The organism is Cellulosimicrobium sp. Marseille-Q4280 (genome assembly GCF_943181405.1).
In the GTDB taxonomy this organism is placed as follows: Bacteria; Actinomycetota; Actinomycetes; order Actinomycetales; family Cellulomonadaceae; genus Cellulosimicrobium.
Genome location: NZ_CALPBY010000005.1, coordinates 57,672 through 114,678 on the forward strand (window position 1 = coordinate 57,672; position 57,007 = coordinate 114,678).

The window sequence follows — 57,007 nt, forward strand, 5'->3', positions numbered from 1 at the left end:
TTCCGCGAGCCCGGCGGCATGCGCATCGAGCTGAACACCGGCGGCTACCGCAACTACGTCCCCGACTGGCAGGCCAACACCTGGAAGCCGTCGACGGGTTCCAACAGCATCTACCGCAACTCGGCCATGCCGATGTCCATGACCGAGTGCTTCCCGCCGGACGCCGGCAAGCCGTCGGCGACCGAGGAGGGCGTGCTCCCCGGCACCGAAGACGCGCTCGTCAACCCCTACGCCCGCCACGGCCAGGGCTGAGGCCCGCACGATGTTCCAGTACTTCCCCGGAAACTACGTGTGGAACCTGTCCGTGAACCTGGCCCTGCAGATGGGCGGGCAGATCGGCGAGATCGACACCGTCTGCCGTCCCCTTCTCGACGCGGCCGCACAGGGTGATGACGCGGGCACGGTCGCGCTCATGGCCGCCTGGGAGGCCAAGGGCGACACGCTCGTCGAGCTCGCGGACGAGGACGAGGCCGCAGGGCACGAGCTGTCGGCCGGTGAGAAGCTCGCTCGGGCCGCGACCTACTTCCTGACCGGCGAGCGGATGCAGGCAGCAGGCCACGCTCCGCGCGCCGCGTTGTACGCCAAGTTCCGCGACACGTTCGACCGCGGCACCCACCTGGCGCGCGAGAACGCCGAGCGGGTGGAGATCCCCTACGCAGGCACGCACCTCGCGGGCATCCTCACCCACGCGCTGGCCCCGGACGGAACCAGGATCCAGGGTCCGAGTCCGCTGCTCGTCCAGGTGAACGGCCTCGACAGCACCAAGGAGATGCTCTACCGCACGGGACCGGCGGCGAAGCTCGCCGCCCGGGGCATCTCCAGCCTGTGCCTGGACCAGCCGGGAACCGGTGAGGCGCTGCGCCTGCAGGGTCTGCACGCCGTCCCGGAGGCCGAGAAGTGGGCGTCCGTGGTCTACGAAGCAGTGGCGGGCCGTGACGACGTGGACGCCGAACGGGTCGGTCTCCTGGGTGTCTCCCTGGGCGGCTACTACGCACCCCGAGCGGTCGCGTTCGAGCCCCGCTTCGCCCTCGGCGTCGCCTGGGGAGCCAACCACGACTGGCGCGCGGTCCAGCAGGCACGGCGTGCCCGTGAGGGCGAGCGACCGGTCCCCCACTACTGGGAGCACGTCCAGTGGGTGTGGGGCGCGAAGGATCTCGACGAGTTCTTCCAGATCGCGGAGAACGTCCACCTCGACGGTGTCCTGGACCGGATCCATGTGCCGTTCCTCGTGACGCACGGCGAGCACGACCGGCAGATCCCGCTCGAGTACGCCCACCGCACGTACGACCAGCTCACGTCGTCGCCCGATCGCGAGCTCGTGGTGTTCACCGACCGCACCGGAGGCACCGCCCACTCCAGCGTGGACAACGGGTCGGTCGCCACGGATGTCATCGCCGACTGGGTCGCCGACCGGCTGGGCGGGAGAACACGATGACCACTGCCGTGCAGGCCCACGGCGGGGTCGCCGACGACCTGCCTCGCGGGCTCGACCGGGCCGACCCGGAGGGCGCGATCGCTGCGGCTGCCGCCCGGTGCTCGAACTGGGGTCGCTGGGGCGAGCATGACGTCAAGGGGTCGCTCAACCTCGTGACGGACGAGCACCGCCGTCGTGCCGCTGCCCTCGTGCGGCGGGGGGCGAGCTTCTCGCTGGCGCAGCGCTTCGACATGGACGGGCCGCAGAAGGGCTGGCGCCGGCGCACCAACCCGGTGCACACGATGCTCGACACAGGGATCGAGGCGGAGCTCGGCGACCAGGGTCTGCCGCACGGCATCGGCGGAGCCGACGACGTGGTGGCCATGCCGCTGCAGTGCTCGACCCAGTGGGACGGGCTCGGGCACATCTTCGACCACGGCCGCGCCTGGAACGGCCGTCGCGCGAGCGAGGTCGTCACCTCGGCGGGCGACTCCGTCACCGGCATGGAGACCGTCGCCGCAGACTTCGCCGGACGCGGGGTCCTGCTCGACGTCGGTCGGCACCTGGGCACGGCGGCCGGCGGTGAGCTGCCGGACGGCTTCGCGATCCTGCCCGAGCACCTCGACGCCACGATCGCCGCGCAGGGCTCGACCTCTCAGGTCGGTCCCGGCGACTTCCTCGTCGTCCGGACCGGGCACTACGGACGGACCCGCCGCGAAGGGTGGGGCGCCTACGCGGGCGGACCTGCCCCGGGGCTGTCCTTCACGACCATCGACTGGCTCCGGGAGCACGACGTGGCCGCCGTGGCCACGGACACCTGGGGCGTCGAGGTCAGGCCCAACGAGTTCGAGGACGCGTTCCAGCCGTTCCACCAGGTCGTCATCCCCCATCTCGGCCTGTTCCTCGGCGAGATGTGGGCGCTCGAGGAGCTCGGCGCGGACTGCTCCGACGACGCGATCTACGAGTTCCTGCTCGTCGCACCACCCCTGCCGATCACCGGTGCCGTCGGTTCGCCCCTGAACCCCGTCGCCCTGAAGTGAACGGCTGATCCCCTCCATCGAACCACCCGGAAGTGAGGCAACGATGCCTGCAGTACGTTCCGTCCTGATCGTCGGCGGCGGCGCCGCCGGCACGGCAGCTGCGATCCTGCTCGCCCGAGAGGGAGTGGCCGTCGAGCTCGTCGAGGAGCGCCCCGACGTGCCCGACGTCGGGTCCGGCATCACCCTGCAGGGCAACGCCCTACGGATCCTGCGAGAGCTGGGCGTGTGGGACGACGTCCTCGCGGCCGGCTACCCGTTCGACTCCCTCGGCATCCGTCTGCCCGACCCCGCGGCGACCCTCGTGGCCGAGATCCCCGACGTGCGCACCGGCGGGCCCGACCTCCCTGCCACCCTCGGGATGCCGCGACCTGTCCTGGCACGCGTCCTGCTGGACCGCGCTGCCGAGACGGGGGTCAAGATCCGGTACGGAACCGTCCCGACGACCCTCAGCCAGGACGCGTCGGGAGTCGACGCCGCGTTCGCCGACGGGTCGAGCGGACGATACGACCTCGTCGTCGGCGCCGACGGCATCCACTCGTGGACCCGACGCGAGCTCGGCATCGACGTCGAACCGACCAGCGCCGGCATGGGGATCTGGCGCGTGCACGTGCCTCGCCCGACAGCAGTCGAGCGCACCGACCTCACCTACGGCGGGCGGTGCTACATCGCCGGCTACTGCCCCACCGGTGCGGACACGATGTACGCCTACCTCGTCGAGGACGTGCAGGACCGGTCGGGACTGGACCACGCCGAGCAGATCGACGTCTTCCGCGATCTCGCGTCGTCGTACCACGGCGCCTGGGACGAGGTCCGGGACAGCCTCTCTCCGGACACCTTCATCAACTACGCGCGCTTCGAGCACCACGTCGTACCGGGAGCCTGGCACAGCGGGCGCGTGGTCCTCGTCGGCGACGCCGCACACTCCTGCCCGCCGACGATCGCCCAGGGCGCCGCGCAGGGGTTCGAGGATGCGCTCGTCCTCGCAGAGCTCCTCGTCGCCGCGGACGCCTTCGACGAGTCGCTCCTCGCGTCCTACGCGGACCGGCGCCGACCTCGCGCCTCGACGGTCGTCGAGGCATCGGTCCAGGTCGCCCGGTGGATGCTCGACCACACCCCGCCGACCGAGGCCGACGTCCCCGGCCTCATGCGACGCATCTCGACTCTCGTCACGGATCCGGCATGAGGTTCGCGCGGTACGAGCTCGCGGGCGCGGAGCATCACGCGCTCGTCGTCGGAGCGCCGGGCGAGGAACGCCTGCACGATCTGCGGCCGGGGACCACGGTGCTCGACGTCGCGGGAGCGGGCTTGCCCGCCGCCGTCGAGGCGGCGTCGTGGGCACGCGCCAGCTCCGCGCTCGTGCCGATCGCCGATGTCCGTCTCCTGCCGCCGCTGCAGCCACCGTCGGTGCGGGACTTCGTCGCGTTCGAGGAGCATGTCGAGGGGGTGGTGCGCAGCGTGTCCGACGACGGTGCCGTCCCCGCTGCCTGGTACGACGCGCCGACGTTCTACTTCACCAACCCGCACTCGATGGTCGGTGCCCACGACGACGTCCCCGTACCGCCCGGTTCTACACAGCTCGACTTCGAGCTCGAGGTAGCCGTCGTGGTGTCCCACGCGGGAACGAACCTCTCCCCGCGTGCGGCGCGCGACCACATCTTCGGGTACACGGTGTTCAACGACTGGTCCGCTCGAGACCTCCAGGGCCGCGAGATGCAGGTCAATCTCGGACCCGCCAAGGGCAAGGACTCCGCCAGCACGCTCGGGCCGTGGATCGTCACGGCCGACGAGCTCGAGGACTACCGGGACGCCGACGGGTACCTCGCCCTCGGACTCGACGCGACGATCGGAGGTCGAGCGGTCGGCCGCGACCTGCTGTCGAACGCCGCCTGGACCTTCGACGAGATGATCGCGTACGCCTCCCGCGGGACCTGGGTCATGCCCGGCGACGTCCTGGCGTCCGGGACCTGCGGCAACGGGGGATGCCTCGCCGAGCTCTGGGGCCGGACCGGCGTCCAGGATCCGCCGCCGCTCGTGCCCGGTGACGTCGTCCGGCTCGCGGTCGAGGGGATCGGTGCCGTCGAGAACCGCATCGTTCCCGGACCCTCCCTCAGCGACCTTCCTTTCATACCGCCCGCACGCTCCCGAGACCGACGGCGTGACCGAGCATCGGGCAGCGCGACCCCCCACGCGCCGCAGGAGGTGAGATGACCACGCTCGAGCGTGACGCACACCAGGCTCTCGCTGGTGTGCTCCGAGACGGCATGACCATCGCCGTCGGCGGGTTCGGCCTCTGCGGGGTGCCCTACGAGCTCATCGATGCCGTCCGTGCCTCCGGCGTCCGCGACCTCACCATCGTCTCCAACAACATGGGAGTGGACGGCCTGGGCCTCGGGGTGCTGCTGGAGAACGACCAGGTCAGCCGGGTCCTCGCCTCGTACGTGGGCGAGAACAGGCTCTTCGCCCGCCGCTACCTGGACGGCGAGCTCGACGTCGAGCTGGTCCCGCAGGGCACCCTCGCCGAACGTCTTCGGGCCGGAGGAGCGGGCATCCCCGCCTTCTACACTCCCACGGGCGTCGGCACAGCCGTCGCCGACGGCAAGCCCACCGCCGAGCTCGACGGCCGCACGTACATCCTCGAACGCGCGATCCGTGCCGACCTCGCGCTCGTCCACGCACACACGGCAGACGCGGCCGGCAACCTGCGATACCGGCTCACGGCGCGGAACTTCAACCCGGTCGTCGCGATGGCCGCTCCCGTCACGGTCGCGTCCGTCGAGCACCTTCTCGACCCGACGGTCGAGGGATACCTCGACCCCGACGACGTCGTGACGCCTGGCGTGTTCGTGAACGCCGTCGTGACCACCGCGCACGACAAGCCGATCGAGAAGCGCACGGTGCGCGAGCGCACGCCTGAGGCCTCGGACGCCGCCGCACCCCACGCCGCAGCACCAGGAGGTGCCTGACATGCCCTGGACCCGTGACCAGATGGCCGCACGAGCGGCGCTCGAGCTCCGTGACGGCGACTACGTCAATCTCGGCATCGGCATCCCCACGCTCGTCGCCGGGCACGTGCCACGCGACGTCCGCGTGACCCTGCAGAGCGAGAACGGGCTCCTGGGGATCGGGCCGTTCCCCTTCGACGGCGACGAGGACCCCGACCTCGTCAACGCGGGCAAGCAGACGGTCACCATGCAGCCGGGCGCCAGCTGCTTCGACTCCGTCACGTCCTTCGCCATGATCCGCGGCGGGCACATCGCGGTGGCGATCCTCGGCGCGCTCCAGGTCTCGGCCTCCGGCGACCTCGCCAACTGGCAGGTGCCCGGGTCCATGGTCAAGGGCATGGGAGGGGCGATGGATCTCGTCGTGGGTGCGCGCCGCGTGGTCGTCCTCATGGACCACCTCACCCGGGACGGCGCACCCAAGATCGTCGAGGAGTGCGACCTGCCGTTGACGGCCCGGGGCGTCGTCGACCGCATCATCACCGACCGTGCCGTGCTCGACGTCGCACCGGACGGGCTCGTCCTGCGCGAGCTGGCACCGGGCGTCACCGTCGAGGACCTGCGCACGTCGACGGGACCAGCGTTCGGCGTTGACCTCGACCTCGACCCGGTGCGTCCCGCTGCCGCCGGCCTTCGCGCGTGAGCCGGACCAGGGAGGACGAGCTCGTCCTCGTCGGCGCTGCGCGGACACCGCAGGGGCGCCTCCGAGGCCAGCTCGCACCGGTGCCCGCCACCGAGCTCGGCACGATCGCTCTCCGGGGCGCGCTCGCCCAGGCCGAGGTCGACCCCCGCGTGGTGGACGCCGTGGTGATGGGGCACGTCCTGCAGGCCGGCGCCGGCCAGAACCCCGCCCGCCAGGCGGCGCTGCGCGCCGGCCTCGACGGGGCGGCTCGCGCCGTCACCGTCAACACGGTGTGCCTCTCAGGCCTCACCGCGATCATCGAAGCCGCTCGGTGGCTGCGGCTCGGCGAGGCGGAGGTCGTCGTCGCCGGTGGGATGGAGTCGATGACGCGGGCTCCCCACCTCCTCCCAGGATCTCGCGCGGGGTTCGCGTTCGGCGACGTCGGGCTCCTCGACCACGCGCGTCACGACGGCCTCACCGACGCGTTCGACGGCGTGGCCATGGGCGAGCTGACAGAGCGCAGCATCGCCGGCCGGCCGGTCGGCCGGGTCCTCCAGGACGCCGTCGCGGCACGCTCCCACCGCCGAGCGGCACGGGCGCGCGCGGACGGCACCCTGCGCGCCGAGATCGTCCCGGTCCAGGTCCCGCACCGCCGCGGTGAGCCCCTCGTCGCGGACGACGAAGGCGTTCGCCCGGAGTCCACGGGCGACACGCTGGCGCGTCTCGCGCCGGCGTTCCACCCCGACGGCACCATCACGGCCGGCAACGCCTCCCCGTTGTCCGACGGCGCAGCAGCGGTCGTCCTCACGACGCGCGCTCGCGCCGAGGCCGAGGCGTGGCCGGTGCTCGCCTCGCTGCGTGCGCACGCCGAGGTGGCGGGACCGGACAACACGCTCCTCGAACAGCCCGCCCGCGCGCTCACCGCGGCGCTCACGTCCGAGGGCTGGACCACCGACCAGCTCAGCACGATCGAGATCAACGAAGCCTTCGCCGCCGTCGTGGCCGCATCGGCGCACGCCCTCGGCATCGACCCGGCCGACCCCCGGCTCAACACCGACGGCGGCGGTATCGCGCTCGGTCACCCGCTCGGGGCGAGCGGCGCACGGCTCGTCGTCCACGCAGCGCACACCCTGCGTCGCGTCGGAGGGCGAGCGGGCGTCGCGCTCTGCGGCGGTGGCGGCCAGGGAGCCGCGCTCCTCCTCGACGGCTGAGCCCTCGGCCGACCCCATCAGGCAGCGACCCGTCGCTCCCCACGACCGCTGACAGGCGACGTCTCCCATCGTGCGCCTGCCCGCGACGTGCGCCTCGACGGCGAGACGCACGCAGCACCACACCACCGTCGAAGATCGAAGGAGATCTCATGACCGACGTCGCTGAACGCTCCACGTCGACCCCACGCACAGCAGGCAGCGCCCAGGCCCTTCCCCTGCTCGCGGCCAGCTGCATGCCGGTGCTCGGGTCGGTCCTCATCACACCCGTGCTGCCGCAGATCTCGGAGCACTTCGCCACCACCCCCGGTGCTGCCGTGCTCGTGCCGATGATCGTCGCCGTACCGGCCCTGATGATCGCTCTCTTCGCGCCCTTCGCCGGACAGCTCGCCGACCGGGTCGCACGCAAGAAGCTCCTCCTGGGCGCACTCGTCGTCTACTCGGTCGTCGGCGTCGCCCCCGCGTTGATGGACGGACTACCGAGCATCCTCGTCAGCCGCGTCCTTCTCGGCATCTGCGAGGCCGCGATCATGACCGTCGCCACGGCACTCATCGTCGACTACTTCCCCGACGAGAAGCGCAGGAACCGCTACCTCGGGCTGCAGGCCGTCACGACGACTCTCGCGGCCACCGTGTTCATCGCCGTCGGCGGCGCACTGGGCGCCAACGGGTGGCACACGCCGTTCTGGATCTACGCGGCAGGCCTCGTGATCGCCGTCCCCGTCGCCCTCCTCCTCTGGGAGCCGACGACCGAGCGCTCCGCTCCCGCTACGACGGCCCTTCCGCCGGCTCGCATCCCCTGGCGTGAGATCGGCGTCCCGCTCCTCGTGACGTTGACGGGCGGCGTCACCTTCTACGTGCTCATCGTGGAGATCAGCTACCTCGTGGTTGGTACCGGTGTCGATGCCGGGTCCACCGCCGTCATCGGTGCCGTCGCGGCCGGCGCATCCCTGGCCACGGCCGCCGGCGGCCTCGTGTTCCCGCGGGTCGCACGGTTCACCCCCGCGAGGCTGCTCCCCACGGCCTTCGGTCTGCAGGCCGTCGGCATGCTGGTGATCTGGCTCGCACCGGGCGGCCTCGCGGCGGTGGTCACCGGGGCAATGATCGCGTCCGTGGGATCCGGGTTGCTCCTGCCGACCCTGGTGGTGTGGGTCATCGCCCGCCAGCCGTTCGAGCGGCGTGGCCGTGTGTCGGGGCTGTGGAACTCGGCGTTCTACCTGGGCCAGTTCCTCGCTCCCCTCGTCGCCACCGGAGTCGCGGCCGCCCTCGGCGGCCTGCCCGCGGCGATCGGTGCCGTCGGGGCGGTCGCCCTCGTCGTCGCGCTCCTGCTCGCAGCACGGGCGCGGCGGGCCGCACCGGCCGCTGTCGCGCCCGCCGACTGACGCGCGCCGCCGACGTCCGACGGCTGGGCCGGGAAGCCTGCTTCCCGGCCCAGCCCGGTCGACCGAGGGGCCGGGGCGCCCTCAGAGCATCGGTTGCGCCGGCACGGGACGAGGGGAGGAGGCCGGCACGCTGGCCGGCTCGAACCGGCGCACGACGACGGACCGGCGCACGACGGCGCGCAGCGCGGCGAGGTCACCGTCGAGCACGCCGACGGCGCGCGCCTGGACGAGCAGGTTGCCCAGTGCGGCGCCCTCGACCGGTCCGGCGACGACCGGCAGCCCGGTCGCCTCGGCGGTCAGCCGGCACAGCAGCGCGTTCTGCGACCCGCCGCCCACGACGTGGACGACGTCGACCGCACGGCCGGACAGGGCCGTGACCTGCTCGAGCGCGCGCCGGTAGGCGTCGGCGAGCGAGTCCAGGACGCACCGCACGACCTCGCCGACGGTCGCCGGGACAGGCTGCACGGAGGCGCGCGCGGCCGCGGCGAGGCGCGACGGCATGTCGCCGGGCGGGAGGAACGCGTCGTCGTCCAGGTCGACGACGGTGCGACCCGGCTCGGCCGCCTCGGCCGCGGGGAGGGCGTCGTCCAGGGTCACCGGGTCGCCCGCCTCGCGCCACGTCCGGAGCGTCTCGGACAGCACCCACAGGCCCATGACGTTCTTGAGGTAGCGCACGGTGCCGTCGACGCCGAGCTCGTTGGTGACGTTCGCCGCGCGGCTCTCCGCGGTGAGCACCGGGGCGTCGAGCTCGACGCCGACGAGGGACCAGGTCCCGGAGGACACGTACGCGAAGCGCTCGTCGCTCGCGGGCACGCCGACGACCGCCGAGGCGGTGTCGTGCGACCCGACGGCGACGACCGGGACGGGTCCGAGACCCGTCACGGCCTGCACCGCCGGGGTCAACGGCCCGAGCACCGTCCCGGGCTCCACGACCTCGGCCAGGCGACCGCGCAGCCCGGCGAGCTCGGGGTAGGCGTCCTCGAGCGCGGCGATCGTCCGGTCGGACCAGTCGCGCGTCGTGGCGTCGAGGAGCCCGGTCGTCGACGCGTTGGTGACCTCGCTCGCGACGACGCCCGTGAGCCACGACGCGAGGAGGTCCGGCACGAGGCGCACGGACGCGGCGAGCGGCCACGCGGCGTCGCGCCGGCCGGCGACGAGCTGGAACGACGTGGTGAACGGGAGCACCTGGAGGCCGTCGACCGCGTACTGCTCGGCCGCGCCGAGCCGTCCGAGCACGTCGTCGGCCACGCCCGCGAGGCGCGGGTCGCGGTGGTGCCGCGGGTTGCCGAGGAGCGTGCCATCCGCGGCGACGAGACCGACGTCGACCGCCCACGAGTCGATGCCGATGCCGGCGAGCGCCAGCCCGAGCGAGCGCGCGTGCGCGCCCGCGGCGCGGAGCCCGTCCAGCGTGCCTCGCCAGAGATGGAGGAGGTCCCAGTACAGACCGGAGCCCGCGGCGTCGGGCACCTCGACCGGCCCGTTGGCGAAGCGCGCGACCTCGGTGAGGTCGACGCGCTCCTCCCCCGGCGCACCCCGCACGACCCCCACCACGACGCGTCCGCTCGACGCGCCGAGGTCCACCGCGGCGAAGGCCGCGCGGGGGCGGTCGTCCGGACGCCCGAGCGGCGGTGCGTCGTGCGGGGTGCCGCTCATCGCAGGAACGCCGCGGCGACGCCCGAGTCGACGGGCACGTGCAGGCCGGTCGTCTGGGCGAGGTCCGGCCCGGTGAGCGCGAGGACCGCGGCCGCGACGTGCTCCGGGAGCACCTCGCGCTTGAGCAGCGTGCGCTGCGCGTAGAACGCGCCGAGGTCCTTCTCGTCGACCCCGTACACCGCGGCGCGCTGCGCGCCCCAGCCCGCGGCGAAGATGCCCGAGCCGCGCACGACGCCGTCGGGGTTGATCCCGTTGACCCGGATCTGGTGCTCACCGAGCTCGGCCGCGAGCAGGCGGACCTGGTGCGCCTGGTCGGCCTTCGTCGCGGAGTAGGCGACGTTGTTCGGCCCGGCGAACACCGCGTTCTTCGACGCGATGTAGACGATGTCGCCGCCCATGCCCTGCGCGATCATCGCTCGCGCCGACTCACGGGACACGAGGAACGACCCCTTGGCCATGACGTCGTGCTGCAGGTCCCAGTCCGCCTCGGTGGTCTCGAGCAGCGGCTTGGAGATCGACAGCCCGGCGTTGTTGACGACGAGGTCCACGCCACCGAACGCGAGGGCCGCGGCGTCGACCATCGCGGCGACGTCGCGGGCGGAGGTGACGTCTCCGCCGACGGCGACCGCGACGTCCGGACCGCCGAGCGCGTCGGCGACCTCGCGGGCACCGTCGAGGTTGCGGTCCGCGACGACGACGCAGGCCCCCTCGGCCGCGAGCCGCTCGGCGATGGCCTTGCCGATGCCCGACCCGCCGCCGGTGACGAGCGCGACCCGCGTGGCGAGCGTCTTCGGCTTCGGCATCCGCTGGAGCTTGGCCTCCTCGAGCGCCCAGTACTCGATGCGGAACTTCTCCGACTCCTCGATGGGCGCGTACGTGCTGATCGCCTCGGCGCCGCGCATGACGTTGATCGCGTTGACGTAGAACTCCCCGGCGACGCGCGCGGTCTGCTTGTTCCTGCCGAACGAGAACATGCCGACGCCGGGCACGAGCACGATCGCGGGGTCGGCCCCGCGGATCGCCGGGCTGTCCGGGGTCGCGTGCCGGTCGTAGTAGGCGCGGTAGGCCTCGCGGTACGCGGCGTGCGCCGCGCGCAACGCCTCCACGGTCTCCTCGACGGACGCGTCGGCGGGCACGTCGACGACGAGCGGGCTGACCTTGGTGCGCAGGAAGTGGTCGGGGCAGGACGTGCCGAGCGCGGCGAGCGGGGTCAGCTTCTCGCGGGCCAGGAAGTCCAGCACGACGTCGGAGTCCGTGAAGTGCCCGACCTGCGGCGCGTCGGTCGACGCGAGGCCGCGGATCGTCGGCGCGAGAGCGGCCGCCTTGGCGCGCCGCTCGTCCTCGGCGAGCGCCTCGGACCCGGCGCGCACCGCGCCGAACGGGTGCTCGCCACGGTCGGCGAGCTGCGCCGTCCGACCGGCGATGAACTCCTCCGCGCGGCGGACGATGTCGAGCGAGCGCCGCTCGGCCTCCTCGGACGTCTCGCCCCACGCCGTGATGCCGTGCCCGCCGAGCACGCACCCGATCGCCTGCGGGTGCGCGTCCTTGATGGCTGCGATGTCCAGGCCGAGCTGGAAGCCGGGCCGCCGCCACGGCACCCACACCACCTCGTCGCCGAACGCCTCGCGCGTCAGGGCCTCGCCGTCCGCGGCGGTCGCGAGCGCGATGCCCGCGTCGGGGTGCAGGTGGTCGACGTGCGCGGCGTCGACGAGGCCGTGCATGGCCGTGTCGATCGACGGCGCCGCTCCGCCCTTGCCGTGCAGGCAGTAGTCGAACGCGGCGACCATCTCGTCCTCGCGCTCCACGCCCGGGTACACGCCGACGAGCGCGCGCAGACGGTCGAGGCGCAGGACCGCGAGGTTCTGCTCCGTGAGCGTGCCGAGGTCCCCGCCCGAGCCCTTGACCCAGAGCAGCTCGACGGGCTCGCCCGTGACCGGGTCGGTCTCGGTGCCCTTGGCGGACGTGTTCCCGCCCGCGTAGTTCGTCACGCGCGGGTCGGACCCCAGGCGGTTCGACCGGGCGACGAGGTCGGCGACGGCCTCGGTGGCGGGCTGGGTCGGGCTCGTGGTCGTGCCGGTCATCTCAGGCTCCCCATCCGGCCTGCGCGCCACCGACGCGCTCGGCCACGATCGTCTCGGTGTAGCCCGACGCCGCGAACGCGGCCATCGGGTCGGGCGCGAGGCCCTGCTCGGTGCGCAGGTCCGCGAGCAGCGGGCGCACGTCGGTGCTGTACGCGTCCATGAGGACGCCGTTCGCGGCGAGCACGTCGCCCGAGACCTGGGCCGCCCCGAGCGCGTCCGCGTCGACGAGCAGCGCCTTGGCCGTCGCCTCCTGGACGTTCATCACGGACCGGATCTGGCCCGGGATCTTCGCCTCGACGTTGTGGCACTGGTCGAGCATGAAGTTCACGCCGCTGCTCGGGTCGAGCGCTCCGGCCTGGACGATCTCGTGCATGATCCGGAAGAGCTGGAACGGGTCCGCCGCGCCGGCCATGAGGTCGTCGTCCGCGTAGAAGCGCGAGTTGAAGTCGAAGGCGCCGAGCCGCCCCTGACGCAGGAGCTGCATGACGATGACCTCGATGTTCGTCCCCGGGGCGTGGTGGCCCGTGTCGAGCACGACCTTCGCGCGGTCGCCGAGCGCGAGGCAGTGCAGCAGCGACGTGCCCCAGTCCGGGATGTCCGTCGCGTAGAACGCGGGCTCGAAGAACTTGTACTCGAGCACGAGCCGGTTCTCGGGGTGTGCGGCGGTCAGCGCCGCGTAGACCTCGGCCAGCGAGTCCGCGAGCCGGTCCTGCCGGGCGCGGAGCGAGTCCTGACCGGGGTAGTTGATGCCGTCCGGCAGCCACAGCTTGAGCTCGCGCGAGCCCGTCGCCGCCATGACCTCGAGGCACTGCAGGTGGTGGTCGACGGCCTTCTTGCGCACGACGGGGTCGGGGTGCGTGAGCGAGCCGAGCTTGTAGTCGTCGTCCTGGAAGAGGTTCGAGTTGATCATGCCGATCGACACGCCCTGCTCGGCGGCGTGCCGGGCCAGGTCCTCGTAGTCGTCCACGAGGTCCCACGGGATGTGCAGCGACACGCGCGGCGCGACGCCGGTGTACCGGTGCACCTGTGCGGCGTCCGCGATCTTCTCGTAGGGGTCGCGCGGCACGCCCGGCTGGGCGAAGACCTTGAAGCGCGTCCCCGAGTTGCCGAACGCCCACGAGGGGAGCTCGATCGTCTGCTGCCGCAGCGCGGCACGCGCCGCCTCGGTGCGGTCCGTCATGGTCCTTCTCCTCCTCCGCGCAGCCTCGCGCGCCGTCGCGGGCCGCCCTCGGCCCGTGTGTCCGATCCAGGAATGAATCGATTCATCGCGAGCGTACGGGAGCCTCTCTCTCGCGGTCAAGACGCCGACGGCGCATCCGGCGAAGGCTGTGACCGACACCGTGGCCAGGTGGCCGGAGCCCGCCCGGGCGGTCAGCCGGTCGGCAGGCCGGCGCGCTCGAGCTGGGCCTCGAGGTGGAAGACCTCGTCGAGCACGACGAAGCCCTCGTCGGGGCTGCCGTCGGCGACGAAGAAGTCACCCATCGCCGCCTGCCAGCGCGCGTTGACCGCCGTGCGGGACATCGCGGCCTGGGCCGCGGCGTAGTCGTCGGTCTCGAGGAACCCGACGAGGAGCCCGTCGGGACGCAGGAACAGGTGGTAGTCGCGCCAGCCGGAGTCACGCAGGGCCTCGAGCATCTCCGGCCACACGGCCCCGTGGACGGACCGGTACTCGTCGAGCCGCTCCGGGCGGACCTGTGAGGTGAAGCAGACGCGCGTCGCGCGAGATGCGGTCATCGGTACCCTTTCGTGTGCGTGAATCGCTTCATCATGGTGCCTGACCGACGAGAGAAGATCTCATGACCACCGAGCCACAGCGCCGTCGCGCGTCGGTGAGCGACGTCGCGCGGCGGGCCCAGGTCTCGGTCGGCACCGTGTCGAACGTGCTCAACCGGCCCGACCGCGTCTCCCCCGCGACGCGCGAGCGCGTCCTCGCCGCGATCGACGACCTCTCGTTCGTGCCCAACGGGTCGGCACGCCAGCTCCGTGCGGGGACGATCACCACGGTCGGCGCGATCGTCCTCGACATCGCCAATCCGTTCTTCACCGACGTCGCGCGCGGCATCGAGGACCGCCTCGCGCGCGACGACTACACGCTCATGGTCGCGAGCTCTGAGGAGGACCCGGAGCGCGAGTCGCGCTACCTGCGCCTCTTCGAGGAGCACGGCGTCCGCGGCGTGATGGTCGTCCCGGCGACGGACCGGGTCGACCACCTGCTGGCCCTGCGCGAGCGCGGCGTCGGGGTCGTGCTCCTGGACCGCCCGGCACCGACCCCCGACCTGTCCTCGGTCGCCGTCGACGACGTGCGCGGCGGCGAGCTCGCCGCGCAGCACCTCCTCGACCAGGGTCACACCCGGGTCGCGTTCCTCAACGGGCCCCACTCGATCCGCCAGTGCGCGGACCGCCTGCGCGGCGTCGAGCACGCGCTCGCGGCCGCGGGCCTCGACCCGGCGGAGCACCTCACGGAGATCACCCTCCCGTCGCTCAACGCCGACGGCGGCGAGGCCGCGACGCGCGCCCTGCTCGCGCGCGAGGACCGTCCCACCGCCCTGTTCTGCGTCAACGACCTCGCCGCGCTCGGCGCGCTGCGCACGCTGCGCCGCGAGGGGGTCGACGTCCCGGGCGAGGTCGCCGTCGTCGGGTACGACGACGTCGCGTTCGCCGCGGAGCTCGCGACCCCGCTCACGTCGGTGCGCCAACCGACCCACCTGCTCGGCGAGCGCGCCGCGGACCTGCTCCTGCGCGGACGGGACGCCGTCGCCGAGCAGGTGGTCTTCCAGCCGGAGCTCGTGGTCCGCGCGTCGAGCGCGGGCGACCGCGCCTGAGACCCGGTCCGGGGCCCGCGCTCGTCAGTCGCTCGCGGCGTCGCCGCGAGCGGCGCCCCAGCCGTACCAGCGCTCGACCTCGATCCACGCGGAGACGCGCGGGTTCTCGCGGTTCGCGTACTCGTGACCGGTGTAGTGCGTCGAGATCCGGTCGATGTCGGCGAGGCCCTCGTCGTCGCGCAGCTCGACGACGCGGCCGAGGAGCGTCACGTGGGTGTACCAGTTCTCGTCGAGCACCGTGATCGACACGCGCGGGTCACGACGCAGGTGCTGGAGCCGCACGCGGCTCTCGTCGAGGTTGACGAGCACCCGGCCGTCGTCCTCGAGGACGTACCAGGTCGCGGCGGTGACCGGTGCGCCGTCGGACCGCGTGGTCGCCATCACGGCGGCGTTCGGTCGGCGCAGCAGGTCGACGAGCGAGGACGGCAGCGGGGGTCGGGGCACGACGGCTCCTCAGGTCGGCGGCTTCAGGAGTCTCGACCGTACGGCACGCCGCCCGCGCAGGCACGGGACGGCGCCCGGTCCGGCCGCAGGACGACGCCCGGCCTCACGGCGTGCGGTAGCGGAAGGCGTCCCAGGCGCCGAGGAGGTACTGGATCCCCAGCGCGCGGTCGTAGAGGCCGTACCCGGGCCGTGGCTTGTTGGTCGTGTTCTCGTCCCACAGGTGGCGCCCGTGGTCGGGGCGCACGTACCCCTGGTAGTCCGCCTCCGCGTAGGCCCTCATGATGCCCGTCGTGTCGACGCTCCCCTCGCACGCCCGGTGCGCCACCTCGGTGAAGTCGCCGTTCCCCAGGTGCTTGATGTTGCGCACGTGGGTGAAGTGGATGCGGTCCATGAACGTGCGCACGGCGTCGACGGCGTCCGCGTCCGGGTCCGCCGAGAAGCTGCCCAGGCACAGGGTCAGGCCGTGATTGGGGCTGGGGTGGAGGCCGAGCACGGTGGCGAGGTCGTCCTTCGACGAGACCACGCGCGGCCAGCCGAACACGTCGAACGGCGGGTCGTCGGGGTGGACGCCGAGCTTGACGTCCACCTCCTCGCACACGGGGACGACCGCGTCGAGGAAGTACCGGTAGTGCGCATACATGTCCTCGTGCGTCACGCCCTCGTACGCGGCGTTCAGCTCGCCGAAGCTCGCGAGCCGCTCCGGCTCCCAGCCCGGCAGCGTGAGCCCGTGGGTGTTCGCCTCCATGTCCGCGATCAGCCGCTCCGGGGACATCGCGTCCACGACGGCGCGCTCGAAGAACAGCGCGGTCGACCCGTCCGGCAGCGGGTGCCACAGGTCCGTGCGCAGCCAGTCGAAGACCGGCATGAAGTTGTAGCAGACGACCTTCACCCCGGCCCGGCCCAGGCGACGGATCGTCGTCCGGTAGTTGTCGATCGCCTCGTCGCGACCCATCCCGAGGACGGTGCGGCCGAGCTTGATCGACTCGTGGACGTTCACGGACTCGACGACCTCGGCGTCGAACGTCCGCGTGATCCCGCGTGCGCGGGCCTCGTCCGTGAGGCCGACGATCTTCGCGACCTCGGCGTCGATCTCCGCCTGCTCCCACACCTCGCCCGCCTGCTTGTCGTGCAGGCTCCACACGATCGTCTCCACGCCCGGGACCTGCCGGACGTGGTCGAGCGTGACGGTGTCGTTCCCCTCGCCGTACCAGCGGAAGCCCATCTTCACGGCGCGCTCACCACCGTTCCCACGGCGGTGACGACCGCGTCGGCGAGGGCGTCGAGCGAGCCCGCGTCCGCGACGTCGGGCAGGAGCCCCGGCAGGCGCACGAGCGCGCGGACCGCCGCGGCGTCGCCGTCGGCCGCCTCCACGACCGAGCGCAGCTCCTCGGCACGGGGGTCGTCGACCGCGCGGCCGGCGCGCACCTCGGCGACCACGAACGCCGCCCAGGCCGCGAGCGCGGCCACGACGCCCTGCGGCAGCGCATCTCCGGCGGACCTGTCGGCGAGACGGTCCGCGAGCGTCCCGCCCCAGCGGAACGGGATCTTCTGCGTCCCGTCCATCGCGACCTGGCGGGTCGTGTGCCCCGTCGCGGGGTTGGCGAACCGCTCGAGCAGCTCGTCGGCGTAGGCGGCGAGGTCGATCCCGTCGGGGGCCTCGAGCGTCGCGATCGCGTCGGCCTGCAGCGCGCGGGCCTGCGCCGCGAGCGCCGGGTCCGCGACGGCCTCGGCGATCGTCGCGTACCCGGCGAGGGAGCCCGCGTACGCGAGGAGCGAGTGGGCGCCGTTGAGCAGGCGCAGCTTGGCGCGCTCGTACGGCGCGACGTCGTGGGTGAACGTCGCCCCGGCCTGCTCCCACGCCGGTCGTGGGCCGGCGAAGCGGTCCTCGATGACCCACTGGAGGAACGGCTCGGCGACGACGAGGCCCTCGTCGCGCGCGCCGAGAAGCGTCTCGACCTCGTCGCGCTGGGCGGGTGTCGTCGCGGGGACGATGCGGTCGACCATGCTGCACGGGAACGTGACCGACGCCGCGAGCCACGCCCGCAGGTCGTCGCCCTCCACGCCGGGCAGGGCTGTGTCCACGGCCTCCCGGACGAGCGCGGCGAGGACGCGGCCGTTGTCGGCGAGGTTGTCACAGCTCAGCACCGTGAGGGGTGCGCCACCGGCCCGACGGCGCGCGGCCAGGCCGCGCACGAGCAGCCCGACGGCGCTCGTCGCCGTCTCGACCTCCTCGCGGTACCCCGCGACGTCCTCCTCGCGGGCGAGCGCGTCGAGGTCGCGGCGCACGGCCTCGACGTCGAGACCGCCACCGGCCCCGCGCGAGTAGCCCTTCTCCGTGATGGTGAGCGTCACGACGTGGGTCGTCGGCGTGGCGAGCGCGGCGAGGATGCGCGGCGTCTCCTCCGCCGGCCACGCGACGTCGGTCACGGAACCGACGACGCGCGGGGACCCGCCCTCGGGGCCGACCGTGAGCACGGTGTACACCCCGCCCTGCGGGCGCAGCTGGTCGCGGACCGACGCGGAGCGCTGCGTCACGCCGAGGATCCCCCAGCGCGTGTCGCCCGTGGCGAGCGCGGCGTCCTCGGTGGCGACGGCCTGGTGGGCGCGGTGGAACGCCCCGATGCCGAGGTGCACGATCCCGACCTGCGTCGGCCGCACGGGCGCGGGCAGGTCCGAGGGCACCGTGTCGCGGTGCAGGCGCGTGTCGTCACGGTCGTCCGGCGCCGCGCCCGACAGGGCGTCCGGGGCCGGCGGCGTCGGGGTGGCGGTCGGGGCGGTCACACGGCCTCCTGCGGTTCGGTGGTGCTCGGGCGGGCCCCGGGGGGCACCGTGGTCGGTGGGACGGTCGTCGAGTCGCGCACGACGAGCTCGACGGGCAGCTCGTCCTCGGGACCGGTCGGTGGCCCGACGGCGCTGTCCGCGCCGGTCGCCGGGACGCGCGCGGCGCGCCGCGCGTCGAGCAGGGCCACGAGCCGGTCGACGGCCCGCGCGCCGAGCAGCGAGAGGTCCGTGCGCACGGTCGTGAGGGGCGGCGAGGAGAGCGTCGCGACGAACGTGTCGTCGAAGCCGACCACGCTGAGGTCGTCCGGGACGGACAGGCCACGCTCCCGGAGCCGCGCCACGAGGCCGAGCGCGACGAGGTCGTTGTAGGCGAGCACCGCCGACGCGCCGGAGGCGACCACGAGGTCGGCCGCGGCCCGCCCACCCTCGACGCGCGGACGGAAGGAACCGACCGCGACCGTCTCGACGTCGGGGAAGCGCGCGTGCGCGAGCTCGAGCCCGTCGCGACGGCGGGCGTCCGACCAGGACCGCTCGGGGCCGCCGACGTAGGCCACGCGCCGGTGCCCGAGCGCTCGCAGGTGCTCGACGGCGAGCACGACACCGTGCGCGTCGTCGGACGAGACCGCGGGGATCCCGTCGATGCGGAGGTTCACCAGGACGACGGGGGTGTCGCGGGCGACCTCGAGGTCGGCCTCGACGGCGCGCGGGGAGCACAGGACCAGGCCGTCGGTCTGCGGGCGCAGGCCTTCGACGAGCTCGGTCTCCAGCCCCGGGTCCTCGCCCGCGTCGACGACGAACACCGCGTGGCCCGTCCTCCGGGCGCGCGCCTGGACACCCTTGGTGACGGAGGCGAAGTAGGGGTTCTCGAGGTCCGGCACGACGAGGCCCAGCGCACCGGTGCGGCCGGCGCGCAGGCCGCTCGCGGCACGGTTCGGCCGGTAGCCGAGCCGGGTCGCGACGGCGACCACGCGGTCACGCGTCTCGGGAGCGACGCGCTCGGGCTCCGCGAGTGCTCGCGAGACCGTGGAGATCGACACGCCGCTCTCCCGAGCGACGTCGCGGACTGTGACCACGGTTCCCCTCCTCGACGTCATCGATCCCGGCATGCTTCTGCGAACGATTGTAGCGGCAGGCACTCCGGAGCCCTACCACCACTGGTCCCGGACGGATGCGAACGTTTGCACCAACCGTGCCACGGCGGCTCCGACACCGCGTCAGACGGCCGGTGCGCGCGATCCCAGGTCCTGCGGCCTGACCGTCGCGCCGGTCGCGGCCGCCTCGTAGATCGCGCACAGGAGCCGGACGGTCTCGACGGCCTCCTCGATCCCGACCGGGACCGCCGTCGACGTCTCGAGCGCGGCGACGATCCGCTGCCACTGGGCGAGGTGCCCCGCGTGCCCGATCGCCAGCGGGTCGGCCGCACCGCTGGCGATGTTCCGCGTCCGCGGCTCCGGCACCCCCGGCACGTCCCACCGGCGCACCTCGCCCTGGCCGAGCTCGACCGAGCCGCGGGAGCCGTACAGCGCGAGGCTCGCGGGGAAGCCCGGCGGCGTCGCCGTCGTCGTGGTGACCACGCCCAGGGCGCCCGAGGCGAACCGGACCGTCGCGACGGTGGTGTCCTCGGCCGCCATCGCGTGCCCGAGGGTCCCGGACTGCGCGGTCACCGACTCGACCGGGCCGCAGAGCCAGCGCAGGAGGTCCACGTTGTGCACGCCCTGGTTCATCAACGACCCCCCTCCCTGCTCGGTCGTGGACCGCCACGCCGCGGCGCGGTAGTAGTCGTCGTCGCGGAACCAGTGGACGTGGGTCGTGGCGAGACGGAGCTCGCCCAGCGCCCCGTCCTCGAAGGCCTTCTTGAGCGCGGCGTGCTCGGTCTCGAAACGGCGCTGGGAGATCATGGACACCATCAGCCCGCGCTCGCGGGCCGTGCGGGCGACGCGCAGCGCGTCGTCGACGTCCAGGGCGAGCGGCTTCTCGACGACCACGTGCCGACCGGCCTCGAGCGCCGCCAGCGCGAGGTCGGCGTGCGTCCCGCTCGGCGAGCAGATCGCCACCACGTCGACCTCCGGGTGCGTGACCACGTCGTCCGGCTCGAGGTGCTCCGCGGGCCAGCCCGCGAGCTCCTCCGCGGTGGCGGCCCTCGCGCCGCTGTAGGCGACGAGCCGCGCCCGGTCCCCCAGCTCGCGCAACGCCCGCGCGTGCATCGTGCCGATGCCCCCCATCCCGACGATGCCGACGCCGGTGCGCTTCGCGGTCATGCTGGGTCCTCCTGGGGTCTCGTGGTGTCCTCGAGGGCCGTGCGGCCGGCACCCGCGGGCGCGGGTGCCGCGCCGGCCGTCGTCACTCGGCGACGTGGCTGGCGCCGAGCAGGTCGCGCAGGTGCTCGGCCGCCGCGGTGAACCGCGGGTCCGCGAGGGTCGTCGCGTACTCGCGGCGGTCCGGCAGGCCGGGTTCGAGCGTCTCGACGATGCGACCGGGGCGCGGGCTCATCACGACGATCCTGCTGCCGAGGAACACCGCCTCCGGCACCGAGTGCGTGACGAGCACGATGGTCGTCCCCGTCTCGCGCCAGATCCGGTTCATCTCGATGTTCATCTGCTCGCGCGTCAGCGCGTCCAGGGCACCGAACGGCTCGTCCATGAGCAGGACGCGCGGCTCGTGCAGGAGCGCCCGGCACAGGGCGACGCGCTGCTGCATGCCGCCGGAGAGCTCGTGCGGGAGCGCCTTCTCGAAGCCGCTGAGCCCCGTGAGCTCGATGAGGTGGTCCGCCCGTGCCTCCGCACGACGGCGGTCCATCCCGCGCATCTCGGCCTGGAGGAGGATGTTCTTGCGCACCCCGCGCCACTCGAGCAGCGCCGACCGCTGGAAGGCGAACCCGATCTCGCGCTGTGGCCGGGTGACCCGCTCGCCGTAGAGCCGCACGTCGCCCTCGGAGACGAGCGTCAGCCCCGCCACGATCTTGAGCAGCGTCGACTTCCCGCAGCCCGACGGGCCCGCGATCGTGACGAACTCGCCGGGCATGACGGTCAGCGACACGTCGTCGAGTGCCACGGTCTCGGACCGCTTCGAGCGGAAGCGCATCGTGAGGTGCGAGACCTCGATGATCGGTTCCGCGTCGACCGACCGGGTCGGTGCGACGAGCCCGGTCGTGGCGGTCACAGGTCCTCCCCGAAGGTCTGGTCCCAGTAGTCGGCCGGCGCGTCCGTGCCCTCGAACTCCGTGTTCTCCGACAGGAAGGTCAGCGTGTCCGTCCACTGCTGCTCGGTGTTGACACCGGGAGCCGGTGCGTCCTCGAGGTTGAGGAGGCCGATCGTCGCCTCGAGCTGCGCCGCGAGGACGCTCTCGTCCGGAGCCTGCTCCGCGCCCGCCGCCATCGCGGCGACGGCGGCCTCGGGGTCCTCCGACGCCGCGAGGAACGACTGCGACGTCGCACGCAGCATCGCCTGGACGAGCTCGGGGTCGCTCTCGATCGTCGCCTCGTTCACCACGAGGCCCGTGCCGAGCAGGTTCATGCCGAAGTCCGAGAAGGGCAGCGCGGACACCTCGCGGCCCGTCTGGTTCTCGATCGTCGGTGCCTGGTCGTGGTAGAAGCCCTGGATGGCGTCGACCTTGCCCTCGATGAGCGCGGCGACCTTGCCCGCCGCGTCGACGTTGACCACGGTCACGTCCGCCGGGTCGACGCCGTTGATCTCGAGCCACGCCGGGAACGTGCCGTACATGGCGTCGCCGGGGGTCCCGCCGACGGTCTTGCCGACGAGGTCGGCCGGTTCGGTGATCCCCTGGTCGTCGAAGAACTCCACGGAGCTCGGACCGGTCTGCAGGAAGACGCCGACGCTGCGCACCGGCATGCCGGAGCTGATCCCGTTCGCGAGCGGCGGGGTGTCCGCCCACCCGAAGTCGGTGTTGCGCTGCGCGACCTGCTGGACCGTGTTCCCGGAGCCGTTGCCCGGCTGGATCGTCAGGTCGATGCCCTCCTCCTCGAAGATCCCCTGCTCGACCCCCAGGTAGAACGGCGCGTGCTCCCCGTACGGCACCCAGTTGAGGGTGACCGTGACCTCCGTCAGTCCGCCGTCCCCCTCACCGCCCCCGGATCCCGAGGGGTCGGACGACTGCCCGCAGGCCGACGTCCCTGCCACCACGACGCCGGCCACCACCAGCGAAACTCCCAGCCTGCCACCACGCATGGAATGAGCCCTTCTTCTCGTGCCGTCCTCGCGGACGGCGGAAACCGTGGGAAGTTGCCTGTCAGTTCGGGGAAGGGTCACGCCGCCGCGAGGGCGAGGTTGCCCCGTCGGGAGGCGTGCCAGGGGATGAGGATCCGCTCGAGCAGCTCGACCAGCAGGAACAGGACCACGCCGATCATCGACATGAGGATGAGGTCGGCGAAGAGCAGCGGGGCGTCCAGGTTCCCGCTCGCGAGCAGGAGGACGTACCCCAGTCCCCGGTCCGCACCCACGAACTCGCCGACGACCGCGCCCACGACGGCGAGGGTGACGGCCACCTTCAGGCCGGACATGAGCTGCGGGAGGGATCCCGGGAAGCGGATCTTCCGGAACGTCTTCCACCGCGAGGCGCCCATGGTCGCCGACAGCTCCAGCAGCTCGGGGTCGACCGAGCGCAGGCCTGCGACGGCGGACACCACGACGGGGAAGAAGGCGATGAGGACGGCGAGGATGATCTTCGGCGTCAGCCCGAACCCGAACCAGACCACGAGGATCGGGGCGATGGCGATCTTGGGGATGACCTGCGCGAAGAGGATCAGCGGGTACAGCGACTTCTCCGCGGTCGGCGAGTAGACGAGGAGGACGGCCGTCGCGACGCCGATCACGGCGGCGAGCACGAAGCCGATGACGGTCTCCATCGTGGTCACCCAGGTGTGCTCGAGCAGCATCGCCCAGTCCTCGACCATGGTGTCCCACACCGCGCCGGGGGCCGGCACGAGGTACGCCGGGACGAGCTCGCGCCACGCGACGAACCACCACACGGCGAACAGGGCCAGGAGCACCAGTGCGGGCCGCCACGCCGCGGAGGCCACCGCGAGCACCCGGCTGCGGAACGACGTCGTGCCGCGGTCCTCGGGAGAGCGGTCGCGGCCCGTGGTCGGCGGTGCCGGTCGTCTGGCGGGTCGTACGTCCTGGGCAGTCGTCATCGCGCTGTCCTCCATCGTCGTCGTCCTGGTGCTCGGGGGTCCGGCCGGGGTCGGCGCGTCCGTCATCGGAACGGCACCCCCTCGGCGGCGAGGATGCCGCTGAAGGCCTCCCAGGCCTCGGTGAACAGCTCCGGGCCGGAGAAGCCACCGAGGCGGTGGGCGGTGCCCAGGTGCGGCTCGAGCGAGAAGAAGCCGTCGAACCCGTCGTCGCGCAGGGCCCGGACGGTCTCGACGAGCTCGCCGTCGCCGTGGCCCGCGGGCACGACCTCCCCCGTGTCGCGCCGGGCGTCCTTCACCTGCACGTACTCCAGGTGCGGGCGCAGCAGCGCATAGCCGTCGGTGTAGGGGCGCACGCCGACCTGCACGAAGTTCGCGGAGTCCCACGCGAGCGTCAGGTGCGGCGACCCGACGGACTCCACGACGTCCAGGCAGCGCTCGGGGACGTCCCCGTAGATGCCCTTCTCGTTCTCGTGGAGCAGGACGACGCCGGCCTCGCGCGCCACGTCCGCGAGCGCTGTCATGCGGTGCAGCACGACGTCGCGGCACGACGTGGGGTCCGTCCCCGGACGCACGAAGAACGAGAAGACCCGGACGTACGGGGCGTCGAGCCGCTGCGCGACGTGCGCGGCGTGCCGCATCCGGGCGAGGTGGGCGTCGAAGTCCTCGTCCACCGAGATCTTGCCGATCGGCGACCCGATGCTCGACACCCGCAGGTCGTACCGCTGCAGCAGCCGCTCGACCCGGTCGAGCTGCTCGTCGTCGAGGTCGAGGACGTTCGTGTCCCAGGCGCTGCGGAGCTCGACGAACCGCAGGCCGAGCTCGGTCGCCACCACGCACTGCGTCTCGAGATCAGGCGAGATCTCGTCCGCGAAGCCCGAGAGCGTCCACACGTCGTGCCCTCCCTTTCTCGTCGTCCGTCCCGGGCCGACCCGTGCCGTCGTCGGCAGCCTCCGGGAGGCTCGGGTCGGGGGACGTGTGTCGAGGAACTGCGCACGGAGCTCGTTCTCGGTGCGTCTGCATGGACAGTAGGGGGCCGGTCGTGACGGGAACAACGAGTTGCCACTTGTTGCACCTGTCCGGGTCCGACGGGGCGGTGAGGCACTGGCGCGCGCGCAGGGAGGAACCACGCCGGTTGCCACCGGTTGCCACGGTCCGGGTGCGCCGTCGGGGCGGGACGGTGCGGACTCAGGCCTCGTGGGCGTCCGCGAGCGCACCGAGGTCGAGCGCGACACGCCGGTACCCCGCCGAGCGGACGGCTCGCAGGACCTCTCCGCGCAGGGGCTCGGCGGCGACCGCAGCCACGTCGGTGTGCGGCGCCTCGACGCGGGCGAGCTCGCCGTGGTGGTGGACGCGGAGCTCTTCGAGACCGAGCCGGCGCAGCTCGCTCTCGGCCGCCTCGACCTGGACGGCGTCCTCGTCCGCGCGCGAACGGTCCTGCGGCGGGCCGGAGAGCCCGAGCGTCGCGAGGTCGAGCCCTGCCAGCGCGAGCGGGACGACGAGGGCCGACCCGTCGGCGAGGTGCGCGTCCTCGGCGACGACGGCGGCTGCCAGGTCGAGCGCACGGACCGCCTCGCCGACCCCGCGCCCGCCCAGGTCGAAGACCGGCGCGCCGAGTCCGTTCGCGGCCTGCACGACGACGCAGCGCCGGGACGGCGTGGCTGCGGTCGTGGCGTCCACGAGGGCGACGACGCGGGAGCGGCCGACCGCGCCGACCGTCAGTCCGAGCAGGACCTGCGAGCTCTCGTCCCCGGAGAAGACGACGCCCAGGCGACCTCCGTCGCCCACCGCGGCGATCCGGGCGGTGACCGCCCGGACGACCTCGTCGACCGTCGTCGTACCGGGGTGCCCCGAGGCCCGCGGCCGACTCGCCGTCGGGACAGGCAGGGGCGCGTCTGCGCGCCTCGTCACGGTTGCCATTGGAGAGCCGCCGTCAGGGCGCGTCAAGCAGTTGCCATCACTTGCCTTCCGGCGTCTCAGCGGGCCGACGCGGCGCAACCGGTTGTTGTCCAGCGCTGTCAGCACCGTTACAGTCCGAGCGCATGACCCCAGCCGGCAATGGTGCCAGCCCGACGATCTACGACGTGGCCAAGGCGGCCGGCGTCGCGCCCTCGACCGTCTCGCGCGCGTTCTCGCGCCCCGGCCGCGTCAACGCGGAGACCGCGGAACGCATCCGCCAGGTCGCGAGCGAGCTCGGCTACCGGACGAACCCGCTCGCTCGCGGCCTGCCGACGGGCCGGACGTCGCTCCTCGGGATCGTGGTGGCGGACGTGACCAACCCGTTCTTCTTCGAGATCATCCGCGGCGCCGAGGCCACCGCACGAGACGCCGGGTACACGCTCCTCATGGTCGACGCCCACGAGTCCGACGAGGCGGAGCGCCAGGCCCTCGACCGCACCCTGCCCCTCGTGGAGGGCATGATCCTGGCGACGTCACGGCTGTCGGACTCCTCGATCCGGGTCGCCGCCAAGCAGCGTCCGACCGTCGTCATGAACCGTCTGATGACCGACGTCCCGAGCGTCCTGACGGACAACGCCCAGGGGATGCGGAGCGCCGTCGAGCACCTGGCGGGCCTCGGGCACACGAGCCTCGCCTACCTCGCCGGACCGGAGGCGTCGTGGGCGGACGGCATGCGCTGGCGCGCGTTCCGCGAGGCGACGCGCGAGAGCGACCTGCAGGCACGCCGGCTCGGCCCCTACGCGCCGACCCTCGCCGGCGGCCTCTCGGCGGCGAAGACGCTGGTCAAGCACTCGGCGACCGCCGCCGTCGCGTACAACGACCTCATCGCGATCGGCGCGATGCGCGGCATGGGGCGCCTCGGCGTCGAGGTACCGCGGGACATGAGCATCGTCGGGTTCGACAACATCTTCGGCTCGGACTTCTGCTCCCCGCCGCTCACGACGGTCGCCGCGCCCCTGCGCCACTTCGGGTCGTTCGCGGTCCAGCGGCTCCTGGCCCAGCTGCGCACGACCCCGGCGCAGGCCGCCGGGGCGACCTTGCTCCCGGCGAAGCTCGTGGAACGGGGCTCGACCGGCCGCCGCCGCGCCTGAGGGACGGGGCGGAGCGGCTCCACCGGCTGCGGCCGGCGGCGCGCGACAGGTGCAACAAGTGGCAACTCGTTGCCCCTGCACGTCGCGGCCGCCGATAGTGGCGAGGCAGCGCACCGATGCGCACGTCCTGTGCACCTTCCCAGGCACGCAAGGCCCTCGACGGAGAGGCAGGCTGATGGATCTCACCCCGCTCGACGAAAGACCCCCACGCACCCCGGACCAGCGGCGCAGACGACGGGCGGCCGTGGCCGCGATCGTCGCGCTGGCCGTGCCGTTCGGCGTCCTGACGGCCCAGGCCGCGGTACCGACGGCCGCCGACGACGACATCCGGCCGCAGGAGCCCGGCGTCACGCTGCGCGTCTTCGACGTCCAGTTCCCGCTCGTGGAGTACTGCACGCTCAAGCCGGGGCAGACCCCCAACGTCGACAAGATCATGCCGACGATCGACTGGACCACCGCCGCGGACTTCGGGCTCGGGGACCAGTTCGTCACCGAGGTCACCGGATACCTGAACGTCGCCACGGCAGGGACGTACGACTTCCGCATCACGAGCGACGACGGCGCCCGGCTCCTGCTCGACGACGAGCTCGTGGTCGACCACCCGGGCCGGCACGGCGCCACGTCCAAGGACGGGTCGATCGACCTCGAGGCGGGCTACCGCGCGCTGCACATCGACCACTTCGACGGCGCCTTCGACCAGCGGCTCAAGCTGGAGTGGCGGCCGCCGGGCTCGCAGGACTTCGTCCTCGTGCCGAACAGCGTCCTGAGCACCGACGCCGACGTCACGCGCGTCACGTCGCCCGGTCGCAAGTCCTGCGAGGGCATCACCGAGACCCCGGGCGACGGCCTGCCCCTCACCGAGGTGCACCCGGACTACACGCTGACCGACCTGCGCCCCGAGGGCTTCGAGCCCCAGGTGACGGGCATGGACTGGCTGCCCGACGGCCGTCTGGCCATCTCCTCGTGGGGCGGCGACCGGCTCACGGAGCTCGGCGAGGTGTACCTGATCGACCACGTGACCGGCGACGGCGGCGCGGACGAGGTGACCTACACGAAGGTCGCCGAGGGCCTGACGGAGCCGATGGGGATCAAGTACGTCGACGGCACGCTCTACGTGTCCGAGAAGGACGGCCTCACGGCGCTGGTCGACGAGGACGGCGACGAGGTCGCCGACGAGTACCGCACGATCGCGACGTGGCCGTTCGGCGGCAACTACCACGAGTTCGCGTTCGGCCTGCTGTACGAGGAGGGGTACTTCTACGTCACCACGGGCATCGCGATGGTGCCCGGCGGCAACTCGCTCGACCCGCAGCTCGCCGAGAACCGCGGATCGGTCATGAAGATCGACAAGGACACCGGCGAGGTCGAGTACGTCGCGGGCGGCCTGCGCACGCCGAACGGGCTCGGCTGGGGCGCCGACGGGGGCATGTACGTCACGGACAACCAGGGGGTGCGCATCCCGACGTCGAAGCTCGTGCGCGTCGAGGAGGGTGCGTTCTACAACCACTTCACCAACCCCGACGGCCCCTACGACGACCAGCCCGTCACCGAGCCGGTCCTGTGGATGCCCCACAGCGAGATCTCGAACTCGCCGAGCAACCCGGTCGTGCTGACCGAGGGCGTCTTCGCGGGGCAGATGGCGATCGGCGACGTGACGTACGGCGGCCTCCAGCGCGCCTACCTCGAGGACGTCGCGGGCCAGGAGCAGGGCGCCGTGTTCCGGATGACGCAGGGCCTCGAGTCCGGCGTCAGCCGCACGAGCGTCGGCCCCGACGGCGCGATCTACGTCGGCGGCATCGGCTGGTCGGGCAACTGGGGGCAGGCGGGCAAGCTCTCGTACGGCCTCCAGAAGCTCACCTACGACGACAACCACGCGTTCGACATGCTCGAGATGCGCGCCGTCGAGGGCGGGTTCGAGATCGAGTACACGCAGCCGCTGTCCGAGGAGACGGCGCAGGACCTCGCGTCGAAGTACACGGCCGCGCAGTGGCGCTACGTCGCGACCCCGCAGTACGGCGGCCCGAAGGTCGACGAGGAGGACCTCGACGTGACGGCCGCGACGCTGTCGGACGACGGGAAGACGGTGTCGCTCCAGATCGACGGGCTCAAGCCCGGTCGGGTCGTGAACGTCCACTCCCCGCGTCCCTTCGCGTCGGAGAGCGGCGCCGAGCTGTGGAGCACCGAGGCCTGGTACACGCTCACGCGCCTGCCGGACGGCTCGGTCGCGCCGCCGGTGTACGAGGCCGAGGCCGCCGACATCGGCGGTGGCGCCGGCTGGAACAGCAACCACGCCGGCTACTCGGGCTCCGGGTTCGTCGACCGCAACTGGGAGCCGGGTGCCCGCACGACGTTCGCGGTCCGCGCCGAGGAGGCCGGCCTGCACGACCTCGCGATCCGCTACGCCAACGGGCAGAACAGCGACCCGCAGCCGACGCCGAGGAACCTGAGCCTCTACGTCAACGGCGAGAAGCTCAAGCAGGTCTGGTTCGACAGCACGGTGAGCTGGGCGACGTGGGCGACCCAGGTCGAGACCGTGCCGCTGCGCGAGGGCGCGAACACCATCACGATCCAGCACGACGACGACGACATCGGTCACGTCAACCTCGACAGCCTCACCGTCACGCCGAACGAGCGGATCACCCTGTTCGACGGCACGGACCTCGACGCGTGGGCGGCGGTCAACGGCGGCGGTCCTGCGACGTGGCCGATCGCGGACGGCTCGTTCGAGTCCTTCGGCGGCGACATCCGGACGAAGGAGAAGTTCGACGACTTCCGGATGCACGTGGAGTGGTACCAGCCCGAGCACGCCCCCACGCAGACCGGCCAGGCCCGCGGCAACAGCGGCGTCTACATCCAGGAGCGCTACGAGGTCCAGGTGCTCGAGTCGTTCGGCATCGACCCGCCGAAGAACAACGACGCCGGCGCGATCTACCTCAAGAAGGCGCCGGACGTGAACGCCGCGACCCCGATGGGCACGTGGCAGACGTACGACCTCACGTTCCGGGGGGCACGCTTCGGGCCCGACGGCACCAAGACCGAGGACGCGCGCATCACGCTCGTGTGGAACGGGCAGCTCGTGCACGACGACGTCGCGGTCGACGGAAAGACCGGGAACGGCAAGGACGAGGGTCCGACGTCGGGGTACATCAAGCTGCAGGACCACGGCGACCCGGGCCTCAACCCGCGGTTCAGGAACGTCTGGATCGAGCGCCTCCCGAGCCAGGAGGAGCCCGCGCAGGAGGAGGTCGCGATCACCGCGACCGCCGAGGTCAGGTGTCTCGCGGGCACGCCGTACGTCGCGGTCCGCGCCGTCAACGACGACACCGTCCCCCTGGACGTCGCCGTCGACACGCCGTTCGGGTCGAAGACCTTCGCCGACGTCGCGCCCGGCAAGAGCGCCTACCAGGCGTTCCCGGTCCGTGACGCCGAACCGGCGGCAGGCTCCGTGACCGTCACCGCCCGTCCGTCCGACACCTCAGACGAGCGGGAGACCGTCACGGAACCGGAGCACGACCAGCCCGACTGCGGCTGAGGCTCCGTGAGCGGGCCCGGTCCGGCCTCGCCCCCAGGGGCGGGACCGGACCGGGCCCCTTTCTCTGCAAACGATTGTCGTAGTGCTCCCAGATCATCGAAGCGCTGCGATTGACGTAGGATGCAAACGTTCGCAACGACGCTTCAGGAGGATTCCGTGACGAGCACGGCCCACGCTGTCCCGACCACCGCGACGGCGTCGTGGTCCCTGCACCCCGACCGCGCGCTGCCCGCGGACCCGGTCCAGCGCCCGATCGCCCGTGAGGTCTACGCGGCGACGCGCGACCTGCCGATCGTGTCGATGCACGGCCACGTCGACGTCGCGCTGTTCGCCGACGACACGCCGTTCGGCAACCCCGCGGAGCTGTTCGTCACGCCCGACCACTACCTCGTGCGCATGCTCGTCGCCCAGAGCACGTCGCCGCACGGCGCGCCCGGCGTCCGGGGGGTCCAGGACCTCGGCGTCGCACCGGTCCCCGGCGCACCCGCCGGGACCGCACCGGCGGAGGCCGACCCTCGCGAGATCTGGCGCCGGTTCTGCGCCGGGTGGCGCCTGTTCCGCGGCACGCCGACGCGCTACTGGACGGAGCACGCGCTCGTCGAGGTGTTCGACGCACCCGTCCGCCCGTCGGCCGAGACCGCCGACGAGCTCTACGACCACCTCGTCGACCGCCTCGCCCGCCCGGAGTTCCGCCCGCGAGCCCTGTTCGAGCGGTTCGGGATCGAGATCCTCGCGACGACCGACCCCGCGCAGTCGCCGCTCGCCGACCACGCGCGCCTCGCGGCGGACGGCTGGGGCGAGCGGGTCGTGCCGACGTTCCGCCCGGACCCGCTCCTGCACGTCGACCGCACGGACTGGACGGAGCAGGTGCGCGCGCTCGGCGCCGCGGCGGGGGGCGACGTCGTCGACTACCGCTCGTACCTCGACGCTCTGCGCTCCCGGCGCGCCGCGTTCGTCGCCGCGGGCGCCCGCGCGACCGACCACGGCCACCTCCGCGCCGACACCACGCCCCTCGACGACGCGGACGCGGCCCGGATCCTCGACGCCGCGCTGCGGGGCGAGGTCACGACGGCGGAAGCGGACGCGTTCTCGGCGCACATGCTCTTCCAGATGGCCGCGATGTCCGCCGAGGACGGCCTCGTCATGCAGCTGCACCCGGGTGTGCTCCGCGACCACTGCGAGGGCGTCGCGCGCGCCTACGGCTCGGACAAGGGATACGACATCCCCGAGCAGACGGAGTACGTGCGCTCCCTGCGCCCCGTGCTCGAGGCCTTCGGCCACCACCCGGGGTTCCGGATGATCGCCTTCACCGTCGACGAGACGTCGTTCTCGCGCGAGCTCGCACCGCTCGCGGGCGTCTACCCCGCGCTGCGCCTCGGCGCGCCGTGGTGGTTCCTCGACACGCCCGAGGGCATGCGCCGCTTCCGCGAGGCGGCGACGGACTCCGCGGGCTTCTACAACACGAGCGGGTTCGTCGACGACACGCGCGCGTTCTGCTCGATCCCGGCCCGGCACGACCTCGCGCGGCGCATCGACGCCGGTCACCTCGCGCGCCTCGTCGCGGAGCACCGGCTCGACCTCGACGAGGCGCTGGAGACCGCCGTCGACCTGGCGTACCACCTGCCGAAGGCGTCGTACCCCGCGCTGCGGGCCTGACCGCCTCGTGCGGGCCGACCGTCCTGCGCCCGGGGTTCGACGGTCGCGTCAGGCGGATGTCTCGACGGCGGTCGCCGCGACCTCGGCCGGTTCCGCGACGAGGTCGAGCGCCACGACGCGCCCGTCGCGGACCGTGACCACGAGCACCGACCGCACCACGCCGCCCGGCGCGTAGACCGCGCCCCACGCGCCGTCGACGAGCGCGACCTGCGCCTGGCGGGCCCGGCCGACGAACGCCTGCGCGACGGCGTGGGCGCCGACGAGCTCCGGCTCGACCGCCGGGGCGCCGTGGGCGAGCGCGGCCCGCGCGGACTCGACGGCGGCGGGGTCGGCCCGCAGGACGACGTCCGGGTCGAGCAGCGTCAGCAGGCGCTCGAACCGGCCCTCGCGCGACGCCGCGAGGAACGCCTCGACCACCTCGCGCTCCCGGGCCGCGTCGGGCTCGGGGTCGCCGCCGCCCTGCACACGGCGCCGGGCGCGCGACGCGAGCTGGCGCGTCGCGGGCACCGACCTCCCCACGACGGTCGCGACGTCCTCGAACGGGACTGCGAAGAGGTCGTGCAGGACGAACGCGAGCCGCTCCGCCGGCGAGAGCGTGTCGAGCACGAGCAGGAGCGCCGCCCCGACGGCGTCCGCCTCCTCGGCCAGCGCCTCGGGCCCCGGACCCGGCGCGGCCCGGTCGAACGCACGTCCGCCGTCGGACCCCGGCACGTCCCAGGACGTCTCGCGGCGCGTGCCGCGCGAGCGCAGGAGGTCGAGGCAGATGCGCGACACGACGGTCGTGAGCCAGCCCTGCAGGTTCACGACGTCGCTCGTGTCCGAGCGCTGCAGCCGCAGCCACGCCTCCTGGACGGCGTCGTCGGCCTCCGCGGAGCTGCCCAGCACCCGGTACGCGACCGCGCGCAGGTGGGGGCGGAACTCCTCGAACACCTCGGTCAGTCGGTCCTGCTCCATGCGGCCATCCTCTCGTCGTCGCCACGTGTCGGGCCTGCCGACATGACGCGCGGGACGCCGGGAACGTGACAGGGAGGACGCGCCTCAGCGCACGGTCCCGCTCGCACGGTCCTCGACGCGCACGGGACCGAACGCGACGCGCGCACCGTCGGGGACGGCCCCCGTCGCCGACGTGCCGCCCGCGAACAGCGCGACCTCGGCCCCGATCCAGTGGCCCTCGACGGCCTCGAAGGGCGTGTCCACCGCGCGCCACGCGCGGTCTGCGCCGGCGCGCCACGCGAACGTGACCTTCCCGGTGTCGTCGGTCTCGAGCCGCAGGTCGACCGGCCCGTGCCCGGCGGGGAGGTCGACCGGTTCCATGAGCTCCGTCTCGGGCACGCGCAACGAGTCCTCGTCGCGGCGGCGCGCGACGACGCGCGACCGGCCGCCCGACCTCTCGACCCCGACCCACGCGTACGCGCGGCCCAGCACGAGCAGACCGGCGCGCAGGTCCGGCACGGCACCCGCCCGCCCGTCGGCACCTGCGCGCGCACCGCCGACAGCCTCACCGTCCGCGCCGCCGGCCCCGCCGTCGTCCGGACGGTCCACGTCGACGCTCGTCGTGATACGGCACGGGTAGCCCGGGAGCTGCTGGCCGAGGACGCCCGCGACGTCGCGCAGGGTGCCGAGGTCGTCCGGTGCGACGGCGAGGCGCAGCGTCCCGGCGGCGGTGACGGCGGTCGAGGCCGGCACGTTGCCCTGGAAGTGCCACTGCGGCCCGGGAGCCGAGCCGTCGAACAGGTCTGTGCGCCGCGGCTCGCCCTCGCCCCAGGCGACGTCCGGACCCACGGACGTCGCGGCGTCGGGCACCGCGTGCCGCAGGACGGGCTGCCCGCAGCGGGGGTCGTCCGCCGTCGGCTCGCCGATCACCGGCCAGCCGTCGTCGCCCCAGGTCATCGGCTGCAGGTGGACCACGCGCCCGAAGACGCCGCGGTCCTGGAAGTGCACGAACCAGTCCTCGCCGCCGGGCGTCGTGACCCAGGCGCCCTGGTGGGGACCGTTGACCGGGGTCTCTCCCTGGCGCAGCACGATCCGGTACTCGTAGGGCCCGAACGGCGAGTCGGCGCGGAAGACCGACTGCCACCCCGTCGCGACACCGCCCGCGGGCGCGAAGATCCAGTACGACCCGTCACGCTTGTACAGCTTCGGGCCCTCGAGCGTGCGGTACCCCGGGAGCAGGTCGCCGTCGACGACCGTCGCGCGGCGCCCGACCACGCGCGTGAGCCCCTCGTCCACCTCGACGAGCGTGAGCAGGTTCTTCTGCCCGCTGCGGCTCGCGGCCCAGCCGTGCACGAGGTAGGTGCGGCCGTCGTCGTCCCACAGCGGGCACGGGTCGATGAGACCGCGCCCCTCGAGCAGCAGGTGCGGCGCTGACCACTCCCCGAACGGGTCGCGCGTGCGCGTGACGAAGATGCCGTGGTCGGGGTCGGGGTGGACGACGACGTACTCGCCGTCGTGGTATCGGATGCTCGGCGCCCACACGCCCGAGCCGTGCCGGGGGCGGCGGTAGTGCTCGGCGGGCTCGACGCGGGGCGCCGCGTGGCTCGCGATCGTCCACGTCACGAGGTCCGTCGAGTGGAGGACCGGCAGCCCCGGGCTGCGGTTGAACGACGACGCGACGAGGAAGTAGTCCGGACCGACGCGGATCACGTCGGGGTCGGGCCAGTCGGCGTCGAGCACGGGGTTCGTGTAGGTGCGCATGCGTCGGTGAGGTCCTCGTCGTCGTTCCGTCGGTGCATCGATCCGTCTGCCACGGAGGGCACGGAAGGCACGGAAGCCGCGGCGCGAGCGCTCGCCCGGGAGCCGCGGGAAACCGATTACCCTCACCCTATCGTCCCGGTCCGGGACGTCCGCGCGCCGTCCGTCCGAGAGGTTCACCGTGCTCGACCTGACGCCCTTCGTCCGCGAGTCCGCCGCGCTCGGCGCGGCCCTGCACGCCGTCGAGGTCACCGTCGCCGGCGACCCCGTGGTCGTCGGCGCGAGCCCGTTCACCGGCCCCGACGTCCCGCAGCGGCAGTACTCGGTGAGCAAGACCGTGACCGGGATCGCCGTCGGCCTGCTGGCCGCCGAGGGCGGGCTGCGCCTCGAGGACGGCGTCAGCACGTACTTCCCCGAGCAGGGCGAGTGTCACCCCTGGGTCGCACGGACCACCGTCCGCGACCTCCTGACGATGCGCGGGCCGCACGCCTCCACGACCTACAAGCTCTCCGAGGGGTCGTGGCTCTCGTCGTGGTTCACCGTGCCGCCCACGCACCCGCCGGGCTCGCTGTTCACCTATGACACGAGCGGTTCGTACGTGCTCGCCGCGCTCGTGGAGAGGCTCGCCGGCACGACGCTCGCGGAGTACCTGCGCCCGCGCCTGCTCGACCCCCTCGGGGTCTCCCCCGACCTGCGGTTCCTCACCGGGCCGGACGACGTGAGCCACGGCGGGTCCGGGCTCGTGTGCCGCCCGCACGACCTCACGCTGCTCGCGCGCCTGCTCCTCGACGACGGCGTGCACGACGGCGCGAGCCTCCTCCCGCGGGAGTTCGTCCGCGAAGCCACGACCGCCCACGCCGACACGTCGGCGGTGACGTGGGGGGCGCCGTTCCGCGGCGGCTACGGGTACCAGCTCTGGGTCCCCGAGCGCGGCGGCTTCCTCGCGTTCGGGCTCGGGGGCCAGATCGTCCACGGGCTGCCGGAGCGCGACCTCACGGTCGTCGTCACGGCCGACGCGCAGGCGTGCCAGAGCGGCGACCAGCGCCTCCTCGACCTCGTCCTGCGCCACCTCGTCGACCCGTTCCTCGAGCCGCCCGCCGACATCGCCCCCCACCTCCCGGGCGCGCCGCCGCACAGCCCGACGCCTGACGCCCTCGCCTGGCCGATGCCGCGTCACGACGACGCGCACGCCGTCCCCGCGCGCGGCCGGCACGTCGCCGTCGCGCCGGGCACGTGGCCCCACGACCTGGAGCTCGACCTCGGCGCCCGCGCCGGCGTCGTCGCCTCCCGCACGGGCGGCTGGCGCCTGGAGTACGACGTCGACGCCCCGCGGCGCCAGGTGCTCGGCTCCGCGGGGCGGTCGGTCGTGACGGCGGGCTGGTCCGCGCCGCGCGCGCTCGACGTCGAGTGCCGGGTGCTCGACGACGAGCTCGCCGTCGTGCGCCTGCGGCTGGTCGTGGACGTCGACGGCACGGTCGCCGTCCGAGGTCAGGGGTTCGGGGAGACCCTCGACCCGCGCTGGTCGTCCGTCGGGGCGTTCAGCCCTTCACGGAGCCGATGAGCGCGCCCTTGACGAAGTACTTCTGCAGCACCGGGTAGAGGATCAGCATCGGCAGCGTCGCGACCACGATCACGGCCATCTTGATCGACTGCGCCGGCGGCACCACCTCGACCGCGCCCGCGTCGGCGTTCATGCCGCTCGACACCAGGACGATCTGGCGCAGGAGCACCTGGATCGGCCACAGGTCCGAGGAGTTGATGTAGAGGATCGCGGACTGGTACGTGTTCCAGTACGACACGGCGTAGAACAGGCCGATCGTGGCGATCGACGCGAGCGACAGCGGCAGGACGATCCGCAGGAACACCCCGAGGTCGGAGCACCCGTCGATGCGCGCGGCCTCCTCGAGGCTGTCGGGGATCGCCTGGAAGAAGCTGCGCATGATGACGAAGTTGAACGCGTTGATCGCGACCGGGAGGATCAGCGACCACAGCGAGTCGATGAGCCCGAGCTCCTTGACGACGATGAACGTCGGGATCATGCCGCCGCTGAAGAGCATCGTGAACACGACGAGGAAGTTCAGCACGCGCCGCCCGCGCAGGTACCGCTTCGACAGCCCGTACGCCATGAGCGACGTGAGCACGAGGCTGACGAACGTCCCGACGACGGTCACGAACACCGAGACGCCCATGGCCCGGAAGATCGTCGGCGTCGACAGGATGTACCGGTACGCGTCGAGCGTGAAGGCCTCCGGCACGATGATGAACGGGCGGCGGGTGAGCTCCCCCGGCGTCGCGAACGAGCTGCCGATGATGTTGAGGAACGGCAGCAGGCAGATCGCGGCGAACCCGCCGAGCACCAGGACGTTGACCACCTGGAAGGCCCGCCGGCCCGCCGTCGGCCGACGGCGCCGACCCGACCTGCTCGTGACGACCTTCGTCGCTGTCGTGCTCATCGTCGTACTCCCATGCTCTGCGCAGCGACGCTGCTCTTCTGGCCGCTGCTGGTCTGGATGCTCCTGGTCCGGTGCACGGAGGTGCGACCGGCGCCGCCGCCGGTCCGGCCCGTCCCCCGCGGCTCCTCGCGCGGGACCTGCCGCACCACGAACAGCGCGGCCGCGGCGAGGAAGAAGAACGCGACGGGGTAGAGGATCAGCTGGCTCCCGACGAGGCACACGAGGCCCGCGACGAGGAACAGCACCCCGGCGGCCCGTCCCCGGGGCCGGGACCGCGCGAGGACGATGCCCGGGACCGCGGTCGCGAGGACCGCGACGAGCGTGAAGCCGAACCAGGCGGCGAGCGTCCGGGCGGCCTCGTAGGCGTCGGCCTCGGCGACGGCGATCCCCGCGTCCGTCATCGCGGGGTGCACGTCCCGGAGGAAGGCCTGCTCGTCCACGCCGTTCACGACCCCGGCGAACCCGCCGAGGAACAGCAGGCTGAGGGCGAGGCCCAGCCCGGCGAGCACGATCTCCCAGGTCCGGCGCACCGCTACCCGCTCAGTCGACGTACGCACCGTTGATCCTCACGTCGCGGTACCGCACGTCGTCGCCGGGTTCGGTGGTGACGCCGGGGCCCTCGCACCCGTCGACGCGGACTCCCGAGAGCGCGAGGCCCGCGGCGAACGCGACGACCAGTCCGGCCCGCGCGACGTCGTCCACGTCCGCCGCCATCGCCGGGGCACCCGGGACCGCGTCGGGGGCGAACGAGATCGCGACGTCCTCGAGCGTGACGTCGGCGACCGGCTGCTCGGGCAGACCACGCACGTACGCGGCCGCGGCGTGCACGTTGCGCGCCGTGACGTGCGCGAGGTGGATGCGGCGGAAGAGCGGCGTCGTGGCGTCGACGGGCTGCGGCGACCGGTCGGCGACCACGGGGTCCTTGCCGCCGGGACCGCAGAAGTAGGCGGTGTTGAGGACGAACGGGCACAGGACGCCGTCCATGACGACGTTCGACACCCGGACGTCCTCGACGACTCCCCCACGGCCGCGCCGCGACTTGACGCGGATGCCGCGGTCGGTGCCCTGGAAGACGCAGCCGGTGATGACGACGTTGCGCACGCCGCCGCTCATCTCGGAGCCGATGACGACGCCGCCGTGCCCGTGCACCATCGTGCAGCCGGTGATCGTGATGTTCTCGCACGGGACGCGCTCGGCCGTGGCCTCCGTGCCCGCCTTGATCGCGATGCAGTCGTCGCCGACGTCGATGTGGCAGTCGCTGATCCGCACGTTGCGGCACGACTCGGGGTCGATGCCGTCGGTGTTCGGCGAGTCCGCGGGGTTGAGGATCCGGACGTTCGAGATCGTCACGTCCTCGCACAGCAGCGGGTGCACGGTCCAGCTCGGGGAGTCGCGCAGCGTCACGTCGCGGATCGTCACGCGCCGGCACTCGTGCAGCCCCACGAGCGTGGGACGCGGGTGGGCGAGGGAGGCACGGTCGCGGCGGAAGGCGTCCCACCACGGCCGCCCCCCGCCGTCGACCGTGCCGAACCCGGTGATCGCGACGTCCGTCTCGCCGTGCGCGTAGAGGCACGGCGAGTAGATGCGCGCGGGCGCACCCTCCCACCGGGCGTCGACGACCGGGTAGAGGTCCCGGTCGTCGACGAACGCGAGCACCGACCCCGACTCGAGGTGGAGCTCGACGTGCGAGCGCAGCCGCAGCGCGCCCGTCTGCCAGCGACCGGCGGGGACGACCACCCTCCCGCCCCCGGCCGACGCCGCGGCGTCGATCGCGGACTGGATCGCCTCGGTCACGAGGGTTCCCGGCTCGGCGCCGAGGTCTCGGATGTCGTGCGTGGACAACGTGGTCTCCTGTCGGTGCTGGTGCTGTCGCCGGGAGGGCACCGCGGTGCCCTCCCGGCGATGTCGTGCGAGGCTGGGTCAGCCGTGCGTCAGCCCTGGGTCTCGGCGTACGCGGCGGTGAGCTCCTCGATCACCGCGTCGACGCCCTGGCCGCGTAGGCCCTCGACGACGTCCTCGAAGCCCGCCATGTCGATCTGGCCGGTGATGTACTGGTTGTAGGCGTCCATGACCTGCTGGTCGATGAGCGACCACTGCGCGTTGTACGTCTCGGACGTCAGGGCCTGCGCCGGGTTGGCGACCATGAACTCGTCGTTCTCCTTCATGAGCTCGTTGGCGAGGTTCGTGTAGGGGTTCGAGGACTTGAACGCCTTGACGACCTCGGACGGGCGCGACGAGCCGAACGGCTGCACCTCCTGCTCCCACACGGCCTCGTCGAGGATCGTGACCACACCGTCGGCGTCGAGCTCGTAGTGCGTGCCCTCGATGCCGTTGGTCATGAGGTCGAACGCCTCCTCGTCCATGAGGTCGTTGATGAAGCCGAGGACGACCTTGAGGTCCGCCTCCGTCTCGACGCTCGACTTCGGGATCGCGAGCCAGCCGCCCATGCCGCCGTTGGTGTCGGTGAGGATGCGGCGCGGGACGTCCTCGAACGTCATGTCGTTGATCAGCGCCCACTCCTGCGGCGTGCTCGGGTCGGCGGCGCGAGCGGCCTCCTGGAAGTTCTTCGCCTCGAACAGGCCGCTGACGACGATGCCGCCCTTGCCCTGGGCGATGCCGTCCTTCTGGACCTGCTTCTGCACGGTGACGAACTCCTGGTTCACCCACCCGTTCTCGTAGACGCCGCGGTACCACTCCATGGCGTCCTTGAACTCGTCCGTGGTGAAGCTGGGGACGACCTCGTCGTCCTCGGTGACCGAGAAGTACTGCCCGGCGCCGAAGTAGCCCGCGAGCGAGCGGAACCCGACCGCGTAGGACTCCTCGCGGTCGTAGAAGCCGACCGTGTCGGCGACGCCGTTGCCGTCGGGGTCGTTCTCGGTGAACGCCTTCGCGACCTCGGTGAGGTCCTCGATCGTGTGCGGGACCTCGAGGCCGAGGTTGTCGAGCCAGTCCTGGCGCACGAGGACGCCGTAGCGCGCCTGCGGCTTCTGGTACGGGACGCCGTAGAGCCCGCCGTCGACCCGGGCGACGTCGATCGTCGTCTCGGGGATCTCGGCGAGGTTCGGGAACTCCGCGAGGTACTCCTCGACCTCCCAGAACTGTCCTTGCGACATCGCCTGGCGGACGGTCGTGTTGTTGATGCTCGTGAGCGAGACGACGTCGGCGAGCGAGTCGGAGGCGAGCGCCGCGTTGATCTTCTCGTCGCGCGAGGCGTCGGGGACCCACTGGAACTCGATCGACAGCCCCGTGTGCTCCTCGAGGGCGGCCTCGACGACGCCGTCCGTCTCCGGGGTGGTCGCCGTGTGCAGCATCGTCATCCACGAGATGCTGTCCTTGGTGCTCGCCTCGGCGTCCTGCTCGGCCTCGCCGTCGCCGCACGCCGTGAGCGCGAGCGCGATCACCGCGGACGCCGCCATGGTGGCTCCGAACCTGGTCTTCCTCATGCTGGGTCTTCCTCTCGTGACAGGCGACGAACCACGCGCGCCCTTGCTGCTGTGGTGATGAGGTCGCCGGAGGCGCTGACGCCTGCCGGCACGGCACCTGGCTCCGGCGCCAGGTGCGTGGTGCGTGCGACGGGGGTCTCCCCGTCGAGGTCCCGGTAGACGACCCGGGTGACGAACCCGACCACGGCGGCCGGGAGAGCTGCCCCCAGCAGCCCGAGGACCGGGAGGGCGTACTGGGACAGGAGGTACCCCGCCCCGAGCACCGCGGTGCCGCCGAGGACGGTCCAGTGCAGCGAGCCGAAGCCGAGCATCAGCGACGCCGCGACCGTCTCGCGCAGCGTGCGCAGGTCCAGCGCCGCCATGACCGAGAACACGTAGAAGAGCGAGACGGCGTAGACGACGAGGGCGACGACGTTGAGCATCTGGACGTACCAGCTCGTGCCCCCGAAGACGTTCGTGAGGATCACGGCGCCGGCGGCGAGGTAGATCCAGCTCACGACCACCGAGCGCCCGTACTGCTCGCGCACGGCGGCGAAGAACGTGCGCGTGAGGGGCGGTTCCTCGCCGAGGCGGAACCACCGGTCCACGTACCGGGCGAGGGCGTAGGACGCGGGCCCGACGCCGAGCACCCCCAGGCCGAGCACCGTGGTGACGAGCCAGAGAAGGTTCAGGTAGACGAGCTTGTAGGCGCCCGTCAGGACCGTGTTGACGCGGACGAAGCCCTCGAAGGAGAACACGGCGGTGCCGTTCCACCGACGGCCGGGGCCGTCAGTAGACCCCTTCTTCGCCGAGGCGCTTCGCGAGCTTGTTGGCGGCCACCACGAGCAGGAGCCCCACGAGGCCCTTGAACAGGCCGACCGCCGTCGCGTAGCTGAACTGCCCGTTGACGATGCCCGTCGTGTACACGTAGGTGTCGAAGATGTCGGCGACCTCGCGGTTGAGCGAGTTCATCACGAGGAACATGTGCTCGAAGCCGAGCTCCATGATGTCGCCGATGCTCAGGATGAGCATGACGATGATCGTGGGCCGGATCGCGGGCAGCGTGATGTGCCAGGTCTGGCGCAGCCGACCGGCCCCGTCGAGCTCGGACGCCTCGTAGAGCTGCTCGTCCACCGCGGTGATGGCCGCGAGGTAGACGATCGTGCCCCACCCCGCGCCGCGCCAGATCTCCTGGAACACGTACAGCGGGCGCAGCCAGTCCGGGTCGGTGAGGAACGGCACCGGCTCGAAGCCCATCGAGACGATGACGTTGTTGATGCTGCCGCCGTCGATCGTGAGCATGACGTAGAAGATCGAGACGATGATGACCCACGACATGAAGTGGGGCAGGTAGACGATCGTCTGCACGCTCTTCTTGAGGAACGTGGTGCGCACCTCGTTGAGCAGCAGCGCGAGCACGATCGGCATGGGGAACGCGAACAGCAGGAGCAGCCCGGAGATCACGAGCGTGTTGCGCAGCAGGACGAAGAACGTGTCCTCCGTGAAGAGGCGCACGAAGTGCTCGAACCCGACCCACTCGCTCCCCGTGAACCCGAGGAACGGCTGGTAGTTCTGGAAGGCGATTACCAGGCCGCCCATGGGGACGTACTTGAACACCAGGAAGTACAGGACCCCGGGAAGGATCATCAGGTACAGCGCCCGGTGCTTCCAGAAGCCGCCGCCCGGGTGCTTGCGCTGCGTCACCGCGGGGGGAAGCGTGTCCGTCCGCTCGGCACGCCCCCGCGGGCGCACGGGGGTCGCGACGCTCACGCGAGCTCCCCCCGTCGCGGGTCGCGGGCGGTCGCCGACAGGCGGTGAGCGCGGGGCTCACCGACCGTCGTCACCATCGTCGTCGCCGGCATCGGCATCCTCATCTCTTCCTCGAGCGTGGTGCCCGGCAGCCGCGACATCCTCGGCGGGTAACCGGTTTCCCGCACGCAAGTTAGCAGCCCCGGGCGCCAGCACCAAACGGCGTCCGCGGGCGAGGGGGACGCGCCGACGACGCGCCGACGGAGGTCAGGCGTTCGGGTCCGCGTCCGCCCAGGTGAGCCGCGAGGCGGGTACGTCCTCGTCGAGCCGCCCGACGTCGTCGGGCCCCAGCACGCCCACCTCGACGAGCCCGGACGCGACGAGGCGCGCGACGGCGGCGGCCCCGAGCGGGCTCAAGTGGGTGTCGTCGCGCCGCCCGTCGGGCGTGTGGAGGAAGTACCGGCGCGTCTCGTCCGGGCCGAGCTGTTGCCACAGCGCGAGGGAGCCCGCCTGCACGTCGACCAGCGGGACGCCCTCCCGGCGCGCGAGCTCCCGCATCGCCGCGGGGTACTCCCCGTGGGTCGCGACCGCTCGGCCCGCGGCGTCGAACGAGCGCCGCTCGACGGACGTCGCCAGCACCGGGTGCGCCCCGTGGCGTCGCGCTACCTCGAGATGGGCCCTCAGCGACTCCTGGTACGTGGTCCAGGGCTCGGTGTAACGCACCGGGTCCTCGGCCTTCGCGTCGTTGTGCCCGAACTGGACGAGGAGCAGGTCGCCCTCGCGCAGCGCCGCGTCGACCAGGTCGAGGTGGCCGAGGCTGATGAAGGACGCGCTGCTGCGACCGTTGCGCGCGTGGTTCACGACCTCGAGCCCGGGGACGTAGAACGGCAGAGCCATTCCCCAGCCCGTCTCCGGTGCGGCAGCCACGCCCTTCGGCGCGGCGGTCGAGTCACCGGCGATGTGGAGGGCGCGTGCCCGGTCGTCCCTGGTGGTGCGCATGGTGCCGATCGTCCTCTCGATGGGTAAGCGGTTGCCGGAGCCTAGACCATCCACCGTGCCGCCTGTCGGGATCCGCCGGTGCGCGGCCTGGCAACCTCCGGAACAGCTATACCCCCACGAACCGGACGGGCACCGCTCGCCGATAAAACGGTATCGATAACGGTTGCCACGAGAACAGGATGTGACTAGCGTCACTCGCGCACTGCGTTTCGCGCCGGTGGGCCAACGGTGGTCCACCCGGGAGAGAAGGGATCGACGATGACCCGAGCACTACCCCCGCGCAGAAGGAACGGTCGACACCGAGCCGCCCTCGCAGCACTCATGGCCGTGGCGATGGCCGCCGGCCTGGGTGTCGGCACCGCCCAGGCGGACGGCTCCACCCTCGAGGCGGCGGCCGCCGAGTCCGGCCGCTACTTCGGCACGGCCCTCGCCGCAGGACGACTGTCAGACTCGACGTACTCGACCATCGCGAACCGCGAGTTCGACATGATCACGGCCGAGAACGAGATGAAGATGGACGCGACCGAGCCGTCGCAGAACCGGTTCAGCTACACCCAGGGCGACCAGATCGTGAACTGGGCCACCAGCCGCGGCAAGCAGGTCCGGGGGCACGCCCTCGCCTGGCACTCGCAGCAACCGGGCTGGATGCAGAACATGTCGGGCTCCGCGCTCCGGCAGGCGATGCTCAACCACGTCACGCAGGTCGCCACCCACTACCGCGGCAAGATCTACGCGTGGGACGTCGTCAACGAGGCGTTCGCCGACGGCGGCTCCGGCGCACGACGGGACTCGAACCTGCAGCGCACCGGGAACGACTGGATCGAGGCCGCGTTCCGCGCCGCCCGCGCCGCGGACCCGGGCGCGAAGCTCTGCTACAACGACTACAACACCGACAACTGGAACCACGCGAAGACCCAGGCCGTGTACGCCATGGTCCGCGACTTCAAGGCGCGGGGCGTGCCCATCGACTGCGTCGGTTTCCAGGCCCACTTCAACTCGGGCAACCCGGTGCCGAGCAACTACCACACCACCCTGCAGAACTTCGCCGACCTGGGCGTCGACGTGCAGATCACCGAGCTCGACATCGAGGGCTCCGGGCAGTCGCAGGCGGAGCAGTACCGCGGCGTGGTCCAGGCCTGCATGGCCGTGTCCCGCTGCACCGGCATCACCGTGTGGGGCGTGCGTGACACGGACTCGTGGCGCGCGTCCGGCACGCCGCTGCTCTTCGACGGCAACGGCACCAAGAAGGCCGCCTACACCGCCGTGCTCGACCAGCTCAACAGCGGCGACGGCAACTCCGGCAACCCGGGGAACCCGGGTGACGGGTCCTGCACCGTGACCGTGACGCGAGGCGGGTCGTGGGGCGACCGCTTCAACACCACCTTCCAGGTGTCCGGCGCGTCCGACTGGGTCGTGACCGTCAGCACCGGGAGCGGCCAGAGCCTCCAGAGCTCCTGGAACGCCTCGGTCGCCGGCACGAGCGGCACCCTCACCGCCACACCGAACGGCAACGGCGACGCGTTCGGCATCACGCTGTACTCCAACGGCAACACCACCCTGCCGACGGCAACCTGCTCGTCGGCCTCCGGCGGGGGCGGCGGCGAGAGCTGCACCGTGACGGTCGCCCCGGGCGACTCCTGGGGCGACCGGTTCAACACCACCTTCCAGGTGTCCGGCGCGTCCGACTGGGTCGTGACCATCCGGACCGGTGCGGGCCAGAGCCTCCAGAGCTCCTGGAACGCCTCGGTCGCCGGCACGAGCGGCACCCTCACCGCCACACCGAACGGCAACGGCGACGCGTTCGGCATCACGCTGTACTCCAACGGCAACACCACCCTGCCGACAGCGACCTGCTCGACCTGACCCTCACGCCGCCGGGGCGGCGGGCCCCCACAGGGCCCCCGCCTCGGCGGTCTCGGTCCGACGGTCCTGCCGCTGGACGAACGAGGTCACAGCCCCGTCTCGCGGTAGAACCCCTCGATGTGCTCCGCCACGAGGCGCTCGGCGAGCGCGCCGTCGCCGGCGGCCACCGCGTCGAGCACCGCGCGGTGCTCGACCCGCAGGCGCTCGGCCGTCCGCTCCCACGACGCCAGCCCGGCGCTGCCCGCGGCGACGTAGGACTCGATCGCACCCCGCAGCCCGGTCATGACCGCCTCGACGAGCACGTTGCCCGCAAGACGCACGAGGACGAGGTGGAACGACGCGTCGAGCTCGCGGAACGCGCCGGCCGAGAGGTCCGGGGAGTCCATGCGGTCGAGCAGCGCACGCGCCTCGGCGAGCGCTTCCGCCCGGGCCTCCGTGACCTCCGCGCCCCCCGCCACCCCCGTGGCGTCCGTCGCGTCAGCGGCGGGCGACGGCACCGAGCGCCCGGCTGCCTCGCGCACCGCCCAGGTCTCCAGCAGCACGCGGGTCTCGACGACGTCGCGCACCGCGAGCGTGCCGGACGCGACGTGGAGCCGCACCGCGGCCCCGAGCCCGGCGGCCGGCCGGTCGACGACGGTCGCCCCGGCGTCGGGCCCCGAGCCGACCGCCGTGCGGACGATGCCCATCGCCTCGAGCACGCGGATCGCCTCGCGGACCGACGACCGCGAGACGCCGAGCTCGTCGGCGAGCGCCCGCTCGGCGGGGAGCCGCTCGCCGAGGGCCCAGCGCCCGCCGGCGAGGTCGGCCTCGATGCTCGCGAGGACGCGTTCGTGGGTGCGCACAGGGTCAGCGTAGGCGCTCGGGCGCACCCGGGCTGGCTGTGGTCGGACCACATGGTCTACGGTGGCGCGGTGTGGTCCGACCACACGTCCCGTCACGGCCCTCAGCGGGTCCTCGTCGGCTCGTTCCTCGCGCGCCCCGGGTGCCGGGAGACGAGACTGGACCGAACCGCCTCTCCCCCGGAGCACCGATGCGCATCGCCCTCGCCGCCACCTGCATCGGGGACGTCATGTTCCCGCAGGCGCCCCGTGCCACCGCCCTGCTGCTGGAACGCCTCGGGCACGAGGTCCACGTCCCCGACGGCCAGGCGTGCTGCGGGCAGATGCACGTCAACACCGGGTACATGGCCGAGGCGGTGCCGGTCGTGCGCAACCACGTCGAGGCGTTCTCGCCCGTGCTCGACGGCGAGTGGGACGCGATCGTGGTGCCGTCCGGGTCGTGCACGGGATCGATCCGCCACCAGCAGGGCATGGTGTGCCGCCGCGCAGGGCTGGAGGCGCTCGGGAAGACGGCCGACGCCGTCGCGGCGAAGACCTACGAGCTGTCCGAGCTGCTCGTCGACGTGCTCGGCCTGACCGACGTCGGCGCCTACTTCCCGCACCGCGTCACCTACCACCCCACGTGCCACTCGCTCCGGATGCTGCACGTCGGCGACAAGCCGCTGCGGCTCCTGCGGGCCGTCGAGGGGATCGACCTCGTCGAGCTGCCCGGCGCGGAGTCGTGCTGCGGGTTCGGCGGCACGTTCGCGCTGAAGAACACGGAGACGTCGACCGCGATGCTCGCCGACAAGATGACGTCCGTGAAGTCCACCGGTGCCGAGGTGCTCACGGCGGGCGACTCGTCCTGCCTCATGCACATCGGTGGCGGGCTCTCGCGCATCCGGGCCGGCGTGCGGACCCTGCACCTCGCCGAGATCCTCGCCTCGACACGCGTGTCAGGTCCACAGGTCACCGGGGCGTCCTCTCGCCCTGACACGTCGGGGGCGAACGCCACCGTGTCAGGGCCACGCGTCACCGGGGCGTCCTCTCGCCCTGACACGGTCGGGGGTGCGCGATGAGCCGGAGCACGTTCCTGGGCCTTCCGGTGCCGCGCCGGTCGGCGTCCGGTGCCCGCACCCTGCCCGACGACGCCGCTCGCCCGGGCGACCACGGCACCTCCACCGGTGCAGGGGCGGCGTCGGACACGTTCGGCGACGTGCCGCACCCCGACGAGCCGCTGCGCTGGGGCGACGACTTCCCCACCGCCGCGCGGCAGGCGCTGCAGAACACGCAGCTGCGCCGGAACCTCGCGCACGCGACGTCGACGATCCGCGCCAAGCGTGCCGCGGTGGTCGGCGAGGTGCCCGACTGGGAAGCCCTGCGCGACGCCGGGTCCGCGATCAAGACCGACGTCATGGCGCGCCTGCCCGAGCTCCTGGAGGAGCTGGAGCGCAACGTGGTGGCGCGCGGCGGCGTCGTGCACTGGGCGCGCGACGCCGACGAGGCGAACCGCATCGTCGCGGACCTCGTGAAGGCCAAGGGCGTCGACGAGGTCGTCAAGGTCAAGTCGATGGCGACCCAGGAGATCGGGCTCAACGAGGCGCTCGCCGCCGAGGGGGTCGCGGCCTACGAGACCGACCTCGCCGAGCTCATCGTGCAGCTCGCCGACGACATGCCGTCGCACATCCTCGTGCCCGCGATCCACCGCAACCGCGCGGAGATCCGCGAGATCTTCCTCGAGCGCATGGGCGACGCCCCGCCCGACCTGTCCGACGTGCCGCGCGAGCTCGCGATGGCCGCGCGCGCCCACCTGCGCCGCAAGTTCCTCTCCGCGAAGGTCGCGATCAGCGGAGCGAACTTCGGCGTCGCGGACACGGGCACGCTCACCGTCGTGGAGTCCGAGGGCAACGGGCGCATGTGCCTCACGCTGCCCGAGACGCTCATCACGGTCATGGGCATCGAGAAGATCGTGCCCACCTACACCGACCTCGAGGTGTTCCTCCAGCTCCTGCCGCGCTCGTCGACGGGCGAGCGCATGAACCCGTACACGTCCCTGTGGACGGGCGTCACGCCGGGCGACGGCCCGCAGGAGTTCCACCTCGTGCTGCTCGACAACGGGCGCACCGACGTCCTCGCCGACGAGGTGGGCCGCGCCGCGCTGCACTGCATCCGCTGCTCGGCGTGCCTCAACGTGTGCCCGGTGTACGAGCGCGTGGGCGGGCACGCGTACGGGTCGGTGTACCCCGGCCCGATCGGCGCGATCCTCACGCCGCAGCTCACGAAGTCGTCGGGCGGCCTCTCCGGTCATCACGACCCGAACGCGTCGCTCCCCTACGCGTCGACGCTGTGCGGCGCGTGCTACGAGGTGTGCCCGGTGAAGATCGACATCCCGTCGATCCTCGTCGAGCTGCGGGCCCGAGAGGTCGACGCGGACCGCGGCGGTCTGCCCACCGGCTGGGGCGCCGCGATGAAGGCCGCGTCGTTCGTCATGTCCGACGCGCGGCGGTTCGAGCTCGCGGAGAAGGCGGCGGTGCTCGGGCGCGTGGTCGCCGGGCCGAAGGGCCGCATCTCGACGCTGCCGCCGCCCGCCAGTGCCTGGACCCGGTCACGCGACCTGCCCGCGCCCGCGAAGCAGACGTTCCGCGACTGGTGGCGGACCGAGCACGTCGCCCCGCCGGGCGCGGGATCCGCCGGGACCGTGGCTGCCGAACCGGGGGTCGCGCGTCACGAGGACGCACCGTCCGCTGCCGAACCCGGGGTTACGCGGCAGGAAGAGCCTCCCGTGCCGCGCAACCCAGGGTTCGGCGAGGAGGGTGGGGCCCGATGAGCGCGCGCGACGACGTCCTGGCCCGTGTCCGCGCCGCGCTGGTCCCGACCGCGAGCGGCAGCCCGGTCACCAGCAGCGGCCCGACGGCGGACACCCACCCGGGTCCGGTCGGTGACCCCGCGGCGTCGGTCACCGACGTGCCGCGGACGTACCGGGCGACCGGTGAGCACGCGCCGGGATCGGACGCGGCGGTCGAGATCCTCGTCGACCGGCTCGTCGACTACCGGGCGCACGTGCACCGCGCGGCGTCGCCGGAGGAGGTCGCGGGGATCGTCGGCGAGCTGCTCGCGGAGGCGCGCTCCGTCGTCGTGCCGCCGGCGCTCGACGACGCGTGGCTCGCCGCGCTGCCCGCGACGGCGGCCCGCGTCGCGGACTCGCGAGAGGACCCCCGGACCGCCGACGAGCTCGACGCCGTCGACGCCGTCGTGACGGCCGCCCGCGTCGCGATCGCCGACACCGGGACGATCGTGCTCGACGGCGAGCCCGACCAGGGTCGTCGCGCGATCACGCTCGTGCCGGACCTGCACGTGTGCGTCGTGCGCACGGACCAGGTGGTGCACACCGTGCCGGAGGGAGTGCGGCTGCTCGCCGAGCACCCCGAGCGCCCGCAGACCTGGATCAGCGGCCCGAGCGCGACGAGCGACATCGAGCTGTCCCGCGTCGAGGGCGTGCACGGCCCCCGCACGCTCCACGTCGTCCTCGCCTCGCCGAGGTAGTACCCCGGTCACCGAGGTAGTACCGCGGTCGCCGACCGGGGTACTACCTCGCAGGCTGGGGTACTACCTCGCGGATCGCCGTACTACCTCGCGGACTGGGGTCCTACCTCGCGGATTGCGGTACTACCTCGGGGGCTGGGGTACTACCTCGCGGCCCGACGGCGGTGGCGGACCTCCGCGAGGACCGTCGCCAGGCGCTCCGGGAAGTCGGGCGGCGTGCCGGCCGGCAGGTCGTCGACGGGGAACCACGCGACGTCCTCGCTCTCGTCGCTCACGGTCGTGCGGGCGACAGGATCGGCGAACGCGACGAACCCGACGTCCCAGTGCGTGCGGCACGCGCCGAACGCCGCCGCGAGGTCGTGCCGGTGCACGTCGACGGGCGGCGCCGGAGCGGGGAGCTGCCCGGCGTCGTCCGGCTCGTCCGGCTCGAACGGCTCGAACGGCCGCAGATCGGCGAGCCCGCTCTCCTCGCGCGCCTCGCGGTACGCGGCGCCGGCGAGCGTCGTGTCGCCCGGCTCGACGTGCCCGCCCACCTGGACCCAGAACTGTCCCTTGCGGTGGAAGCACAGCAGCACGCGCGACAGGTCCGGGCTGAGCACGAAGCAGCTCGCGGTGAGGTGCTCGGGGCCGCCGTCGCGCCGCACCGCGTCGGGCCGGGCAGCGTCGGCGCGCGCCGCGTCGGGCCCGGCGGCATCGGGCCCGGCGGCATCCGGCCGGGCGGCGTCGTCCCGGACGAACGCGACGTACTCGGCCGCGAGCGCCGCCTGCGCGGGGTCGGTGGGGTGGAACCCCTCCAGCCGCCGCAGGGCGTCGAGCGCGAGGACGGCAGCAGGGTCGGGCGAGGTCATCCGCGCAGGCTACGTCGAGATCGCCGAGAAGTGACCTTCCGCCCCGGATCTGGGCAGATCCAGGGCGGATGCTCACTTCTCGGCGCGGTCGGCACGCCTGGGAGAATGGGTTCCCGTGACTGCCAGCCCTCCTCCCGACCCGACGGACGTGGACCCGGCCGACGCCGGCCCCGAGGCCGCGCTGTTCGACGTGCCGCCCGGTTCGCGCGAGGTGCCGACGCGCGTCGTGCTCCTCACGGGAGCGTCCGGCTCCGGCAAGACGTCGCTCACCCGGCGGCTCGGGCTCCCGGTCGTCGCGCTCGACGACTTCTACCTCGACCACGACCACCCCGGCCTCCCTCAGCGGTTCGGCATCGTCGACTGGGACGACCCCCGCAGCTGGGACGCGGACGGCGCGGTCGCGGCGCTCGTCGAGCTGGCGCGCACCGGGCACACCGACGTGCCCGTCTACGACATCCCGACGTCCCGCCGCACCGGGACGACGCACGTCGACGTCACCGGGTCGCGGGTCGTGCTCGCCGAGGGCATCTTCGCCGCGGAGATCGTCGCGAGGTGCCGCGAGGAGGACGTGCTCGCGGACGCGATCTGCCTGCGCCGCCCGCGGCTCGTGTCGTTCTGGTTCCGGCTGCTGCGCGACCTCGCGGAGATGCGCAAGCCGCCGCTCACGCTCGTGCGACGTGGCTGGGCGCTGCTGCGGGCCGAACCCGGGCTCGTGCGGCACTGGGTGTCGCTCGGCTGCCGGGCGCTCACCCCGGCCCAGGCCGAGAAGGAGATCCGGGCGCTGCTCTGACGCGTCCGGAGGACGTCAGCGGTCGACGAGGCTCACGACGGCCTCCCGCGGACCGCCGCACTGCTCCCGGTCCGGGTCGACGAGGCGGAACCTCGGCTCGACGGTGCGCACCTGGACGACGGAACCGGTCCCGACCTCCGTCACGCGCACCTCGACCTCGTCGACCTCGCCCGCGCTCCCGCGCCACACCGGCCCTTCCGGTTCCTCGTCCTCGCCGACGGAGCAGTCCTCCGCGGCCGGCGGGCAGGACACCTCCACCGCGTACCGGTCGCGCTCGGGCCAGCCGTCGAACAACCGCACCGCGAGGACGGACCCGTACCCGACCGGCGCACACGGCGCCGGGCGGGAGCACCCGGCGACGGCGAGCGCCACCAGGAGCAGCACGGCGAGTGCTCGCGCCGGCCTCACGAGAACGTCCTGAGCGGAGCGCCCGGTGCCGACGTCGGAGCGGTCCCCACGACGGCCGTCGCGCCGATCTCGTCGTCTCGCACCACGCGCGCGTCGAGCCCGGCGCGCTCGAGGATCCCGACGGCGCCCGGTGCCTGCCGCTCGCCCGACTCGGTGAGCAGCGATCCGCCCGGCGCGAGCCATGCCGCGGCGTCGGCGGTGACGCGACGCAGGACGTCGAGGCCGTCCGCACCGCCGTCGAGCGCGACCCGGTGCTCGTGGTCACGCGCCTCGGGCGGCAGGTGCGCGATCTCGTCCGTCGGCACGTAGGGCACGTTCGCGAGCAGGACGTCGACCCGACCGCGCAGCGCCGCCGGGAGCGCATCGAACAGGTCGCCCGCGGACGCAGTCCCGCCGACGGGCGCGACGTTGCGCGCCGCGCACGCGACGGCGTCCGGGTCGACGTCCGCCGCGTGGAGCTCCACCGGCGTCCCCGCGACGGCGGACTCGGTCGCGAGCGCCAGACCGATCGCGCCGCTGCCGCAGCACAGGTCGACGACGAGCGGCCTTCCCCCGTCCGCCCCGCCCAGGGCGCCCGACGACGCGCGGCCGACCGGGCGGCGTCGGGCCAGGAGCGCGAGCGCCTCCTCCACGAGGAGGCCCGTGCGGCGCCGGGGCACGAAGACGCCCGGCGTGACGTCCACGCGCAGCCCGCGGAACTCGGCCCAGCCGAGCACCTGCTCGAGCGGCTCGCCCGCGACCCGGCGCGAGACCAGGGCGTCGAGCGCGGCGTCCGACGCCGCGGCGTCGAGCAGGAGCGCCGCCTCGTCCTCGGCGAAGACGCAGCCGGCAGCGCGCAGCAGCGCGACGACGTCAGGCCGGTCGGTCGCGTGCGCACCCATGGCCGAGGACCCTACCGGCCCGCCGGGCCGCGCTCACCCCACGGTGACCCATTCCGACCGCCAGGGCTGCGGCTCGAACGGCTCGGCCCACTGTGCGGTCTCGTGCGCGATCCTCCCGTCGCGCAGCTCGAAGACGAACACCGTCTCGAAGACGGGCCCGTCGTAGTCGAGCCGTGCCATCAGGACGGCCAGGTCGCCCGAGACGAGCACGCGCCACGGCGAGATGGTCGGCAGCTGCGGGAACGCCCCGTAGACGCCCCTGCGGTTCTCGGCGCCGACGACCTTCTCGCCGGACTGCGGCCAGTCCATCACGGCGTCGTCGTGGAACAGCTCGTCCATGACGCTCACGTCGCGCGCGTTGATGCACTCGACCAGGCGCCGCACGACGGTGGCGTTCTCTTCCTCGTGGCGGTCCAGCGGTGTACCGCCCGGACCTGTCGCGTCGACCATGGCCGTCCTCCGTCCCGCGTCTGCCGCGGACGTCGTCCGGACGGCGGCGAGCTGAGCAGGCGCACCTCTCCTCACGGCCATCGTCCTCCCCGGGGCGGGTACCGTCCACAGCACGCGGGACGGCACCCGCCACCGGGCCGCACGGTGCGTCGACCGTTGCCCGTGCGGTTCCCCGTCAGGCGCGGAGCAGCGGGAGGAGCTGCTCTCCCTGCCTCTCGATCTCGCGCAGGTACGGGGTGTCCGAGAGCACGAAGTGCGTGACTCCCAGGTCCTGGTACCGGCGCAGCGACTTGGCGACGTCCTGCGCCGAGCCGACGAGCCACGTCGTGCCGGCTCCCCCGCCGCCGAACCGCCCGGGCGTCGTCCACAGGTTCTCGTCGAGCACCTCGCCGCGCGCGGCGAGGTCGAGCAGTCGCTGCTGCCCGACGGCGGTCCGCCGCCCACGGTCGCGCGCGGACCACGCGTCCCCCTGCGCGGCGCGGTCCGCGAGCTGCGCGACCTTGGCCTCGGCGTCGGCCCAGGCCTCCTCGGTCGTGTCGCGCACGAACGTCGTGACGCGCAGCCCGAACTCGAGCGGTGCGTGCTCGCGGCCGAGCTCGGCGCTGAGCCGCTCGAGCCGGTCGATCCGCTCGGCGACCCCGTCGAGCGGCTCGCCCCAGAAGAGCTGCACGTCGGCCTCCGTGGCGGCGACCTGTTCGGCCGCCTCGGACGCGCCGCCGAAGTAGAGCCGCGGGTGCTTGCGCTCTCCCCGGACCACCGGTCGCGGCCCGAGCCGCGACCCGGTCACGGAGAAGTGCTCGCCCTCGTAGGTGACCTCCTCCTGCGTCCACAGGCGCCGGACGATCTGCAGGAACTCCCGCGTGCGCGCGTAGCGGTGCGCGGGATCCGCCTCGCCGTCCCCGTACGCCGCTTGCCCGTCCGACCCCGAGACGATGTTCACGAGCAGCCGGCCACCGCTCAGGTGGTCGAGCGTCGCGGCGGCCGACGCGAAGTGCGCCGGTCGCCAGAACCCCGGCCGGATCGCGACGAGCGGCTTGAACGTCGTCGTGCGGGCGGCGAGCGCCGTCGCGACGGTGAACGTGTCGGGACGGCCCCAGCTCGTCCCGAGCAGCGCCCCTCCCCAGCCGTGCCGTTCCAGCGCGAGCGCGTGGCTCGTGAGCGTGTCGAGGCTGTTGTGGTCCTCGACCGCGTCGTCGCCGCGGTGCCCGGGACGGACCTGGTTGGGGACGTACCAGAGGTGCTCCGACGCGCCGCTCATGCCAGGGATCCAGCGAGATCCGGGATCACGGGCGCGGACACGTCCGTCGTCGGTGCCGACGCCGCCGCGTACCGGTTGGCGGGACGGTCGAGCCCGTAGTGCTCGCGCAGCGTCGTGCCCTCGTACTCGTCGCGGAACAGGCCGCGCTCGCGCAGCACGGGCAGGACGTGGTCGACGAACTGCTCGAGCCCCGACGGCAGGACGGCGGGCATGATGTTGAACCCGTCGGCGGCCTCGGCGTCGTACCAGTCCTGGATCGCGTCGGCGACCTGCTCGGGCGTGCCCGCGAACGTGCGGTGGCCGCGCCCGCCCCCGAGCCGCCCGATGAGCTCGCGCACGGTGAGCCGCTCACGGCGCGCGAGCTCGACGACGAGCGTGTACCGGCTCTTCGCCCCCTCGATCTCGTCCTCGGACGGCAGGTCGGCGGGCAGCTCGCGGTCGAGCGGGAGGTCCTCGGGCGCGAGGCGCAGGGTCTTCGCGAGCTGGGCGCGCGCGTACTCGGGGACGATGAGCTCGTCGAGCTCGCGCTCCGCGGCGAGCGCCTCGGCCTCGGTCGACCCGATGACGGGGACGATCCCCGGCAGGATCTTCACGGTCCCGGGGTCGCGGCCCACTGCAAGGGCCCGCGCCTTGAGGTCGGCGTAGAAGTCCTGGGCGTCGCCCAGCGTCTGGTGCGCCGTGAACACGGCCTCCGCGTACCGGGCCGCGAGGTCCTTGCCGTCGTCGGACGACCCGGCCTGCACGACGAGCGGCCGCGCCTGCGGGGACCGGGGCGTCGTGAGCGCGCCGTGCACCGAGAAGTGCTCGCCGACGTGCCCCGGCGCGTGGATCTTCGTCGCGTCCGCCCACACGCCCGCCGCCTTGTCGGCGAGAACCGCGTCGTCCTCCCACGAGTCCCAGAGCGCGAACGCGACCTCGAGGAACTCCGCGGCGCGCTCGTAGCGGACCGCGTGGGCGGGCTGGTCGTCGAGGCCGAAGTTCCGCGCGATGTCCGGACCCGCGGTCGTCACGACGTTCCAGCCCGCACGTCCGCCCGAGACGTGGTCGATCGACGCGAAGCGCCGTGCGAGGTTGTACGGCGAGTTGTACGTCGTCGACGCGGTCGCGATGAGCCCGATGCGCTCGGTCACGGTCGCGATCGCGGTGAGCACGATGAGCGGGTCGAGCGAGCCCGACGGTCGGCGTCCGACGTCGGACCGCAGCCCCGGCCCGTCGGCGAAGAAGATCGAGTCGAGCTTCCCCGCCTCGGCGGTCTGCGCGAGCCGCTGGAGGTGCGCGATGTTCGTCGACGTCCAGGCGGGGTCGCTCTCGGGGAGCCGCCACGACGCCTCGTGGTGCCCGGTGCTCATGAGGAACGCGTTGAGGTGCAGCCGTCCGGGGCGGTGGCCGTCGCGGCCTGCGGCGCGCGGGACGCCGGCGGAGCCGGTGAGGGGGGTGGTCATGCGGCGTGCTCCTTCGAGTCGGCTCCCCGGTCGACGCCCAGGGCGTCGAGGAGCTCCGTGCGGATGCGGGCGAAGCGGGGGTCCGCGGCATCGCGCCGCTCCCCCGGTCGGTAGCTGTCGGCGACGCGGCGCTCCCGGGCGATGCGGCCCTCGTCGAGCACGACGACGCGGTCCGCGAGGACGATCGCCTCGTCGACGTCGTGGGTCACGAGCAGGACCGCTGGCCGGTGCCGGGCGCACAGGTCGCGCAGCAGAGCGTGCATGCGGATGCGGGTGAGCGCGTCGAGCGCGCCGAACGGCTCGTCGGCGAGCAGGAGCCGCGGGGAGCGGACGAGCGACCGGGCGAGCGACACGCGCTGCTGCTCGCCGCCCGAGAGCTGGTTCGGCCACGCCCGCTCGCGGCCCGCGAGGCCGACCTCGGCGAGGCTCGCGCGTCCCGCCTCGCGCGCCGCGCTCCGTGACCGGCCCCGCGAGGTGCCGTCGAGACCGAGGACGACGTTGTCGAGCACGCGCGCCCACGGCAGCAGGCGCGAGTCCTGGAACACGACCGACACCTGCTCGGGCACGACGACCTCGCCCGAGCCGGCGACGTCGTGGTCGAGCGCCGCCAGCGCGCGCAGGAGCGTGCTCTTGCCCGACCCGGACCTGCCGAGGATCGCGACGAACTCGCCGTCGTCGACCGTGAGGTCCAGGTCGTCGAGGATGCGCTTCTCGCCGTACGACCGCACGAGCGAGCGGACCTGCACGGCGGGACCGTCGGACGACGGGCCGGGGAGCACCCCCGGCGCCCGGTCCGTCCCGGTGCCCGACGGCGTCCCGGTCAATCCTCCAGCGTGCGTCGCCATGACAGCACCTTCCTCTGCAGGAGGCGGACGCCGAGGTCCGCCGAGTAGCCCAGGACCCCGTACACGACGAGACCGACGAGGATGATCTCCGTCTGCCCGTACGTGCGCGCGAGCTCCATCATGTAGCCGATCCCGGCGGTCGCGTTGACCTGCTCCACCACGACGAGCGCGAGCATCGACCCGGTGACCGCGAAGCGCAGCCCGAGGAAGAAGCCCGGCAGCGCGCCGGGCAGGATGACGCGGCGCACGAACTGGCGCCGCGAGAGCTGGACCGTCTCCGCGAGCTCGACGTACCGGCTGTCGATCGCCCGCAGGCCGTTGTGCGTGTGCAGGTAGATGGGGATGAAGACGCCGAGCGCGATGGTGATGACCTTCATCTCCTCGCCGATCCCGAACCACAGGATCAGCAGCGGCAGGAGGGCGAGGTTGGGGATCGCGCGCTTGACCTGGATCGGACCGTCGAGGACGGCGTCGCCCACCCGGCTGAGCCCCGCGGCGAGCGCGAGCGCCACGCCCGCGACGATGCCGAAGGAGAGACCGAGGGCGGCGCGCGTGAGCGAGACCGCGAGGTGCCCGCCGAGCCTTCCGTCCGCGACCAGCTCGCTACCCGTCGTCAGGACCGTCCACGGGGCGCTGAGCACGCGCGGGTCGATGAACCCGGTCGCGGACCCGACCGACCAGACCCCGACGATCAGCGCCACCCCGACGAGGGCGGCG

51 protein-coding genes (2 of these 51 only partly in view) are annotated in these 57,007 nt (G+C 73.0%); 19 read left to right on the top strand and 32 right to left on the bottom strand.

What is annotated here, in order from left to right; translation table 11 throughout:
- The 9 genes from NFS20_RS13585 to NFS20_RS13625 form a co-directional block, all read left to right on the top strand.
- Positions 1-252, top strand: the end of a protein-coding gene (locus tag NFS20_RS13585) for a VOC family protein (RefSeq protein ID WP_251152335.1). It extends 777 nt beyond the left edge of the window; the window shows 252 of its 1,029 coding nt (coding positions 778-1,029); its start codon lies beyond the left edge, outside the window; the stop codon is at positions 250-252.
- Between the two features lie 10 nt (positions 253-262).
- On the top strand, positions 263-1,435 hold the full coding sequence (locus NFS20_RS13590; RefSeq protein ID WP_251152336.1) for an alpha/beta hydrolase family protein: 1,173 nt from the start codon (positions 263-265) through the stop codon (positions 1,433-1,435).
- Complete coding sequence (locus NFS20_RS13595) at positions 1,432-2,454, top strand: cyclase family protein (RefSeq protein WP_251152337.1); 1,023 nt, start codon at positions 1,432-1,434, stop codon at positions 2,452-2,454. The genes NFS20_RS13590 and NFS20_RS13595 overlap by 4 nt, the downstream gene beginning before the upstream one ends.
- A 43-nt stretch (positions 2,455-2,497) precedes the next feature.
- On the top strand, positions 2,498-3,637 hold the full coding sequence (locus NFS20_RS13600) for an FAD-dependent monooxygenase (RefSeq protein ID WP_251152338.1): 1,140 nt from the start codon (positions 2,498-2,500) through the stop codon (positions 3,635-3,637).
- Positions 3,634-4,662: a fumarylacetoacetate hydrolase family protein gene (locus NFS20_RS13605; RefSeq protein ID WP_251152339.1), complete on the top strand. Its 1,029-nt coding sequence runs from the start codon at positions 3,634-3,636 to the stop codon at positions 4,660-4,662. The genes NFS20_RS13600 and NFS20_RS13605 overlap by 4 nt, the downstream gene beginning before the upstream one ends.
- Positions 4,659-5,417 carry a CoA transferase subunit A gene (locus NFS20_RS13610; protein WP_251152340.1) on the top strand — a complete coding sequence of 253 codons (759 nt, stop codon included), beginning with the start codon at positions 4,659-4,661 and terminating at the stop codon, positions 5,415-5,417. The genes NFS20_RS13605 and NFS20_RS13610 overlap by 4 nt, the downstream gene beginning before the upstream one ends.
- A gap of 1 nt (position 5,418) precedes the next feature.
- Positions 5,419-6,096 carry a CoA transferase subunit B gene (locus NFS20_RS13615; protein ID WP_251152341.1) on the top strand — a complete coding sequence of 226 codons (678 nt, stop codon included), beginning with the start codon at positions 5,419-5,421 and terminating at the stop codon, positions 6,094-6,096.
- Positions 6,093-7,286 carry an acetyl-CoA C-acyltransferase gene (locus NFS20_RS13620; RefSeq protein ID WP_251152342.1) on the top strand — a complete coding sequence of 398 codons (1,194 nt, stop codon included), beginning with the start codon at positions 6,093-6,095 and terminating at the stop codon, positions 7,284-7,286. Before NFS20_RS13615 ends, NFS20_RS13620 begins: the two co-directional genes overlap by 4 nt.
- A gap of 149 nt (positions 7,287-7,435) precedes the next feature.
- On the top strand, positions 7,436-8,665 hold the full coding sequence (locus NFS20_RS13625) for an MFS transporter (RefSeq protein WP_251152343.1): 1,230 nt from the start codon (positions 7,436-7,438) through the stop codon (positions 8,663-8,665).
- A gap of 81 nt (positions 8,666-8,746) precedes the next feature.
- Here NFS20_RS13625 and NFS20_RS13630 read toward each other — a convergent pair whose 3' ends face one another.
- The 4 genes from NFS20_RS13630 to NFS20_RS13645 all read right to left on the bottom strand — a co-directional run bounded on the left by NFS20_RS13630 (position 8,747) and on the right by NFS20_RS13645 (position 14,133).
- On the bottom strand, positions 8,747-10,318 hold the full coding sequence (locus NFS20_RS13630) for a rhamnulokinase (protein ID WP_251152344.1): 1,572 nt from the start codon (positions 10,316-10,318) through the stop codon (positions 8,747-8,749).
- Entirely contained in the window at positions 10,315-12,399 is a 2,085-nt protein-coding gene (locus NFS20_RS13635; RefSeq protein WP_251152345.1) for a bifunctional aldolase/short-chain dehydrogenase, read from the bottom strand. Before NFS20_RS13635 ends, NFS20_RS13630 begins: the two co-directional genes overlap by 4 nt.
- A gap of 1 nt (position 12,400) precedes the next feature.
- Positions 12,401-13,579, bottom strand: a complete 1,179-nt coding sequence (rhaI, locus tag NFS20_RS13640; protein ID WP_251152346.1) for an L-rhamnose isomerase — start codon at positions 13,577-13,579, stop codon at positions 12,401-12,403.
- Positions 13,580-13,770: 191 nt separating this feature from the next.
- Positions 13,771-14,133, bottom strand: a complete 363-nt coding sequence (locus tag NFS20_RS13645) for an L-rhamnose mutarotase (RefSeq protein WP_251152347.1) — start codon at positions 14,131-14,133, stop codon at positions 13,771-13,773.
- A gap of 62 nt (positions 14,134-14,195) precedes the next feature.
- On the opposite strand from NFS20_RS13645, the gene NFS20_RS13650 reads away from it, so the two are divergent.
- On the top strand, positions 14,196-15,221 hold the full coding sequence (locus NFS20_RS13650; protein WP_251152348.1) for a LacI family DNA-binding transcriptional regulator: 1,026 nt from the start codon (positions 14,196-14,198) through the stop codon (positions 15,219-15,221).
- Positions 15,222-15,245: 24 nt separating this feature from the next.
- Here the strand turns inward: NFS20_RS13650 and NFS20_RS13655 are convergent, their stop codons facing one another.
- The 10 genes from NFS20_RS13655 to NFS20_RS13700 form a co-directional block, all read right to left on the bottom strand.
- Positions 15,246-15,665, bottom strand: a complete 420-nt coding sequence (locus NFS20_RS13655) for a TIGR03618 family F420-dependent PPOX class oxidoreductase (RefSeq protein ID WP_251152349.1) — start codon at positions 15,663-15,665, stop codon at positions 15,246-15,248.
- A gap of 103 nt (positions 15,666-15,768) precedes the next feature.
- Complete coding sequence (locus NFS20_RS13660) at positions 15,769-16,887, bottom strand: mannonate dehydratase (protein ID WP_251152653.1); 1,119 nt, start codon at positions 16,885-16,887, stop codon at positions 15,769-15,771.
- Between the two features lie 2 nt (positions 16,888-16,889).
- A complete protein-coding gene (locus NFS20_RS13665) occupies positions 16,890-18,446 on the bottom strand; it encodes a mannitol dehydrogenase family protein (RefSeq protein WP_251152350.1) in 1,557 nt (518 codons plus the stop codon).
- Positions 18,443-19,552 (bottom strand): LacI family DNA-binding transcriptional regulator, encoded by a 1,110-nt coding sequence (locus NFS20_RS13670; RefSeq protein ID WP_353050460.1) that lies wholly within the window; start codon positions 19,550-19,552, stop codon positions 18,443-18,445. The genes NFS20_RS13665 and NFS20_RS13670 overlap by 4 nt, the downstream gene beginning before the upstream one ends.
- A 108-nt stretch (positions 19,553-19,660) precedes the next feature.
- Complete coding sequence (locus tag NFS20_RS13675) at positions 19,661-20,704, bottom strand: Gfo/Idh/MocA family protein (RefSeq protein WP_251152352.1); 1,044 nt, start codon at positions 20,702-20,704, stop codon at positions 19,661-19,663.
- Positions 20,705-20,786: 82 nt separating this feature from the next.
- A complete protein-coding gene (locus NFS20_RS13680) occupies positions 20,787-21,605 on the bottom strand; it encodes an ABC transporter ATP-binding protein (protein ID WP_251152353.1) in 819 nt (272 codons plus the stop codon).
- Entirely contained in the window at positions 21,602-22,597 is a 996-nt protein-coding gene (locus NFS20_RS13685; RefSeq protein WP_285821135.1) for an ABC transporter substrate-binding protein, read from the bottom strand. Before NFS20_RS13685 ends, NFS20_RS13680 begins: the two co-directional genes overlap by 4 nt.
- 110 nt (positions 22,598-22,707) lie before the next feature.
- On the bottom strand, positions 22,708-23,595 hold the full coding sequence (locus NFS20_RS13690) for an ABC transporter permease (RefSeq protein WP_251152355.1): 888 nt from the start codon (positions 23,593-23,595) through the stop codon (positions 22,708-22,710).
- A 62-nt stretch (positions 23,596-23,657) separates the two neighbouring features.
- Positions 23,658-24,485 carry a sugar phosphate isomerase/epimerase family protein gene (locus NFS20_RS13695; RefSeq protein ID WP_251152356.1) on the bottom strand — a complete coding sequence of 276 codons (828 nt, stop codon included), beginning with the start codon at positions 24,483-24,485 and terminating at the stop codon, positions 23,658-23,660.
- A gap of 295 nt (positions 24,486-24,780) precedes the next feature.
- On the bottom strand, positions 24,781-25,503 hold the full coding sequence (locus tag NFS20_RS13700; protein WP_251152357.1) for an adenine nucleotide alpha-hydrolase family protein: 723 nt from the start codon (positions 25,501-25,503) through the stop codon (positions 24,781-24,783).
- A gap of 131 nt (positions 25,504-25,634) precedes the next feature.
- On the opposite strand from NFS20_RS13700, the gene NFS20_RS13705 reads away from it, so the two are divergent.
- The 3 genes from NFS20_RS13705 (at position 25,635) to uxaC (ending at position 31,830) form a co-directional block, all read left to right on the top strand.
- Positions 25,635-26,642, top strand: coding sequence for a LacI family DNA-binding transcriptional regulator (locus tag NFS20_RS13705; protein WP_251152358.1), 1,008 nt, complete (start codon positions 25,635-25,637; stop codon positions 26,640-26,642).
- A 244-nt stretch (positions 26,643-26,886) separates the two neighbouring features.
- Positions 26,887-30,174, top strand: a complete 3,288-nt coding sequence (locus tag NFS20_RS13710) for a 3-keto-alpha-glucoside-1,2-lyase-like domain-containing protein (RefSeq protein WP_251152359.1) — start codon at positions 26,887-26,889, stop codon at positions 30,172-30,174.
- 156 nt (positions 30,175-30,330) lie between these two features.
- Positions 30,331-31,830, top strand: a complete 1,500-nt coding sequence (gene uxaC, locus NFS20_RS13715; RefSeq protein ID WP_251152360.1) for a glucuronate isomerase — start codon at positions 30,331-30,333, stop codon at positions 31,828-31,830.
- A gap of 48 nt (positions 31,831-31,878) precedes the next feature.
- On the opposite strand, the gene NFS20_RS13720 is transcribed toward uxaC, so the two are convergent.
- Positions 31,879-32,784 carry a sigma-70 family RNA polymerase sigma factor gene (locus NFS20_RS13720; RefSeq protein WP_251152361.1) on the bottom strand — a complete coding sequence of 302 codons (906 nt, stop codon included), beginning with the start codon at positions 32,782-32,784 and terminating at the stop codon, positions 31,879-31,881.
- An 84-nt stretch (positions 32,785-32,868) separates the two neighbouring features.
- A complete protein-coding gene (locus NFS20_RS13725) occupies positions 32,869-34,524 on the bottom strand; it encodes a glycoside hydrolase family 43 protein (RefSeq protein ID WP_251152362.1) in 1,656 nt (551 codons plus the stop codon).
- A gap of 178 nt (positions 34,525-34,702) precedes the next feature.
- Between NFS20_RS13725 and NFS20_RS13730 the strand changes: the two genes are divergently transcribed.
- Positions 34,703-36,082, top strand: coding sequence for a serine hydrolase domain-containing protein (locus NFS20_RS13730; RefSeq protein ID WP_251152363.1), 1,380 nt, complete (start codon positions 34,703-34,705; stop codon positions 36,080-36,082).
- Here the strand turns inward: NFS20_RS13730 and NFS20_RS13735 are convergent.
- The 7 genes from NFS20_RS13735 to NFS20_RS13765 all read right to left on the bottom strand — a co-directional run bounded on the left by NFS20_RS13735 (position 36,060) and on the right by NFS20_RS13765 (position 43,144).
- On the bottom strand, positions 36,060-36,974 hold the full coding sequence (locus NFS20_RS13735; RefSeq protein WP_251152364.1) for a carbohydrate ABC transporter permease: 915 nt from the start codon (positions 36,972-36,974) through the stop codon (positions 36,060-36,062). The genes NFS20_RS13730 and NFS20_RS13735 overlap by 23 nt on opposite strands.
- Complete coding sequence (locus NFS20_RS13740; RefSeq protein ID WP_251152365.1) at positions 36,971-37,531, bottom strand: hypothetical protein; 561 nt, start codon at positions 37,529-37,531, stop codon at positions 36,971-36,973. Before NFS20_RS13740 ends, NFS20_RS13735 begins: the two co-directional genes overlap by 4 nt.
- Positions 37,515-38,816 carry a glycoside hydrolase family 28 protein gene (locus NFS20_RS13745; RefSeq protein ID WP_251152366.1) on the bottom strand — a complete coding sequence of 434 codons (1,302 nt, stop codon included), beginning with the start codon at positions 38,814-38,816 and terminating at the stop codon, positions 37,515-37,517. Before NFS20_RS13745 ends, NFS20_RS13740 begins: the two co-directional genes overlap by 17 nt.
- An 89-nt stretch (positions 38,817-38,905) precedes the next feature.
- Positions 38,906-40,417 carry an extracellular solute-binding protein gene (locus NFS20_RS13750; RefSeq protein ID WP_251152367.1) on the bottom strand — a complete coding sequence of 504 codons (1,512 nt, stop codon included), beginning with the start codon at positions 40,415-40,417 and terminating at the stop codon, positions 38,906-38,908.
- The gene (locus NFS20_RS13755; RefSeq protein WP_251152368.1) at positions 40,414-41,154 is read right to left on the bottom strand and encodes a YesL family protein; all 741 of its coding nucleotides are present in this window, start codon (positions 41,152-41,154) and stop codon (positions 40,414-40,416) included. Before NFS20_RS13755 ends, NFS20_RS13750 begins: the two co-directional genes overlap by 4 nt.
- Before the next feature lie 31 nt (positions 41,155-41,185).
- On the bottom strand, positions 41,186-42,166 hold the full coding sequence (locus NFS20_RS13760) for an ABC transporter permease (RefSeq protein ID WP_285821136.1): 981 nt from the start codon (positions 42,164-42,166) through the stop codon (positions 41,186-41,188).
- A 246-nt stretch (positions 42,167-42,412) separates the two neighbouring features.
- The gene (locus tag NFS20_RS13765) at positions 42,413-43,144 is read right to left on the bottom strand and encodes a rhamnogalacturonan acetylesterase (RefSeq protein ID WP_251152369.1); all 732 of its coding nucleotides are present in this window, start codon (positions 43,142-43,144) and stop codon (positions 42,413-42,415) included.
- 321 nt (positions 43,145-43,465) lie between these two features.
- Between NFS20_RS13765 and NFS20_RS13770 the strand changes: the two genes are divergently transcribed.
- Complete coding sequence (locus tag NFS20_RS13770) at positions 43,466-45,007, top strand: glycoside hydrolase family 10 protein (RefSeq protein WP_251152370.1); 1,542 nt, start codon at positions 43,466-43,468, stop codon at positions 45,005-45,007.
- Between the two features lie 86 nt (positions 45,008-45,093).
- Here NFS20_RS13770 and NFS20_RS13775 read toward each other — a convergent pair whose 3' ends face one another.
- Entirely contained in the window at positions 45,094-45,849 is a 756-nt protein-coding gene (locus tag NFS20_RS13775; RefSeq protein WP_251152371.1) for a FadR/GntR family transcriptional regulator, read from the bottom strand.
- Between the two features lie 188 nt (positions 45,850-46,037).
- On the opposite strand from NFS20_RS13775, the gene NFS20_RS13780 reads away from it, so the two are divergent.
- Genes NFS20_RS13780 through NFS20_RS13790 form a run of 3 tightly spaced genes read left to right on the top strand, consistent with a single transcriptional unit; the run spans position 46,038 to position 49,368 of the window.
- Complete coding sequence (locus NFS20_RS13780; RefSeq protein ID WP_251152372.1) at positions 46,038-46,904, top strand: (Fe-S)-binding protein; 867 nt, start codon at positions 46,038-46,040, stop codon at positions 46,902-46,904.
- Entirely contained in the window at positions 46,901-48,652 is a 1,752-nt protein-coding gene (locus tag NFS20_RS13785; protein ID WP_251152373.1) for a LutB/LldF family L-lactate oxidation iron-sulfur protein, read from the top strand. Before NFS20_RS13780 ends, NFS20_RS13785 begins: the two co-directional genes overlap by 4 nt.
- Positions 48,649-49,368 (top strand): LutC/YkgG family protein, encoded by a 720-nt coding sequence (locus NFS20_RS13790; protein WP_251152374.1) that lies wholly within the window; start codon positions 48,649-48,651, stop codon positions 49,366-49,368. Before NFS20_RS13785 ends, NFS20_RS13790 begins: the two co-directional genes overlap by 4 nt.
- Before the next feature lie 143 nt (positions 49,369-49,511).
- Here NFS20_RS13790 and NFS20_RS13795 read toward each other — a convergent pair whose 3' ends face one another.
- Complete coding sequence (locus NFS20_RS13795) at positions 49,512-50,216, bottom strand: NUDIX hydrolase (protein WP_251152375.1); 705 nt, start codon at positions 50,214-50,216, stop codon at positions 49,512-49,514.
- A 115-nt stretch (positions 50,217-50,331) separates the two neighbouring features.
- On the opposite strand from NFS20_RS13795, the gene NFS20_RS13800 reads away from it, so the two are divergent.
- Positions 50,332-51,006, top strand: a complete 675-nt coding sequence (locus NFS20_RS13800; protein WP_353050461.1) for a uridine kinase family protein — start codon at positions 50,332-50,334, stop codon at positions 51,004-51,006.
- A 15-nt stretch (positions 51,007-51,021) separates the two neighbouring features.
- Here NFS20_RS13800 and NFS20_RS13805 read toward each other — a convergent pair whose 3' ends face one another.
- From NFS20_RS13805 to NFS20_RS13835, 7 genes are all read right to left on the bottom strand, one after another.
- Positions 51,022-51,414: a hypothetical protein gene (locus tag NFS20_RS13805; RefSeq protein WP_251152376.1), complete on the bottom strand. Its 393-nt coding sequence runs from the start codon at positions 51,412-51,414 to the stop codon at positions 51,022-51,024.
- Positions 51,411-52,295 (bottom strand): putative protein N(5)-glutamine methyltransferase, encoded by an 885-nt coding sequence (locus NFS20_RS13810; RefSeq protein WP_251152377.1) that lies wholly within the window; start codon positions 52,293-52,295, stop codon positions 51,411-51,413. The genes NFS20_RS13805 and NFS20_RS13810 overlap by 4 nt, the downstream gene beginning before the upstream one ends.
- 33 nt (positions 52,296-52,328) lie before the next feature.
- Positions 52,329-52,745 (bottom strand): nuclear transport factor 2 family protein, encoded by a 417-nt coding sequence (locus NFS20_RS13815; protein WP_251152378.1) that lies wholly within the window; start codon positions 52,743-52,745, stop codon positions 52,329-52,331.
- 175 nt (positions 52,746-52,920) lie between these two features.
- Positions 52,921-54,003: an LLM class flavin-dependent oxidoreductase gene (locus tag NFS20_RS13820; RefSeq protein WP_251152379.1), complete on the bottom strand. Its 1,083-nt coding sequence runs from the start codon at positions 54,001-54,003 to the stop codon at positions 52,921-52,923.
- Positions 54,000-55,445, bottom strand: coding sequence for an LLM class flavin-dependent oxidoreductase (locus NFS20_RS13825; RefSeq protein ID WP_285821137.1), 1,446 nt, complete (start codon positions 55,443-55,445; stop codon positions 54,000-54,002). Before NFS20_RS13825 ends, NFS20_RS13820 begins: the two co-directional genes overlap by 4 nt.
- On the bottom strand, positions 55,442-56,290 hold the full coding sequence (locus tag NFS20_RS13830; RefSeq protein ID WP_251152380.1) for an ABC transporter ATP-binding protein: 849 nt from the start codon (positions 56,288-56,290) through the stop codon (positions 55,442-55,444). The genes NFS20_RS13825 and NFS20_RS13830 overlap by 4 nt, the downstream gene beginning before the upstream one ends.
- Positions 56,266-57,007: the 3' portion of an ABC transporter permease gene (locus NFS20_RS13835; RefSeq protein WP_502800819.1), read on the bottom strand. Its footprint extends 119 nt past the window's final position; 742 of the gene's 861 nt are visible here — the last part of the coding sequence; its start codon lies off the right edge, out of view; its stop codon occupies positions 56,266-56,268. The genes NFS20_RS13830 and NFS20_RS13835 overlap by 25 nt, the downstream gene beginning before the upstream one ends.

What these genes read in the sequence shown, in the direction of transcription:
- NFS20_RS13605 (WP_251152339.1), top strand. Translation starts at nt 3,634, where the DNA reads ATGAGGTTCGCGCGGTACGAGCTCGCGGGCGCGGAGCATCACGCGCTC.
- NFS20_RS13830 (WP_251152380.1), bottom strand. Translation starts at nt 56,290, where the DNA reads ATGGCGACGCACGCTGGAGGATTGACCGGGACGCCGTCGGGCACCGGG.
- NFS20_RS13750 (WP_251152367.1), bottom strand. Translation starts at nt 40,417, where the DNA reads ATGAGGAAGACCAGGTTCGGAGCCACCATGGCGGCGTCCGCGGTGATC.
- NFS20_RS13705 (WP_251152358.1), top strand. Translation starts at nt 25,635, where the DNA reads ATGACCCCAGCCGGCAATGGTGCCAGCCCGACGATCTACGACGTGGCC.
- NFS20_RS13765 (WP_251152369.1), bottom strand. Translation starts at nt 43,144, where the DNA reads ATGCGCACCACCAGGGACGACCGGGCACGCGCCCTCCACATCGCCGGT.
- NFS20_RS13650 (WP_251152348.1), top strand. Translation starts at nt 14,196, where the DNA reads ATGACCACCGAGCCACAGCGCCGTCGCGCGTCGGTGAGCGACGTCGCG.
- NFS20_RS13610 (WP_251152340.1), top strand. Translation starts at nt 4,659, where the DNA reads ATGACCACGCTCGAGCGTGACGCACACCAGGCTCTCGCTGGTGTGCTC.
- NFS20_RS13785 (WP_251152373.1), top strand. Translation starts at nt 46,901, where the DNA reads ATGAGCCGGAGCACGTTCCTGGGCCTTCCGGTGCCGCGCCGGTCGGCG.
- NFS20_RS13780 (WP_251152372.1), top strand. Translation starts at nt 46,038, where the DNA reads ATGCGCATCGCCCTCGCCGCCACCTGCATCGGGGACGTCATGTTCCCG.
- NFS20_RS13630 (WP_251152344.1), bottom strand. Translation starts at nt 10,318, where the DNA reads ATGAGCGGCACCCCGCACGACGCACCGCCGCTCGGGCGTCCGGACGAC.
- NFS20_RS13635 (WP_251152345.1), bottom strand. Translation starts at nt 12,399, where the DNA reads ATGACCGGCACGACCACGAGCCCGACCCAGCCCGCCACCGAGGCCGTC.
- NFS20_RS13820 (WP_251152379.1), bottom strand. Translation starts at nt 54,003, where the DNA reads ATGAGCGGCGCGTCGGAGCACCTCTGGTACGTCCCCAACCAGGTCCGT.
- NFS20_RS13720 (WP_251152361.1), bottom strand. Translation starts at nt 32,784, where the DNA reads ATGGAGCAGGACCGACTGACCGAGGTGTTCGAGGAGTTCCGCCCCCAC.
- NFS20_RS13790 (WP_251152374.1), top strand. Translation starts at nt 48,649, where the DNA reads ATGAGCGCGCGCGACGACGTCCTGGCCCGTGTCCGCGCCGCGCTGGTC.
- NFS20_RS13645 (WP_251152347.1), bottom strand. Translation starts at nt 14,133, where the DNA reads ATGACCGCATCTCGCGCGACGCGCGTCTGCTTCACCTCACAGGTCCGC.
- NFS20_RS13615 (WP_251152341.1), top strand. Translation starts at nt 5,419, where the DNA reads ATGCCCTGGACCCGTGACCAGATGGCCGCACGAGCGGCGCTCGAGCTC.
- NFS20_RS13725 (WP_251152362.1), bottom strand. Translation starts at nt 34,524, where the DNA reads ATGCGCACCTACACGAACCCCGTGCTCGACGCCGACTGGCCCGACCCC.
- NFS20_RS13670 (WP_353050460.1), bottom strand. Translation starts at nt 19,552, where the DNA reads ATGCCGGGATCGATGACGTCGAGGAGGGGAACCGTGGTCACAGTCCGC.
- NFS20_RS13825 (WP_285821137.1), bottom strand. Translation starts at nt 55,445, where the DNA reads ATGACCACCCCCCTCACCGGCTCCGCCGGCGTCCCGCGCGCCGCAGGC.
- NFS20_RS13590 (WP_251152336.1), top strand. Translation starts at nt 263, where the DNA reads ATGTTCCAGTACTTCCCCGGAAACTACGTGTGGAACCTGTCCGTGAAC.
- NFS20_RS13810 (WP_251152377.1), bottom strand. Translation starts at nt 52,295, where the DNA reads ATGGGTGCGCACGCGACCGACCGGCCTGACGTCGTCGCGCTGCTGCGC.
- NFS20_RS13770 (WP_251152370.1), top strand. Translation starts at nt 43,466, where the DNA reads ATGGCCGTGGCGATGGCCGCCGGCCTGGGTGTCGGCACCGCCCAGGCG.
- rhaI (WP_251152346.1), bottom strand. Translation starts at nt 13,579, where the DNA reads ATGACGGACCGCACCGAGGCGGCGCGTGCCGCGCTGCGGCAGCAGACG.
- NFS20_RS13625 (WP_251152343.1), top strand. Translation starts at nt 7,436, where the DNA reads ATGACCGACGTCGCTGAACGCTCCACGTCGACCCCACGCACAGCAGGC.
- NFS20_RS13690 (WP_251152355.1), bottom strand. Translation starts at nt 23,595, where the DNA reads ATGACGACTGCCCAGGACGTACGACCCGCCAGACGACCGGCACCGCCG.
- NFS20_RS13595 (WP_251152337.1), top strand. Translation starts at nt 1,432, where the DNA reads ATGACCACTGCCGTGCAGGCCCACGGCGGGGTCGCCGACGACCTGCCT.
- NFS20_RS13675 (WP_251152352.1), bottom strand. Translation starts at nt 20,704, where the DNA reads ATGACCGCGAAGCGCACCGGCGTCGGCATCGTCGGGATGGGGGGCATC.
- NFS20_RS13795 (WP_251152375.1), bottom strand. Translation starts at nt 50,216, where the DNA reads ATGACCTCGCCCGACCCTGCTGCCGTCCTCGCGCTCGACGCCCTGCGG.
- NFS20_RS13735 (WP_251152364.1), bottom strand. Translation starts at nt 36,974, where the DNA reads ATGAGCACGACAGCGACGAAGGTCGTCACGAGCAGGTCGGGTCGGCGC.
- NFS20_RS13660 (WP_251152653.1), bottom strand. Translation starts at nt 16,887, where the DNA reads ATGGGCTTCCGCTGGTACGGCGAGGGGAACGACACCGTCACGCTCGAC.
- NFS20_RS13815 (WP_251152378.1), bottom strand. Translation starts at nt 52,745, where the DNA reads ATGGTCGACGCGACAGGTCCGGGCGGTACACCGCTGGACCGCCACGAG.
- NFS20_RS13600 (WP_251152338.1), top strand. Translation starts at nt 2,498, where the DNA reads ATGCCTGCAGTACGTTCCGTCCTGATCGTCGGCGGCGGCGCCGCCGGC.